Here is a 45980-nt window from a genome sequence, read left to right on the forward strand (position 1 = left end):
CCGCCCACCCGAGCCAGCGCTGACCGTGCCCCAGCTCGCGGAGACCAGGGTCCGGACCGCCATTGACCGGGCCGTCACGGACTACCTGCAACACCTCGGCGTGGAACGAGGCCTTGCAAGCAACACTCTGTCCGCATACCGGCGGGACCTGTCCCGCTATTCGAACTTCCTGGCCGCGTCCGGCGTCGACAACCCGGGCAATATCTCCCGGCATGACGTCACCGCCTTTGTGCAGGCGTTGGCAGACGGTTCCGATGGGGGCGCCGCCCTCGGCGTCCGCTCTGCGGCCCGCACCGTGGTTGCCGTCCGGGGGCTCCACAAGTTTTGGGCCCTGGAGGGGACGACGACGGCGGACCCCGCCAGCGATGTCCACCCGCCAATGCCCGGCAAGCGTCTGCCGAAGGCAATTAGCGTCGGCGAAGTGACCCGCATACTTGAGGCTGCCGGTGCCGACACCGCCACCGGGTTGAGGGACCGCGCGCTCTTGGAGTTCCTCTACTCCACAGGTGCCCGCATCAGCGAAGCTGTAGGCCTTGACGTCGACGATGTCTCGCTCGAAGCGGAAGCCGATGGTCCTGCGATCGTGCGGCTCTTCGGAAAAGGTTCCAAAGAGCGCCTGGTTCCTCTGGGGTCTTACGGTGCACGCGCCGTCGGGTCCTACGTGGTTCGCGGAAGGCCTGCGTTGGCCGCGAAAGGAAAAGGCACGCCGGCGCTGTTCCTGAATGCCCGCGGAGGCCGGATCAGCCGACAGAGCGCCTGGACTATTCTCAAGACCGCGGCCGAGAAGGCCAACATCACCAAGGACGTCTCCCCGCACACCCTCCGGCATTCTTTCGCCACGCATCTGCTTGAGGGCGGCGCTGACGTCCGGGTGGTTCAGGAGCTCCTGGGCCACGCCTCGGTGACCACCACGCAGGTGTACACCTTGGTCACCGCCGACACTTTGCGTGAAGTGTATGCGGCTGCGCATCCGCGAGCCCTCGGCTGACGCATTGCGCCACCCGCTGGACACTGCACGCAGTTCGGTGCCGGTTACGCCAAGACCTTGAAGGTCAGTTCCACCGCGTTCAGGAACAGCGCCAGAATGGACATGCCGAGGCCGGCTACGAGCAGAAGGCCCGGGTGCGCCAAGCCGACAACCACCCGCCTCAGATGAGGCCGGGAGCGCAGGAATTCGTCGAGGACGATCAACAACGCCCAGAATCCGGTCCATACCCACCCGGCGTAGAGCGGATGCCGGACCAGCCAGCCAGGCAGCCAGGCAGCCAGGCCTCGGAGGCTTGCTCGTTCCCCTCTTGGCTCATGGCGACACTCTAGCAACCGGCGTCTCTTGCTGGTCCGGTTGGCGTGGCAGCGCTGTAACCTGCGGGCTCGTGCCGGAAACTATACAGTTGGCCAGGGTTTGGTTGGGGTTTCGGATTGAGGGTGGGGGATTGTGCTTTCCGAGGGGGAATCGGCGTTCGTTGCGCTGCATAGGGATACGTACCCGCGCATCTTCCGTTTTGTGCGGCGACGTGTGGAAGATCCGCATGTGGCCGAAGAGTTGGCTGCGGACGTATTTCGGGTCGCTTGGCAGAAGTGGGATGAGGCGTCATCGGTGGATGTGGCCTGGTTGTTCACGGTGGCGAGAAATCTTCTGGGAAACGCTTATCGGAGCCATCGGCGCCAGGTAGCACTGCATGAGCGCCTCCGTGAGTCCGTGGTTTCCGGCGACGGGGCCGGAAACGGATACTCGCTGGTGGATGAGGTGTTGGATTCCATGCGGGAGAAAGACCGGGACATCCTGCAGTTGGCGTACTGGGATCAAATGACGATGGTAGAGATCGCGGCGGTCCTGCAGTGCGGAGAGTCGGCCGCGAAGGTGCGGTTGCACCGGGCGCGGGAGGCTTTCCGAAAGCTACTGCCGGCCGGTAGCGGCGCGGTGGCACAGAAGTTGGGGGCATAGGGATGGATCCGATCAGAGAATTGATTGAGGGGGCCGATCCGTTGCGCAGCGGAGTTGGCGCGGTGCCGGATGCAGAGGCGGCTTTGGTCCGGGTGCTGGCTTCTCCCGGGAACGGTCCTGACAAGCTGCCGCCGAACGTTCGGTCCATGGCGGCTGGACGTCGGCTGCGGAATGCCAGGATTGCAGGATTGCTGACGATGGCCGCTGCCGCGGTGACCACAGGGGTGCTCGTGGCAGCGCACTTGGGTTCGATCACTGCAGTCCCGGCTCCGGCCGGCACGTCCTCCATGACGCCGAGCGCGCCACCGACGGCGACAGCTACGGCGGCCGGCACAGCCAGCCCGACGGCGAGCCCGAGCGAGACAGCAGGCCCGACGGCGGCGCCCACGTCACTTGCCGGCGTCGGACACGGTGAGTGCTCGATTCAGAACCTGACGGGCGCCATGACTTCATTGGAGCAGCTGAAACCGGTTCTCCGGCTTGTGGGCTGCAAGGCCGGATGGATGAGCATCATGGCGCCCGCACCAAGCGACAATCCGAACCCGGAACCGGGGGACTGGTTCTGGATCGCCAAGCTTGTCAACGGGAGCTATGTGCAGGAAACCAGCCTTGGGAACTGGGCAGGCGCAGCGTCCAACAACGATCGGCTGACGGCTGAGCAATTCATGGACAAGGCGTTCGTCACCAACGGAATCCCGGTGGAGCTTCGTCCCGATCTGGTGGGTTCCCCGGAGCCAGGATCACTCGCCGCCGAAGGTCTCAAGACGTACGAGGACCGGTCCACGGGTTATAGAGTGAGCTTCAATTACCCGGCATCGTGGCAACTGGCCGATCCGTCCGGCAGCCTTGCCCTCACAAACGGCCCGGGAACCGCCCTCACGGATTCCAGCGGCCAGTACACGGCACGGCTGGCCTTCGGCGACACCAATGACTGGAGCACCAGCGGCTGCCAAAACAGGGCGCCCTACAAGATCCTCGACAGTCAGCCCATGACCGGGCTGCCGACGGACCTGGCGTCGCCGGCCCAGGGCACACCGAGATTCGTGTATGTCGCAATGACCTCAGCTGCAAATGACGGGGGTCCGGTTCAGGCAGGGATAGGAATTACCAACCGTATCGCCGGACAGGACGGAATAGGCTGCGTCCTTGACCTCGCGGTAGCAGGACCCGGTCCCTTGAAGTTCTTTAGCTTCACCGATCGCCGTCCACTGGGAGGGCCTTCCTGGGGTCTTTACAAATTCACCACCATCGAAGAAGCCGCGGCCTTTACCCAGACACAAGGCTATAAAGACCTCAAGGCGGTCATCACTTCGCTCACGATCACCAAGGTGGGCTAGAGACACGGCGCGACGCCGGGCCACCTTAGGTGAGCGGCCCGGCGTCGTTCTTCGGGGGCGACGCAGTCGTAGTCTTGATGCCATGACAGCCGCACACGTGACCCTCTGTTTTCTCCTCCGCGAGGTCGATGGCGGCCGGGAGGTCCTTCTGGGACGCAAGCGCACCGGCTTCGGCAAGGGCAAAGTAGTAGGCGTCGGCGGCCATGTGGAGGAGGGCGAGACCGCCGTCGAGGCGATCTGCCGGGAAGTCCGCGAGGAAGTCTACGTCGATGTTGAGCCGGACGACCTGGTGGCCGCGGGAACTGTGGACTTTGTTTTCCCTGCCAAGCCCGAATGGAACATGTTTACTACCGTGTTCCTTTCCGAATCCTGGGTGGGGGAGCCTTCCGAGAGCGACGAGATCACGCCCCAGTGGTACCCGGCGGAGGACCTGCCGGTAGCTCACATGTGGGCCGACGCCGAGCACTGGCTTCCCGCGATGATGAATGGCCGGCGCATGGATGTGCGGGTGGTGCTCGCAGATGACAACGAGAACGTGGCCGAGGTCTTCCACGCAGACTGGAACAACGTCGGAGCAGCAGCTGGTGGGTCCGCGCGGAATTGGGTGCCCGGGCTGTAACCTCGGGGCGTCTTGCGGAAACTTACACGATAGACGCCCACTTCGGGCGCTAACCGACAAAGGGGGAACGGTGGATTCCAGACAGAAGATGCGGAGACTGAGAATCATCGTGTTGGTGGCCCTTGCCGCAGCGGTCCTTGCAGCGGGATTCCTCGTTGCCGCCAACCTTGGGTCCCAGGGACAATCCCGGAGCGGAAGCCAGCTACCGGCAACAGCAGCTACGACGGCCCCTGCGACGACTGCCCCATCGGCGTCGGCCACGGCCTCGGCTTCAACGGCCGCTACGGAAGAACCGACAGCATCAACACCAGGGACGGCGGGCTCCGGGTGGGCGAGCTTCGTCAGCACCAGCGCCCACGTGCAGTTCGATCTTCCTTCGGGATGGACGGCCGCCGATGTTCCAGCAGGCACCGCCAGTAATCCCGCATCCGGAATCCAGGTGAGCGATGAGTCGGGCAGTGTGGTGGCGAAGTTCTACTACGGCACGGGCGGCGGCGTAGGCGGGGCATGCGGGCCAGGAACGTACAAGCAAAAGGAGCTCGACACAGCTGCCACGTCACTAAAGGGCCAGTGGGTGACCACCGCCCAGGCCAGGTTCTCCTACCGCGTGCTGGATCAGACGGCCCAAGGCAAGGGCGTCGGCTATCAAATCGGTCTGGTGGACAAGTCCAGCGGGGAAGTGCAGGACAGCTGCCTGATGTACTCCTTCGTGGCCGGCGCTCCCAAAGGCACGCTGTCTTTCGCCACGGACGGGCCCCAAGCCCTTGGCGCCCGCACCTTCAGCACCATGGCGGAAGCCACGCAGTACTTGCAGACACCGGAATACCAGAAGCTCAAGCGGATGATCACCAGCCTGCAGCTGACTCAATAGCGGCTGGAACGACGGCGGGCCGGCCTGGGCCCACGCGAAGCAGGGTTCCCTGGCCGAGCTTGCGAGGTCAGGGGGCTCGTGGGGAGGTGACCGGCCCGCCGTCGTGCAGGTGGAACTACGGCAGGTGCCGTTCGTCCACGCCGTTGTATTCGCTGAGCGGGCGGATCAGGGAGTTTGATCCGAGCTGCTCCATGATGTGTGCGGTCCATCCGGTGATGCGGCTGGCGACGAACAGCGGGGTGAAGGTCGGAGTGTCGAATCCCATGAGGTGGTAGGTGGGTCCGGCGGGGTAGTCGAGGTTGGGCTTGATCGCCTTGGCCTCGTCCATCGCCTGCTCGAGGCCGTTGTACAGGCCCAGGATCTCGGGCCGGCCGTAGTGGGCGATCATCTTGTCCAGCGCGGCCTTCATGGTGGGCACCCTGGAGTCGCCGTGCTTGTAGACGCGGTGACCGAATCCCATGACCTTTTTCTTCTGCGCGAGGGCGTGTTCCATCCAGGTCTTCGCCCGGGAGGCGGCGTCATCGAGCGATTCCTCGGTGCGGATGCCGATTTCCTCGAACGTGTGCATGACGGCCTCGTTGGCGCCGCCGTGCAGCGGGCCTTTGAGGGCACCGATCGCCGCGGTGACCGCGGAGTGCAGGTCCGAAAGGGTGGAGGTGACAACCCGTGCCGTGAAGGTGGAGGCGTTGAAGGAGTGCTCGGCGTAGAGGATCATCGAGACGTTGAACGCCTTCACGACCTCGTCCACCGGGTCCTCGCCGAAGGTCATCCAGAGGAAATTCGCGGAGTAGCCCAGGTCGTCCCGCGGTGCCACGGGTTCGATGGCTTGTCCGTCGGCGCGCCGACGGCGTTGGTCGTAGGCGACCACCGCCGGCATGGCGGCGAACAAGTCAATGGCCTTGGCCATATTGGCCTCGGGCGTGGAAACCTCGGCGAGAGGGTGCCGGGCTCCCAGCACCGAAGCGGCCGTCCGGCAGACATCCATGGGGTGGGACGTCGTCGGCAGCGCATCGATGACCTGCTTCACCACCGGGTCAAGGGCGCGGCCCGCACGCTCGCGGGCAGTGAACTCAGCAAGTTCCTCCGGAGTGGGCAGTTCACCGTTCCACAGCAGGTAGGCGACTTCTTCGAAGCTGCACTTGGCGGCGAGTTCCTGCACGGGGTAACCGCGGTACAACAGCGAGTTGGTGTCCGGGTTGACCTTGGAGATCGCGGTGTAGTCAACCACGACGCCGGCCAGGCCTTTCTTGATCTCAACAGCAACCATGCTGTCCTCCTTCGTTCGTCGGCAAGCACTCCGGAATAGCCGGAGCGCCTGCATCCCTTGGTTGATCCAGTTACCGGCTGAGCCCAGGAACCTGGAAGTTGAAAACGCTCGTGTCGAAGTGGTTGTAGGCCTCGTAGTCCACGAGGTCATAGAGGCGCGCACGGGTGAGCATGTTCTCCACCTGCGCCTCCTGCGTTCCAGTGGCCTTGATCGTTTCCAGCGTACGCTCTGCAGCCCCCATGGCAATGCGGAGCAGGGTGACGGGGTAGATCACCATGTTCACGCCGACGCCCTGGAGTTGTTCCACGGTGAAGAGTTCGCTTTTGCCGAACTCGGTCATGTTGGCCAGGATCGGCACATCCACTGCATCACGGATGGCTTGGAACTCGCTGAGATCTTTCATGGCTTCCGGGAAGATCGCGTCGGCGCCGGCGTCGACGAGTGCTTTGGCGCGTTCCTGGGCGGCCTGGATGCCGTCGACGGCGCGGATGTCGGTCCGGGCCATGATGAGGAAGTTCGGATCCCTGCGGGCGTCGGCCGCTGCGCGGATGCGTTTGGCGGCGGTGTCGACGTCGACCACGTTCTTGCCGTCCAGGTGCCCGCAGCGCTTCGGGTTGAACTGGTCCTCGATGTGGCAACCGGCCAGCCCGGCGTTTTCGAGCTCCTGGATGGTGCGGGCCACGTTCATCGGTTCGCCGAATCCGGTGTCCGCGTCCACGAGGCACGGGAGCTCGGTCATGCGGGCGATCTGCCCTGCGCGGGTGGCGACCTCCGTGAGGGTGGTGAGTCCTATGTCCGGCAGGCCGAGGTCGTTGGCGAGGACGGCACCGGAGATGTAGACGCCGGGGAAGCCCTTCTCCTCGATCAGGCGTGCCGAGAGCGGGTTGAACGCGCCGGGGAACTGGGCGATGGTCCCGGAGTTCAGGAGTTCCCGGAGCTTGAGGCGCTTCTGCTCCGGGGTCGTCTTGGAGTAGAGCATCTAGAACAGTCCCTTCGGTGCGGCGGCGAGGTCGATGACGCCCGGGGCGGCGGTGATGTTCAGCTGGTCCAGTTCGCCCGGGCCCAGGTCCGGGAGGCGCTCGGCGGCGGCGAGGAACCTTTCGATCTCGGCCTCTTCCACCAGCCCGGCCGCGAGGGTGCGGAACTTGTCGATGTATTGCTGGCGGGCGAAGGGCCGGGCGCCGAGGGGGTGGGCGTCGGCGACGGCGATCGACTCGGTGATGACGGTGCCGTCGTTGAGGGTGATGACCACGGTGCCGCCGAAGGCCTTTTCCGCGATGTCCAGGGAGTGGTAGCGGCGGGTCCATTCGGGGTCTTCCACGGTGGTGACTTTGTGCCAGAGTTCCACGGTGTCCGCCCGGCCGGCGCGTTCGGGGCTGTAGGAGTCGACGTGGTGCCAGGAGCCGTCCTGCAGGGCGACGGTGAAGATGTACGGGATGGAGTGGTCCAGGGTTTCCCGGGATGCGGTGGGGGAGTATTTTTGGGGGTCGTTGGCGCCGGAGCCGATCACGTAGTGCGTGTGGTGGCTGGTCTTGATCAGGACGGAGGCCACGTTGGCCGGGTCCGTGGCTTCGGGGTGCTCTTTGTGGAGTTTGCGGGCGAGGTCGATCCAGGCCTGGGCCTGGTATTCGGCGGAGTGTTCCTTGGTGTAGGTGTCAAGGATGGCCCGCTTGGGCTCCCCGGCCTCGGGCAGCGGGACCTCGTAGGAGGCGTCCGGGCCGTCCAGCATCCAGGCGATCACGCCGTCTTCGCCTTCGTAGATCGGCACGGGGGAAGTCTGGCCGCGCATGGAGCGGTCCACGGCCTCGACGGCCATCTTCCCGGCGAACGCGGGGGCGTGGGCTTTCCACGTGGAGATTTCGCCCTTGCGGGACTGTCGCGTGGCGGTGGTGGTGTGCAGGGCCTGGCCGACGGACTGGAAGATCGTCTCCACATCCAGGCCCAGCAGGGTGCCGATGCCGGCGGCGGCGGAGGGGCCGAGGTGGGCTACGTGGTCGATCTTGTGCTTGTGCAGGCAGATGGCCTTGACCAGGTTCACCTGGATCTCGTAGCCGGTGGCAATGCCGCGGATCAGGTCCTTTCCGCTCGATCCGACGTGCTGGGCCACGGCGAGGATCGGTGGGATGTTATCGCCCGGGTGGGAGTAGTCCGCAGCCAGGAACGTGTCGTGGTAGTCGAGTTCGCGCACGGCGACGCCGTTGGCCCAGGCGGCCCATTCGGGGGAGACCTTGTCGCTGATCCCGAAGACGGACGAGCCCTTGCCGTTGGTGGTCGGCGCGTGGGTCAGGGCCTGCGCCCGGGCGGCGACGATCGGGGCACGGTTGAGGGAGGCAACGGCGACGGAGGCGTTGTCGATGATCCGGTTGATGACCATCTCCGTGACGAGGGGAAGAACCTCGACGGGGTCGGCGGCGACGGCGGCGATCTTGTGCGCCAACTGCTGCTCGCGGGGAAGGTTTTCTTCGCTCTTGTAGACGCGGACGTGGTTGTTCTTCACCATGGTGCTCCTTTTAGTGAGGTGTGTGGGTGGCTTTGACGTGGGAAAGGCTGCGGTGCAGATGGACGGTGGTGGCGGCTTCGGCGAGCCGGGGGTTGCCTGCCGCGATGGCTTCGGCGATCGCGGCGTGCTCTGCCGCGGCGGCTTGGAGGCGTTCGGCGTCGTCGGCCGCGAGGCGGCGGACCCGCACGAGGTGGACGCGCAGGCTGCGCATGGCCTGGGCGAGGTAGGAATTGGAAATCGCCTCGTCGATCGCCTCATCCAGCCTTCCCACGAGGGCGTAGTAGTCGTGCCGTGCGGGGTCGCTGTCGTTGAGCATCTCCGGGGCCCGGAGGAGCTCGGCGTGGAGCCGCTCGAACACCGGGCGTTCGCCGCGCACCGCGGCGAGGGCGGCGGCTTTGCCTTCCAGGGTTTCGCGCAGCTCGAACAATTCGTCGATGTCTTCCAGCGAGATATCGGTGACGACGACGCCGCGGCCGCCTGCCGCCGTCGTCAGCCCTTCCGCGCTCAGCCGGCCCAGCGCCTCCCGGACCGGTGTGCGGGACACGCCCAGGCGTTCGGATTGTTCCACTTCCGCGAGGACCGTTCCGGGTGCCAGGCGCCATTCGATGATGTCTTCGCGCAGGGCCGCATAGGCTTTGTCGCTGGCACGCATGGACCCTCCTTCACTGGGTGGACGTCCTCAGTGTATACATAAACAGCGATCAAGCCTAGCTTTTCTAGCGAATGCTCGCCCGATGATCGATCTGTGTATACATCCACCGGTGAATTGTGGACTAACTCCGGTTCCAGCGGTACTCGTTCTCCGGACGTCCCGGAGTGCCGTATCGCGCATTCCGCGTGACCATACCGGCGTCGGCCAGGTACTCGAGATAGCGGCGTACTGTAACCCGGGACATCCCAAGGGCGACAGTTGCCTCGCTTGCGGACACCGGCCGGCCAAGGCTGGCCAGGAGGTCTTTGACGGACTCCAGGCTATGGGCGGAAAGCCCCTTGGGCAGTGGGACTTCGGTGGGTGCGCGGAGGCTGGCAAACGCCTGGTCCACATCGCTTTGCGATGCTCCGCTCGCCCGGGCGCCCGACGCCGGTGCGGCGAGTTGTTCGCGGAAGGCGCGGTAACTGGCGAGTTTGTCCGCGAAGGTGGCGAACGTGAACGGCTTGATGAGGTACTGCACCACGCCGATCGACACCGCGCTCCGGACAATGTTCACTTCCCTGACGGCGGTGATGGCGATGATGTCCGCGAGGAGTCCCGAAGCGCGCATTCGGCGGGCAACATCCAGTCCATGCAGATCCGGCAGGTTCATGTCCAGCAGGACGAGGTCCACCGGCTGGCCGGCAACGGCGAATTCGTTGAGTAGCCGCAGGGCCGACTGTCCGTCCGGGGCCGTTCCCGCGACGGTAAAACCGTCGATTCGGCCCACGTAGACGCCATGGGCATCGGCGGCGATGGGTTCGTCCTCGACAACGAGGACGCGGATTTCGGTCATTCGGCTTCTTTCCTGGAGTCCGGCACCGGGAGCACTACGCGGAAGAACGCGCCGCCCAAGGCGCTCGTGGAGTCGCTGATGGACAGCGTACCGCCAAGCCGCTGCACAGCTTGCCGGACCAGGGCGAGGCCCACGCCGCGGGAAGGGGCTCCGGGCTGCCCGGCCTGTCCGATTCCCGCCGCCTTGGTGCTGTATCCGTACTGCCAGACGTCGTCCACGATGCCGGGATCGATCCCGTGGCCGGAATCGACAACCGTGAAGGTGGTTCCTTCAGGTCCGGAGTCGATGCCCAGTTCCACTTTGCGCGGCGGGGGAGCGGCGGCTGCCGCGTCGAGGGCGTTGTCCAGCAGGTTTCCCAAAATCGTCACAAGGTCCTGCACTGCCAGGCCCTGGAGGCCGTCCCCGCCGGTCACTGTGACCGTCAGCTCCGCTCCGCGTTCGTGCGCCTCGGCCGACTTCCCCATGATGAGCGCGCTCAGGACGGGCTCGTCCACTGACGCCACGAGGTGGTCGGTCAGTTGTTGACTCAGTTCCAAGTCCTTGGTGGCGAAGTCCAAGGCATCGGAGGTACGCCCGAGCTCCATGAGGGACACTATGGTGTGCAGCCGGTTGGCGTGTTCATGAGTCTGTGCCCGCAAGGCGTCAGACAGGGTCTTCATGGTTTCGAGTTCACTGCCCAGGGACTCGATTTCCGTCCTGTCCCGGAGCGTGGCTACGGTCCCGAACACCGCAGGCCGCTGCCGGCCCCTCATGCCGGGCGGCCCCACTGCCGGCGCCTGGTTCACCACCAGGATGCGCGAGCCGGTGAGGTGGATCTCGTCGTGCGCCGTCCGGCCGGACTCGAAGAGACGGTGGAGGCTGGGATCGAGTGGCAGATCAGACAAGCGTGGGGCGGCTTCCGCCGCGGGATCGACATCGGACCGTTCCAGTCCCAGCAGTTCCGCGGCCTGGTCGTTGTACATGACCACCCTGCCGCCGGTGTCGATCAGGACCACACCTTCGCGGACCGAATGCAGGACCGACTCGTAATACGCGAACAACTGCGCCAATTGCTCCGGTCCCCAGCCCCTGGTGACCGAGCGCAGGTACCGCCCCAATAGCCACGAGGCCAGGGAGCCGCCTGCGAGCATGGCCAGGGAGATACCGATGATCGCCGTGAGTCGTGCTGACACGGCGACATCCACGGTGCGCACCGTGACACCCGCCGCCACGAGGGCCCGGACTTTGCCGGATGGATCCTCCACGGGGACGATGGTGCGCACGGACGGGCCCAGGGTGCCGGCGGTGACTTCGGTGAATGTCTGGCCGCGGAGGGCAGGATCGATGGTGCCGATGTACGGTTTGCCGATTTCGTCGGGGTTCGGATGGGTCCAGCGGGTCCGGTCCGGAGCCATGATGGTGATGAAATCGGCATGGGCATTGGCCGTCACCACCTGGGCGTACGGCTGCAGGGTGGCGGATGGATTCGGCGTGCCGGCTGCTTGGAGCACGAGCGGATTGGCTGCGATCGCGGCGGCCACTGCCTGCATGCGCTGGCCGGCGTCGTTGTAGGCCCGGTCTCTCGCGTCCAGGAAGGCAGCCGTGCCCACGATGGCGGTGAGCGCCAGCACGAACAGTAGATTCGCCACAAAGAGTCTGCGGGCAATGCTCCAGCGTCGGATCACGTGCTCCTTTCTGCGGGCCATCCTGTGACCAATATGAACGCAACAGTGATACATGTCACGCCGCGCCTAATGATGGGTATCACAGCAGAGCGACGCAGGGACATTTTGCAGGGACCACGGCGCTTTCCAGAGTATCTATAAGGAGCAAAGCCATGACCTCTCAAAGAGGAGAGATTGCACCCGCGAAGGCCGGGCGCAAGGGGCTGGACAAGTCGCATTACCTCTACATCGCCGTGATCGCCGCAGTTGTGCTGGGCGCCGTCGTCGGCTTGCTTTTCCCGGAAGTGGGTAAATCCCTCAAGCCCTTGGGTGACGGCTTCATCAAGCTCATCAAGATGATGATCGCCCCCGTCATCTTCTGCACCATCGTCCTGGGCATCGGATCGATCGCCAAGGCTGCCACGGTTGGCAAGGTCGGTGGGCTCGCACTCATCTACTTCCTGGTGATGTCCACCTTCGCGCTCGCCATCGGTTTGGTCGTTGGCAACATCATCCACCCGGGCGAGGGCCTGAAACTGATCCCGTACGACCCCAATGCGAAGGCTGCCACGAACAGTACCGCCGATTTCCTGCTGGGCATCATCCCCGGAGACATTCCGGTCCTGCCGACGCTCCTGGCCGCCATCCTGGTGGGCTTCGCGCTGCAACGCATGGGGTCCCAGGGCCAGCCGGTCCTCAAGGCAATCCAGCACGGGCAGGCACTCGTTTTCCGGATCCTCATCATGATCATGTGGCTGGCTCCGGTCGGCGCCTTCGGTGCGATCGCCGCAGTGGTCGGTGCCACCGGCGTGAAGGCAATTTTCGGAATGCTCACCCTGATGGTTGCGTTCTACATCACCTGCGCGCTGTTCATCGTCGTGGTGCTCGGCACCTTGCTCCGGGTTGTGGCAGGCGTCAGCATCTTCCAGCTGATGAAGTACCTGGCCCGCGAGTACCTGCTCATCTTCTCCACCTCGTCCTCCGAAGCGGCGCTGCCCAGGCTCATCGCCAAGATGGAGCACCTCGGCGTTTCCAAGCCGGTTGTTGGTGTCACGGTGCCTACCGGCTACTCCTTCAACCTCGATGGAACTGCCATCTACCTGACCATGGCCTCGCTGTTCGTCGCCAACGCCATGGGTATTCCGCTGGACCTCGGCGCCCAGGTATCGCTGCTGGTCTTCATGATCATTGCGTCCAAGGGAGCGGCCGGCGTTTCCGGAGCCGGCCTGGCCACCCTCGCCGCGGGCCTGCAGGCACACCGGCCCGAACTGCTGGGCGGCGTCGGGATGATCGTCGGCATCGACCGCTTCATGTCCGAAGCCCGCGCTTTGACCAACTTCACGGGCAACGCCGTCGCCACCGTGTTGATCGGTACCTGGGTCAAGGAAATCGACCGCAACCAGGTCACCAACGTCTTGTCCGGTGCGACGCCTTTCGACGAGTTGACCATGATCAGCCACCATGCTGAACCCGAGGTGAAAGAGGCCGTGGCCGCTTAGTCCGGCACGCCGTTCGGAAGCATCCATGCAGGCAAGGCAGGAACCCGCCAGGGGACCTGCCTTGCCTGCTTTTGATTGCATGTTTTACGGCACGCGGGCCCAACCTTCTACCTCAGCTAGAAGGTAAAGGCTCAAATTGCGGGCAATGTCAAGTTCCGCAAAATGCCGTGTCGGGCGCTGTAGCCTAGGTGGGGAGCAGTGCTGGTGCTGGAGACAGCCGCAGGAAATGACCGTCGTGGAGAGAGTGGATAAATACGTGAGCAGCGAACGGGGAACAACTACGCTGGAGGGCACGGATTTCGATCTGGAAGACGCCGTCATGGGGCCAACGGGCCGCCCGTACCGCGACTTCCCCGAACCCGCGCCGCTGGCCTCGCATGGCCCGGCCCGGGTCATCGCCATGGTCAACCAGAAGGGTGGCGTGGGCAAGACCACGTCAACCATCAACCTCGCCGCCGCGCTCGCAGAATTCGGCCGTCGCGTCCTGCTCGTTGACTTCGATCCGCAGGGAGCCCTTTCCGCAGGCCTGGGCGCGAACCCGCACGAGCTCGACCTCACCGTTTACAACGTCCTGATGGACCGCAAGGTGGACATCCGTGACGCCATCCAGAAGACCGGCGTCGAAGGCATCGACCTCCTACCGGCGAACATCGACCTCTCCGCCGCCGAGGTCCAGCTGGTCAACGAGGTAGCCCGCGAGCAAGTGCTTGACCGCGCCCTCAAGAGCGTCGAGGACGATTACGACGTCGTGCTCATCGACTGCCAGCCGTCCCTAGGCCTCCTGACGGTCAATGCACTGACGGCTGCGCATGGCGTCATCATCCCGCTGATCTGCGAATTCTTCGCCCTCCGCGCGGTGGCACTGCTCGTCGAAACGATCGAAAAGGTCCAGGACCGCTTGAACCCGCGCCTTCAAGTGGACGGCGTGCTCGCCACGATGTACGACGCGCGCACCCTGCACAGTCGCGAAGTCATTTCGAGGCTCGTGGAGGCGTTCGGGGACAAGGTCTTCGAGACGGTCATCAAGCGTTCCATCAAATTCGCCGACGCCACGGTCGCCGCGGAGCCGATCACCAGCTACGCGGGAAACCACATCGGTGCCGACGCCTACCGCCGCCTGGCCAAGGAACTGATTTCGCGCGGCGGCGCACCCTAGCCCGCGTGGCAGAGCCACTCACCCCTGAAGCCGGGCCCGTCCTGGTGGGCGACGCGCCGCCGTCGTACTCCTCCGGGAGTAACGCGGACGACGCCGGAGCCGCGCCTTCGGGACGAAAGGGCGGCTTCGAGGTCCGGCTGGCGAACTTCACCGGCCCCTTCGATCTCCTGCTCGGCTTGATCTCCAAGCACAAGCTGGACATCACGGAAGTTGCGCTGGCCACCGTCACGGACGAGTTCATCAAATACATCCGGCGGTTGCAGGAGTTGGGGGAGGACTGGGCGCTGGATGAGGCCAGCGAATTCCTGGTCATCGCCGCGACCCTCCTGGACCTCAAAGCCGCAAGGCTCCTGCCGGCGGGCGAAGTGGAAGACGCCGAGGACATTGCCTTGCTGGAAGCCCGGGATCTTCTTTTCGCCCGGCTCCTGCAGTACAAGGCCTTCAAGCAGGTGGCTGCGATCATGTCCGGCACCTTGGAGTCCGAAGCCCGGCGCTTCCCGCGGCAAGTTGCGTTGGAAGGGCATTTCGCTGCAATGTTGCCCGAGCTGATTTGGCGCCACACGCCCGAACAGTTCGCCGCGCTGGCGGCCAAGACCCTCGCGCCGAAGGACAACACGCCAGAGGAAGTCGGGCTCGACCACCTTCACGGAACACCCGTCAGCGTCAAGGAACAAGCCGAGATCATCGGGTACCGCCTGCAGCGCGGCCAGCCACAATCCTTCAGGGCGCTGATCGCGGACGCTGAGTCCACGCTTGTTGTCGTGGTCCGGTTCCTGGCGCTCCTCGAGCTGTTCCGCGACCGTGTGGTGGCGTTTGACCAGCCGGGTCCGCTCGCAGAACTGACCGTCCGCTGGACAGGGCGCCCCGAAGGGTGGAGCAGCGACAATGTGAGCGACGAATACGAGCAGGTCGACCAAGGAGAGGAACCGCTGTGAGCGAGCAGGATACAGGCGGGGACGGCCTCGCCGAGCTTGAGGCCCTGCCCGGAGGCGCCCGCGCGGCCCTCGAAGCCGTCCTGATGGTGATCGACCAACCGGCCACCGCGGAAGAGCTCGCTGCCGGGCTCAACGTGACGGTCGCCGTCGTCGAGGATTTGCTGGAGGGACTGCGGCAGGAGTATAGCGGCTATACTGTTAAAGCCCCGGGCAGGGACGCTGATGACTTGCACATTGATGCACGTGCCAGCGCTGCACCCCGGGGTTTTGAGTTGCGGAACGTTGCCGGCGGGTGGCGGATCTATTCACGCGCGGAATTTGCCGACGTCGTGGGCAGGTTCGTTCTCGAAGGCCAGACCGCGCGGCTGACGCAGGCAGCCCTTGAAACAATGGCGGTCATCGCGTACCGGCAGCCGGTTTCCAGGGCCAGGGTGTCGGCCATCCGCGGGGTCAATGTCGATTCAGTCGTCAGGACCCTTGTCCAACGCGGGCTGATCGAGGACTCGGGTACCGATCCTGAATCGGGGGCCATCCTTTACCGGACCACCTCGTATTTCCTCGAGCGCATGGGCATTGGCTCGGTGGCGGAACTGCCTCAATTGTCCCCCCACCTTCCGGGGCTGGAGGGCATCGAGGAGTTCTTCGACGCCGAACGCATGTAGCCGCGGGAACCCGCGGCGGCAGGCAAGGCAAAACAACTCAATATTGCAAGGATCTACAAACGCCCGGGCTAGTAGCGGGCAGAGTTCACACAGGGCAGATATCCTCTGTCCGGCTGGCTAATGTTGAGAAAGAACAAGCCGGCCACCATAACAAAAGGACGGGTCATGACACAGGCGGGACGCCAGGGTTCACCACGTAATAGTTCGGGACGAAACAATTCCGGACGCAACGAGTCGCAAGACTCAGGCCGCAGCAGCGCCGGCCGTACAGGAGGCAGCGGCTTCGGTGCCGGCCGGGGTGGCGCAAGCCGAGCCGGAGGCGCCTCCGGAGGCAGTAAGCGCAGCTTCTCCCCGGGCGGAGAACGCCCCTTCAAGCCCAGTCGTCCGCGTGAAGAGCGCCCCTTCGATCCGGACAACCCCACGTCGGCCGGAGGCTACGGGCGTCGTGACGACGCCGGCCGACAAGACGCAAGGCCGGCCAAGGCCCCCCGGAAGCCAGGCTCAAACAAGCCCGGCTTCGGCAAGGCTCCGGGCACCCCGGGCGCATTGAAGCCCAAGGCCAGCAACAAGAAGCAGTACGCTTCCCGCGCCTTCGGCAGTGAGCGCTTCGGCCAGAACCTTGGCCCGATCCGCAAGCCCCGCGGCCGCCGCGGCGAGGTGGCGCAGTCCGAGCAGCACGACGCCGATGGCGTGCGCCTGCAGAAGGTCATGGCCCAGGCAGGCGTGGCTTCCCGCCGCGTGTGCGAGGAAATGATCGAGGAAGGCCGCGTCGAGGTCAACGGCCAGCTCACCACCGAGCTCGGCATGCGTGTGGATCCCGCGACCGCCGTGATCCACGTGGACGGCATCCGGATCCAGCTCGATGACACCATGCTCTACATGGTGTTCAACAAGCCCAAGGGCGTCGTCTCCACCATGGAAGACCCCGAAGGCCGTCCCTGCATCAGCGACTTCCTGAAGTCCGCCAAGAACAAGGGCGAGCGTCTCTTCCACGTCGGCCGCCTTGACGTCGCCACTGAGGGCCTGCTGCTGCTGACCAACGACGGCGAACTCGCCAACCGCCTGACGCACCCCTCCTACGAGGTGCCCAAGACGTACCTGGTACAGGTCCGCGGTCCATTCCCGCAGGGCGTCGGTGCGCAGCTTAAGGCCGGCATCGAGCTCGAAGACGGCATCGCTTCCGTCGACTCCTTCAAGCTCGTGGACTCCACTCCGGGCCACGTGCTGATCGAGGTTGTGCTGCACTCCGGCAAGAACCGTATTGTCCGCCGTTTGTTCGAAGCCGTAGGGTTCCCCGTGCTTCGCCTTGTGCGCGTCAAGATCGGTCCCATCGGCCTGGGCGACCAGCGCCAGGGCAGCATCCGCAACCTCGGCAAGCAGGAAGTCGGACACCTCCTGGCCTCCGTAGGACTGTAAGGCATGTCGGCATTCCACTCGCACGGCCGGGGCCACCTTGACGGCCCGGTGGTCGTTTTCGGCACCGGGCTGCTCGGAGCCAGCATCGGTCTCGGCCTGCGTGGCCGGGGTGTCTCGGTGTTCCTTTCGGACCCCTCGCCAACCAACCAGGCCGTCGCCGTGGATATCGGTGCGGGCAGGCCTCTGTCCGAGCTTGCGAATCCGCCCCAGCTGGTTGTCGTCGCGGCGCCACCGGACGTGACGGCCGACGTCGTCGAGCGTGCCCTGGGTGAATACCCGGAGGCCGTTGTGGTGGACATTGCCAGCGTCAAGCTGGCAATCCAGGCCGATCTCCGTGCGCGTGGAGTGGACCTGTCCCGCTACGTGGGGACGCACCCGATGGCTGGGCGCGAGAAGTCGGGGCCCGTCGCTGCCCGCGGCGAGCTCTTCACGTCCATGCCCTGGGTCCTGTGCCCGTCCGACGAGACCAGTGCCGACGCGCTTCAGACTGCGCGTTCCCTTGCCGGGGACTTGGGGGCAATAGTCTCCCAGTTCACGGCGGAGGAGCACGATGAAGCCGTTGCGTTGGTGTCGCACTTGCCCCAAGTGATGTCATCGCTTCTCGCAAGCCGTTTGCAGGGGACACCGCTCCACGCGCTGTCCCTGGCCGGCAACGGGCTGCGGGACACCACGAGGATTGCTGCCAGCGATCCCACCCTTTGGGTGCAGATCCTTGGCAACAATGCGGCCAAGATGGTGGATATCCTCCATGGTGTCCGTGAGGACCTCAACCGTCTGATCGGTACCTTGGAGGATCCCACAGCCCCCGGTGCGCGGCTGGACCTTGCCCAGCTCATCAGCGAAGGCAACGCCGGGCAGGCCCGGATCCCGGGAAAGCACGGCGGACCCCCGCAGGCATATTCATGGCTTACAGTTCTGGTAGACGACCGGCCCGGGCAGATCGCCAGGCTGTTGACGGAGATCGGCGAGATCGGCGTCAACGTCGAAGACCTCCGCCTGGATCACTCGTCCGGGCAGAACGTTGGCATGGTGGAACTTTCAGTCATGCCCAACAAACATGACCTCCTTGTTGAAGCCTTGACCGACCGTGGATGGCGGGTACTCCAGTAATGACACGTGAACTATTCGGTCCGGAGACCGTAGTACGCCCGGGCAAGCCGCTCGTTGTCGCCATCGACGGCCCGTCCGGCTCCGGCAAGTCCAGCGTCAGCAAGGAAGTTGCCCGGCGCTTGAAGCTCGCCTATCTGGACACGGGTGCGATGTACCGTGCTTTGACCTGGTACTGCCTCAAGACCGGCATCGACCTCGCCGACGGTGCCGCCGTCGAGCAGGCCTCAAAGGATTTGCCGCTTGAACTGAGCACCAGCGCCAACGTCGAATACGTCAGTGTTGCCGGGGTGGACATCACAGAGGAAATCCGCGAGCCGAGGATCTCCTCGTCCGTCAGCGCCGTTGCGACCACCCTGGGTGCCCGCAATGAACTGATTCGTCGACAGCGCCAGCTGATCGAACAGCACCACCGCCGCATGGTGGTGGAGGGACGGGACATCACCACCGTCGTCGCGCCCAACGCGGAGGTCCGCATGCTGCTGACCGCCAGCGAGGAAGCGCGGCTGCGGCGCCGCGGCCTCCAGTTGGGCGGGACGCAGAGCCAGGAGCAGCTTGCCGCCCAAGTGATCCACCGCGACGCCAAGGACTCCACTGTGGTGAACTTCACCCAAGCGGCCGACGGCGTCGTAACGCTGGATTCCTCGGAGCTGGACTTCGAAGAAACGGTCGAAACGGCATTGAGCATTGTGGGCAAGGTCATCTACGGTGACTGAAGCCCGGCTCCCGGCGCGCTGGACCATGATGTGGAGCCGGCCTGTTGGCTGGCTGTTGGACCACGTCCTGTACCGGACCGCGATCAGCGGACGCTCCAATGTTCCCAAATCCGGCCCGGTCATTTTCGCGGGCAACCACATCAGCTTCTTGGATGGGCCGGTGATGTTCGGCGCGGCTCCGCGGGCCATGCACATCCTGGTCAAGAAAGAGATGTTCAAGGGTTTCCTTGGACGGGTGCTTCGTGCCTCGGGGCAGATTTCCATCGACCGCTCCGGTGACCGCTCGGCTCTCCAGCTCGGAAAGAAAGTGCTCGACGCCGGCCGTTGCGTGGGGATTCTCCCTGAAGGAACGCGGGGGAGCGGCACCGCCGGCAACATCAGCAACGGCGTCGCATGGCTCGCGCTGATGTCCGGGGCCACAGTGATTCCCGTGGCTATCCTCGGAACGCGGATCGGCGACGAACACCGTGACTCCATTCCGAGGCTGCGCCGACATCTGCACGTCAGTTTCGGAGCCCCCTTGAATGTGACCCGCAGAAATGGCGAGTCGGGGCGTGTTTCAATGGACAGGGCGGCCGCGGAGATCCGCGCTGCGCTGGCTGGACACGTCCAGGATGCCGTCAAGACCACCGGTCAGTCCCTTCCGGGGGACTAATGCACCGGCCCACAGCCAATGCAGCACCGCCAAGAAGAAGTAGCCGGGACGCCGGCAGATCACCACTAAGGAAAGTGCAATGAGCGATACGACTCACAAATCCGGCAACATCGGAGCCGGCGACGACGAATACACGCCCACCGGCACCGACCAGGTGGCTGAAAACCTCGCCGCCCTGGACGACGACGAAGCCGAACTCCGTGCAGCCTCCCTCCGGGCGGGCCTGGAAGACTACGACCTCGACGAGGACGACGCAGCCCTGCTGAGTGGACTCTACGACGACGAAGGCGACGACGGCCCCCTCAAGCTTGACCCGGTCCTGGCCATCATTGGCCGCCCCAACGTCGGCAAGTCCACGCTGGTGAACCGCATCCTTGGCCGCCGCGAGGCCGTCGTCGAGGACACCCCGGGCGTTACCCGTGACCGCGTCATGTACTCGGCACACTGGAACGGCCGCAACTTCACGCTGGTGGACACCGGTGGCTGGGAGCACGATGCCAGGGGCATCCACGCCCGCGTCGCCGAGCAGGCCGAGATGGCCGTGGAACTGGCCGACGCCGTGCTCTTCGTGGTGGACTCCGCCGTTGGCGCCACTGCCACGGACGAAGGCGTCATGAAGATGCTGCGCAAGTCCAAGAAGCCGGTCATCATGGTGGCCAACAAGGTGGACGACTTTGCGCAGGAAGCGGACTCGGCAACGCTCTGGGGCCTTGGCTTCGGCGAGCCGTACCCGGTGTCCGCCCTCCATGGCCGCGGCGTTGCCGACCTCCTGGACCACGTCATGGACACCTTGCCGGAGTTCTCCACGGTGGAAGGCGTCGAGCGCTCCGGCGGTCCCCGCCGCATTGCCCTCATCGGCCGCCCGAACGTCGGCAAGTCCTCCTTGCTGAACAAGCTGGCCGGCTCCGAGCGCGTGGTGGTTGATCCCCTCGCCGGGACCACCCGCGACCCCGTGGACGAATTCATCGAACTCGGCGGCCGCACGTGGCGCTTCGTGGACACCGCAGGCATCCGCCGCCGCCAGCACATGGCGCAGGGCGCGGACTTCTACGCCTCCCTGCGTACGCAGGCCGCGCTCGAAAAGGCGGAGGTCGCCGTCGTGCTCCTGGCCGTTGACGAGGTGCTCAGCGAACAGGACGTCCGCATCTTGCAGCTCGCCATCGAGTCGGGCCGCGCGCTCGTCCTCGCGTTCAACAAGTGGGACCTGCTCGACGACGAACGTCGCCGCTACCTTGAGCGTGAAATCGAGCAGGACCTGGCACACGTTGAATGGGCTCCGCGCGTCAACATCTCCGCCAAGACCGGCTGGCACAAGGACCGTCTTGTGCCCGCACTGGACCTCGCCTTGGAGAGCTGGGACAAGCGCATCCCCACCGGACGCCTCAACGCGTTCCTGGGCGAGCTCGTGGCTGCCCACCCGCACCCGGTCCGCGGCGGCAAGCAGCCGCGCATCCTGTTCGGCACCCAGGCGTCCAGCCGTCCGCCGAAGTTCGTGCTCTTCACCACGGGCTTCCTGGACCCCGGATACCGCCGGTTCATCACCCGCCGGCTGCGGGAAACCTTTGGCTTCGACGGCACGCCGATCGAGGTCAACATGCGCGTCCGCGAAAAGCGCGGCAAGAAGCGCTAATTGAGACGCGCATCACAGATGACACCCGCCAAGGTGGCATTGAGAACCTCGAACATCGTGTAAGCTTTTTGAGGTGGTTCGGCCGGACTGCTTAGGTGAAAACCTAGGCGGAGAACGGCAGGACTGACGGGCTGTAGCGCAGCTTGGTAGCGCACTTGACTGGGGGTCAAGGGGTCGCAGGTTCAAATCCTGTCAGCCCGACCAGAAAGCCGTGGGAACTCTAGGGTTCCCACGGCTTTTGCGTTTAAGCGTTGGTGTTGCAGTGAGTGCGTGGACTCCGCTCATCTAAAGGGATCGTCAGCGCTGGGATGTCGGATTCTGCTCAATCACTCGAATGGATTAACTTCGGACCCGCGAAATCACGGGTCCGGCAACGTCGGCGAAAAGAGTGATCCAGCAGAATCCGACGGTGTTCCCGAGATTCTCGCCCGACCTGAACATGCCGTCCTGACCTTCTTTGACGGGCCAAGGCGTTGAAACGACGTGACTCGCGGTGTCGCAAGCGCTTTCCCAAACCAAAGAAGGTCAGGATGGCGCATGCATCGAGGTGCGGAATGATCCAGCAGAATCCGGTGCACTCCGAGGAAGGCGTACTCATTTCCAAGGCCATGGGCACAGACCGCGAGAGATCAATTTGCAGCGGGGGACAACCTGGCGGGCAATTCCAAAGGTAGCTTGACGCCGAGGGCGCTTTCTAAATGGTCTTTTTTGAGATCTGTGTTTCACCACAGTTTGCACTCGAGGTATGTATGACGCTGACAGTGACCAAGGCTTCGGCTATGACAAGGCTTATTGGAAGCACTGAATCAAGAGTGTCGCGGCCGTTAAATTCGTGATGGACGGGCCTGGTACCTGGCAAGGAACCGATTGGACCACCACAGTTTATGGAAACAAGATCCGTTGCAAGTAAGGATTACCGGTCCTCGTACTATGGCCAATGGGTTGGAGGTACTCTCGGCTCGAAGACCGCTTACTGTCTTGGTTCCACTGTTTGCCCCTGGTGGGTGACGGGAGCACTCGATGGGACTCTCAACAGATCGGCAGCCTCGGGGGCTGATTGGACCGCGGGTTCGTCCCCCTCCGTCACCTCAGACCCGATGTTTATTAGTTACAAGCCGATCAAAGTCGGGACCAAAATTAACAAGGAGGACTTTGATGAGCAGCAGAAGAGTTTCACGAGCCTCAATATGGGCCCTGTCAGATACAGGCACGCTGTATCTATTGATGCCACCCGAATCGCAGTCGTCTACGACGATTGGCGAAGTGAGCTGGCTGGTCGGGTTTATGACCTGCGCCTCCTCGAAGAGCTGGACTTCGACCGGCGTCAGCGAATTCAAACCGCCCTGGGCATCGTGCTAGGAGAGCTTGTTGAACCAACGGATGAAGGAAGAGAACGGGACAGCGCGGTTCTGAAGCCGATTAACGCAAAGTACCCGGGAATCCACTGGTTCGGGAGCGTTCCATAGAGAAGCATCAGTTCGGTCCTTGACACGTGCACATTTGAGCGTTGGCCCTATTCACTGCAGTGAATAGGGCCAAGCTACGAAATCGCTTTGCGAGTTCAGAATATTCGAACCCTCACCCTGGCCCTGCCATGCGCCGAATACCTACGAACAGGATCAGCGTCAGGTAGATCCAGATAGAAGAGAAGATGCTCAACCCGGTCTGTTGGCTTGCCGTCAAATGCAACGGTTCGGCGAAAAGCGTCGACATCGCACGCGCTGCCAGCCCAGGTAGAGCGCAGACCGTCATCAATGCGAAGAGCCTGGGCGAGCGAAGATATATGCCGACGAGCAGCCATCCGAGGGCGAGCCCCCATAGCGGCAATTGCACGGGTGTATGCACCACCTTTCGATTTCTTGGGCATCAGCAATATATGGCCGACATTTGGCGTCTAAGTGGTCAAATCCAAGAATTAAGTGGTCTGCAGTTTCTATCTACGTGTTCAATTCCGCGAGATCTCGGGGTTCTTGCCGAGCGTCTACGTGTGCCCAGGCCGCCGTCTACGTGTTGGACCGCCTCCATCTATCATTGGACGGTGAGCGAAACACTTCCCCCTTGCCCTGAATGCGCTAGCGAATACACCTACGAGATGGGTGCCTTGCTGGTCTGCCCCGAGTGCGCCCATGAATGGTCGCCGGCCGCGTCTGATGAGGCAGAAGCCGAGTTGACGGACATCAAGGACGCTGTGGGCAATGTGCTCTCAGACGGGGATACCGTGACGGTGATCAAGGACCTCAAGGTCAAGGGGAGCGCCACAGCCATCAAGGTCGGAACCAAGGTCCGCAACATCCGCCTCGTGAATGGCGTGGGGGATCACGACATCGACTGCAAGGTGGATGGCTTCGGCCCCATGCAGCTCAAGTCCAGCGTGGTCAAGAAGGTCTGACGCGCCCCCAAAGGCAACCCCCAGTCCCAAAGACAACAAAACCCCGCCGTTCCACTGAAGGAGCGGCGGGGTTCGTCGTTTCGCGCCTCACCCCGCGAAACAAACCTCAGGCCCCCTGCAACGCCCCCAACGCCTTCACCAAGGGCTCAAGCTCCGGCACCGATTCTGCGGCCGTCAAGGACTCCGCGAGGGTTTCGTCGTGCACCGGCCGGGCCGCCAGCAACAGCTTCTGGCCCGCTTCCGTAAGCTCGGTGTAAATCCCGCGCCGGTCGTCGGCGCACAGGATTCTGGTCAGCAGCCCCCGGTCTTCAAGCCGGTTCACTAAGCGGGTCGTGGCGCTGCTGGACAGTGCTGTTGCCCTGGCGAGCTGCTGCATCCGCATGTGCCAGCCGTCCTGGCGGCTCAACGCGTCAAGCACCGTGTACTCGACCACCGAAAGATCCGCAGCGGACTGCAACGCCTTCTCAAGCGCTGCCTCGATGTTGCCGTGCAGCGCGGCGAGAGTCCGCCACCCCTGCGCGCGCACCTCAACGGCGTCGTCCTTGATGCCCATGTTTCCCGTAACTCCTGCCGATTGATGAAGAAACCAGACGCCCGCAAAGTAGTTGCTTGCGCAATTACATGGCGCGTGCAACTATATATGGAGCGTCTGCAACTAATTCTACGGTTCTCGGCGGCGCACTTCCACTCTCACGGGAATCCATCCCCACAAAGGAGCAACAACATGCCCGCAGGGTTGATCGCCCTTGCCCTGGGCGGATTCGGCATTGGCTTGACCGAGTTTGTCATCATGGGCCTCTTGCCCGAGATTGCCGCTGACTTCGGAGTCAGCGAAGCGGCCGCAGGGTGGTTCATCACCGGCTATGCGCTCAGCGTTGTTGTCGGCGCCCTTCTTGTGACGGCGGCCGTCACCCGCCTGCCCCGCAAGCCTGTGCTCATCGGGCTCCTCGTCCTGTTCATCGCCGGCAACTTCCTCTCCGCCATCGCGGACAGCTACCCGGCCATGCTGATAGGGCGCATTGTCGCCGCCCTCTGCCACGGCGCGTTCTTCGGTATCGGCTCAGTGGTGGCGGCCGGTTTGGTTCCGGCCCACAAGAAGGCGGGAGCCATTGCCATCATGTTCACGGGCCTCACCGCCGCCAATGTGCTGGGCGTGCCCTTCGGAACGTTCCTCGGCCAGAACTTCGGCTGGCGGTCCACGTTCTGGGCTATCACCATCATCGGCGTTGTCGCGCTCATGGGCATCGCCCTCATGGTCCCGCGCACCACGGAAGGGACCGCGACCAGCAGCCTCCGCAGCGAGCTTGGTGCATTCACGTCCGGCCAGGTGTGGCTGTCCATCATCGTCACGATTCTCGGCTTCGGCGGCATGTTCGGCGCCTTCACCTACATCGCCTTCACCCTGACCGAGGTCTCCGGATTCGATCCACACGCCGTCCCGTGGCTCCTCGTCCTGTTTGGCGCCGGGCTGTTCGTCGGAAACATCGCCGGCGGCAAAGCGGCCGACAAATCCATCGACAAAACCCTCATGGTCATCCTCGCGGGCCTGGCGCTGGTGCTCGTGTTCTTCGCGCTCACCGCCGCGAGCCCCGCGGCCACCCTGTTCTCACTGGCACTCATGGGCGGCTTTGGCTTCGCTACGGTCCCGGGTCTCCAGATGCGCGTCATGCACTTTGCCGCCACCGCGCCCACCCTCGCCTCCGGCGCGAACATCGGCGCCTTCAACCTGGGCAACGCCCTCGGCGCCTGGCTGGGCGGAGTCACCATCACCATGGGCCTGGGTTACACCTCGCCGATCTGGGCCGGGGCCGCCATCACCGTAGCAGCCCTGCTCGTCATGATCGCCGCCGCGGCGGCGGCCCGGCGTGGGGGAGCGGCGCAGTCCGCTTCCGCACCGCAAGCAGCCCCCGACGTCGTTCGCGAACCTGAGGAGGCACCGGTCGCCTAGGCGAACCGCAAGGAAGCCCGCCACCTGTTTTTCAAGGACAGTGGCGGGCTTCCCCGGGGTTCAGGAGCCTTCGCTGCTGCCGCGTTTGGCCAGGGCCTCGCCGTTGGTCTGGCACGTGGGACAGTACTGCAGGGAAGTCCCCACGAATGCCACCTCCCGTACGGTGTCCCCGCAGACCGGACACGGCTCTCCGGTCCTGCCGTGCACGCGCATCGAGGCTTTCTTGGCGGGCTTCAGTTCGTCGGGCAGCTTGCCTGCGAATACCCGGGCCGCTCCCGCGAGTATGTCCTTCATCGTGGTGAAGAGGCGCTCCACCTCCTCCGGCTCCAGCGACGAAGCGTGGGCAACCGGAGACAACTTCGCTGCGTGGAGGATTTCGTCGCTATAGGCATTCCCGATACCCGCGATGAGTTTCTGGTTCTTCAGGACCCCCTTGACCTGCTGCCGCTTCGTGAGAAGCCTGCTGAACTGCTCCAATCCGAAGGCCGGATCGAGGGGATCCGGGCCGAGCTCGGCAATGCCATTGACTTCCTCGGGCTGACGAACGATGAAGAGGGCCAAACCCTTCCAGGTGCCCGTGTCGGCAAGCGTGACGTCGTAATCGTGGCCATTGTTCGAAAAGCCCAATTGTGCGGCGAAGTAGCCGGCTGTCGCGGTCGCTTCAGTGTCCGGTTGGTTGTCGGCGAACCATAGCCAGCCGGACTTCGCAAAACTGACAACCAAGTAGGCGGGCTCCGCATCGGCGCCCTGGGATACGGCAACCATCTCGAAAACGAGGAATTTCCCCCGCCGGCCGACCGCTTCGACGGTCCGCCCGATCAGCGATTCATGGGGAATATCCGCCATTTTCAGGGCGAACGCCGATGGCAGATGGAACTGCGTGAGCCGTGCCCCGGACAGTTGCTCGTCCAGAAAGTCGGTCAAGGCGGTGATTTCGGGCAGTTCCGGCATGATCGCGCTCCTCCGACGGCGTTGCAGGACTATGCGGCTCGAGTCTGCTTCCAATCATTCCAGACACCTGTGGGGAGGGGGCATGGATGTGCTTATACTTTCAGCGGTGGCCGGATGACCGGGCCGCCGTCGTGGTCCGAAATGTCCCGATGAAAGGCGACTCATGAGCAACATTCCTGCCGATCTTTCCTACACCGCCGAACATGAATGGGTCAGTGCCCCGAATGCAGACGGCGTCGTGCGCGTCGGCATCACGGACTTCGCCCAGGATGCACTCGGCGATGTCGTGCACGCCCAGCTGCCCGAGCCCGGCACTACCGTGAAGGGCAACGACGTCGTGGGTGAAGTCGAATCCACGAAGAGCGTGAGCGACATATATGCCCCGGTCAGCGGCGAAATTATTTCCCGCAACGAGGCTCTCGACACCGACTCTGCCCTGATCAACTCGGATCCCTACGGTGACGGCTGGCTGTTCGAGGTAAAGCTTTCGGAAGCTGACGCCATCGAGACCCTTCTCAGTGCATCAGAGTACGAACAACAGGTAGGCTAAATGGTATCTGGCCCGCCAAGTCGGTTCTCCCCGGAACGCCGGGAGCGACGGCGGCGGGCCAGCGACCTGTTTGGCCCGGGGGAACCGGGCAGTTGCGTAACCGGCAGTTTTGTCAACTGCCGGCGGATGAGGAGGATTTCCATGGTTGGCGGCAAGCGGAACCACGCCCGGGACGAGCACGGTGCTGTAGAACAGCCAACCTCGGAGACCACCTCAATCCAGCTCACGCCCGTGCGCCACCACGAGCCGGATGCCCGTCCGCCGCTGGCCGCCGAGGAGCGCGCCGCGGTCCAGGCATTGCCTCCTGGATCGGCCTTGCTGATTGCGCACACCGGCCCGAATGCCGGCGCGCGGTTCCTTCTGGACTCCGACACCACCACCGCTGGCCGCCACCCGGATGCGGACATCTTCCTGGATGACGTGACGGTTTCGCGCAAGCACGTGGAGTTCGTGCGTACCCCCGAGGGCTTCGAAGTGGTGGACACCGGAAGCCTCAATGGCACCTACGTCAACCAGGACCGGGTGGACAACGTCCTGCTCAAGAACGGCAGCGAGGTCCAGATCGGGAAGTTCCGCCTCACCTACTACCTGAGCCCTGCCCGCGCAGCAGGCCAAGACTGATTCCGGGTACGCCTGTGGCACTGCCCCAGCCGGAACGGCGAGGACCGCAGGTCCTCAACATCGGGGAGGTCCTCGCCCAACTCAGCGACGATTTTCCCACCATGACGGCGTCCAAGATCCGTTTTCTTGAGGAAAAGGGACTGATCAATCCGAAGCGCACTCCTGCCGGGTACCGGCAATACGCCGAAAGCGACGTCGAGCGCCTCCGCTTCGTGCTGGCCCTCCAGCGTGACCAGTACCTGCCCCTGAAGGTCATCAAGGACTACCTTGACGCGATCGACCGTGGCGAGCGTCCCGAAAACCTCCCGCCGGGCGTGTCGGTGTCCCCACGGATTGTCTCGGACGAACTTGCGGCCGAGCTGCAGGGCCGCGCACGCGCCCTGAGCGAGGAACAGTTGCGGACGGAATCCGGGGCCAGCGTCCCGCTCTTGCAGTCCCTCCTCAGTTACGGGCTCATCAGCCACGTCAACGGCAAATTCGACGAACACGCCCTTCAAGTGGCGCGTGCCTGCGTCCAACTTGAAAGCCACGGACTTGAGCCGCGGCACCTCCGTCCGTTCCAGGCCGCGGCCGAGCGCGAATTCGGCTTGGTGGAGCGCGTCGTCGCTCCTCTGACGTCCCGCAAGGACGCGGCATCGCAATCCAGGGCTGCCGAAGCCGCCCGGGAAATCAGCGAACTCTGCCTCAGCCTGCATCGAGCCTTGGTGCAGGACCGTATCTCCCGTATGGACGCATGATGATTGAGGTCGAGATCGTTGGAGTGCGGATTGAACTGCCTTCAAACCAGCCTCTGGTCCTCCTCCGTGAGATGCACGGGGAACGCCATGTCCCTATTTGGATCGGCACGCCCGAAGCAAGCGCTATCGCCTTGGCCCAGCAAGGCGTGGTGCCGCCCCGGCCGATGACCCACGATCTGATGATCGACGTCGTTGAAGCACTCGGCCACACGATCATCAGCGTGAACATCGTCGCGGTCGAGGACAACATCTTCTACGGCCAACTCCAGTTCGACGACGGCACCGTAGTGAGTTCCCGCGCTTCCGATGCGCTGGCGCTTGCCTTGCGGGCGAAATGCCGCATCTGGTGTGCCGACGCCGTCATGGAAGAAGCCGGCGTCCGGATCACCGAACACGACGAAGGCGAAGACACCGAGCCGGGCCCCGAAGTTGACGAGGAACGGGAATTGCGCCGCTTCCGGGAGTTCCTGGACGACGTAGAGCCCGAGGATTTCGAAGGCTGAAGGTAGCCTAAGGTTAAAGTTGAGGGTGAAAGTTTCGACACGATCTGAAAATGCCCGGACGTCTTTGACCTAAGGCTCCCGCACGCCTAACGTCGAAGATATCAAGTTCCCGTTGCATGCAGGTCGCGCGCAAGTCACACTGAAAGGTGCGGACGCGTTGAAATTACACGAGTGCATTTCCCCTTTCGTGTTGCCCCCGTATGCACCATCCCCAAGGGAACTTCTGACAAGGAGGGTCACGTGAGTCCCAAAGGCGAAGCAGGCGAGCTAAAGCAGGCCTCGACAGGCGTTGCTGTACCCGCAAGCGGTGCCCAGGGTCTGCTTTTCACCGAGGACCTTCCGGTCCTGGATGAAGATGCCGGCTACCGTGGCCCCACCGCGTGCAAGGCGGCGGGGATTACCTACCGCCAGCTGGACTACTGGGCACGCACAGGCCTTGTTGAACCCGCCGTGCGGGGAGCCGCCGGTTCCGGATCGCAGCGGCTCTATGGCTTCCGGGACATCCTGGTTCTCAAAGTCGTCAAGCGGCTCCTGGACACAGGCGTGTCCCTCCAACAGATCCGCACGGCCGTCGAACACTTGCGCGAACGCGGAGTGGAAGACCTGGCGCAAATCACGCTCATGAGCGATGGCGCGAGTGTCTATGAATGCACTTCAGCGGACGAGGTCATTGACCTGGTGCAAGGCGGCCAGGGCGTATTCGGCATCGCAGTGGGCCGCGTCTGGCGCGAAGTCGAAGGCAGCCTAGCTGCGCTCCCGAGCGAACACGCGGTAGAACAGCCCTTTCCGGACGACGAACTCAGCAAGCGCCGTTCCGCCCGCCGCACCGGCTGAACCGCCGTCGGGATTGCCGCCAGCGGCCACTGAAGACCAATGAAGCCGCCTTCCGACAGGAAGGCGGCTTCATCCTTTTTCGAAGGGGGTGGCTTCTGGCTCGCAGAGCCCCTCAGCGCTTACGGCGTTCCCGCGTGCCGTTGTTTGAGGACAACATGTTCTCCAGGAGCGAGTCGAACAGCTTGGCGGTGTTCTTCGCCGAGTCGCCAGGCCAGTGGTGCACGGCGTGGGCGGCCCCCTGGATTTGCTGCCAATTCGCCTGCTCCGGAATATGCGGTGCCAGCAACAGCTCGCCGAACATCGATTCCATCTCGGCGAGCCGGAACGTGTGCTCGGACGAGGCGGGACGGACCCTGTTGGCAACGATCCCTGCAGGAGCCAGCTGGGGAGCGAACTCCTGGCGGAACAATTGGATGGCGCGCATGGTGCGTTCCGTGCCGGCCACCGAGAAGAGCCCTGGTTCGGCAACAAGGACCACGCGGTCACTCGCGCTCCAGGCCATGCGGGTGAGGCCGTTGAGGGACGGCGGGCAGTCGACGAGTACCAGCTCGTACTTTTCGGCCGGGGCAAGGACAGCAGTCAGGCGGCGGAGATCGCGGCGCCCAAGATCCGGCCGGTCGTAGATTCCGGTGTAGGCGGATCCGACGGCGACGTCGAGGGCCGTCCCGCCGCCGTTGCCGTGGGGGTGGTCAACCCAGCCGCTGCTGACCACGTTGTCCAAGAGTCTCGCCTTGCGGGGGTTCTTCAGCATGCGGCCAATGTCGAGCTGGTCGCCGGCCTGGACGCCGAGGGCCGTAGTGGCGTCGGCGTGGGGATCCAGGTCCACGACAAGGGTGGGGATCCCTGCGGCCAGTGCGGCCGAGGCCAACCCAGTGGTTACGGATGTCTTGCCCACGCCGCCTTTGAGGCTGCTGATGCTGACTACTTGCACTTGAAAACCCAAAACCTAACGCCGGTTGCCGTGTCGCGGTGCTTGTGTTCCGGCCTTGCCGGAACCGGGGCCCTGCCGCTGCCCTTCAACATCATATGTTGAGTGGCAACAGATTCCTGCCTTATCGGCCCGGAGCGGCTTTGACGGACTATTACTTCGCTGGCTTATTAGCACGTGAAACTGCATCGTGCGCGAAGGTACACTGCTCGTGACGAATTCCTGTGTGACTGTCACCACAAAGATTTGTGTTTGGGTATGGAGGTCTTACACACTGTGACCACCGACCGTTACACCCGCAATGATGCAGGAGAAGCATGTTTTCCAAGATTCTGGTGGCTAATCGCGGCGAAATCGCGATCAGGGCCTTCCGCGCTGGCTACGAACTCGGCGCCAAGACCGTAGCGGTCTTCCCGTATGAGGATCGCAATTCGATCCACCGGCAGAAGGCTGATGAGGCTTATCTGATCGGCCAGGAAGGCCATCCGGTCCGCGCGTACCTTGACGTGGACGAGATTGTCCGTGTCGCCAAGGAAGCGGGTGCAGACGCAATCTACCCGGGCTACGGATTCCTGTCCGAAAACCCGGACCTCGCCCGGGCGGCGCAAGACGCCGGCATCACGTTTGTGGGCCCGCCCGCGGAGGTGCTTGAGCTTGCCGGCAACAAGGTAGCCGCACTCGAGGCCGCCCGCAAAGCCGGTGTGCCGGTCCTGAAGTCCAGCGCACCGTCCCGCGACGTCGACGAACTTATCGCCGCGGCGGACCAGATCGGATTCCCGATCTTCGCCAAGGCCGTCGCCGGTGGCGGTGGCCGCGGCATGCGCCGGGTGGAGACCCGTGAGGACCTTCCGGAGGCACTCCAGTCGGCCATGCGCGAGGCGGACGCTGCATTCGGCGATCCCACCATGTTCCTCGAGCAGGCAGTGCTGCGTCCCCGCCACATCGAGGTCCAGATCCTGGCCGATGCCGAGGGCAATGTCATGCACCTCTTCGAGCGCGACTGCTCCCTGCAGCGCCGCCACCAGAAAGTCGTGGAAATCGCTCCGGCCCCCAACCTGGACGAGTCCATCCGCCAGGCCCTGTACCGGGATGCCGTGGCTTTCGCGAAGGCCCTGAACTACGTCAACGCCGGAACAGTCGAGTTCCTGGTGGACACCGAGGGCGAACGCGCCGGCCAGCACGTCTTCATCGAGATGAACCCGCGCATCCAGGTTGAGCACACGGTCACCGAGGAAATCACTGACGTGGACCTCGTCCAGGCGCAGATGCGCATCGCCTCGGGGGAGACCCTCGCAGACCTCGGCTTGAGCCAGGAGACGGTATTCATCAAGGGTGCAGCCCTGCAGTGCCGCATCACCACGGAAGATCCCGCCAACGGATTCCGGCCCGACGTCGGAAGGATCACCGGCTACCGTTCCGCGGGCGGCGCCGGCGTCCGTCTCGACGGCGGCACGGTCTACTCGGGTGCCGAAATCAGCCCCCACTTCGACTCCATGCTGGTCAAGCTGACCTGCCGCGGACGCGACTACCCGGCCGCAGTGGCCCGCGCCCGGCGCGGCCTGGCCGAGTTCCGGATCCGGGGCGTGTCCACCAACATCCCCTTCCTCCAGGCCGTCCTGGCCGATCCGGACTTCATTGCCGGCAACGTGGCGACCGACTTCATCGACAAGCGCCCCGAACTGCTGAAGTCCCACGTCTCCGCTGACCGCGGAACCAAGCTCCTGACCTGGCTGGCCGATGTGACGGTCAACAAGCCCAACGGCGAACTCAAGGTCCACTCGGACCCCGCAGCCAAGCTCCCGTCGATTGCCGGGACCGTTGCACCGGCCGGCTCGCGCCAGAGGCTGCAGGAGTTGGGCCCGGAAGACTTTGCGAAGGCGCTGCGCGAGCAGCAGGCCGTGGCCGTCACGGACACCACCTTCCGCGATGCCCACCAGTCGCTCCTCGCAACCCGTGTCCGTACCCGCGACCTGGTCGCGGCCGGTCCCGCGGTCTCCGCCCTTCTGCCCGAACTGCTCTCGGTCGAAGCCTGGGGTGGTGCCACCTACGACGTCGCCCTGCGCTTCCTCGGCGAGGATCCTTGGGACCGGTTGGCCGCCCTGCGCAAGGCCCTCCCGAATGTCTGCCTTCAGATGCTGCTCCGTGGCCGCAACACGGTCGGGTACACGCCCTACCCCGAGGAAGTCACCGAGGCGTTCGTCAACGAGGCCGCGGCAACGGGCATCGACATCTTCCGCATCTTCGACGCCCTCAACGACGTCAACCAGATGGCTCCGGCCATCCGCGCGGTGCGGGCCACCGGCACAGCAGTAGCGGAGGTTGCACTCTGCTACACCGGCGATCTCCTCGACCCGAACGAGAACCTGTACACCCTCGACTACTACCTGGACCTCGCCCAGAAGATCGTCGACGCCGGTGCGCACATCCTCGCCATCAAGGACATGGCCGGACTGCTCCGCCCGGCGGCCGCAGCCAAGCTTGTCAGCGCCTTGCGTGAACGCTTCGATCTTCCGGTCCACCTGCACACGCACGACACCGCAGGCGGCCAACTGGCCACCTTGTTGGCTGCCGTGGAAGCCGGCGTGGACGCCGTCGATGTCGCATCAGCCTCCCTGGCCGGTACGACGAGCCAGCCGTCGGCGTCGGCGCTTGTGGCTGCCCTGGCACATACCCCGCGCGACACCGGGCTCAGCCTGGCCAGTGTCAGCTCCCTGGAGCCCTACTGGGAAGCGGTCCGCAGGGTCTACGCGCCGTTCGAGTCCGGGCTTCCCGGTCCCACCGGCCGGGTGTACCAGCACGAAATCCCGGGCGGCCAGCTGTCCAACCTGCGCCAGCAGGCCATCGCGCTGGGCCTTGGCGAGCGTTTCGAGGCCATTGAGGACATGTACACCGCCGCGGACCGCATTTTGGGCCGCTTGGTCAAGGTGACGCCGTCGTCCAAGGTCGTCGGCGATCTCGCGCTGCACCTCGTGGGAATCCACGCCGATCCTGCGGACTTCAACGAAAACCCACAGAACTACGACATCCCGGACTCCGTCATCGGCTTCCTGTCGGGCGAATTGGGAGATCCTCCCGGAGGATGGCCGGAGCCGTTCCGCACCAAGGCGCTCCAGGGCCGCAGCATCAAGGTCCGCGACGTCGAACTGAGCGCCGAAGACAGTGCTGCGCTCAAGGGCGATTCCAAGTCCCGCCAGCGAACCTTGAACCGGCTGCTGTTCGAGGGGCCCACCAAGGACTACCTCAAGAGCGTGGATACCTACGGCAATTTGTCGGTACTTGATACCCGCGACTACCTGTACGGCCTCCAGCTCGGTGCCGAACACGTCATGGAGCTCGAAAAAGGCGTGCGCCTGATCGCCTCCCTGGAAGCAGTCTCGGAGCCCGACGAAAAGGGCATGCGCACCGTCATGTGCAAGCTCAACGGCCAGTCACGCCCGGTGGTGGTTCGCGACAAGTCCGTTGTCAGCAACGTGAAGGCCGCGGAGAAAGCGGATGCGTCCCAGCCCGGCCAGGTAGCAGCGCCGTTCGCCGGTGCCGTGACCCTGACCGTCAAAGCAGGCGACGCCGTCAAGGCCGGCGACACGGTCGCCACCATTGAGGCGATGAAGATGGAGGCATCCATCACGACGCCGGTAGCCGGCACGGTCTCGCGCCTCGCCATCAACAACGTCGAGCAGGTCCAGGGCGGCGATCTGCTGATCGTGGTCGAGTAGCAGCCCGCTCCTCCGCGGAGCACGCAACAAAGGAAGGTCCCGGGCTGTCAAGCCCGGGACCTTCCTTTGTTGCTTTGACCGATGCGTCGGGGTGCGGCCCGTCAGGACGCCTTGGGCGCCGAGTACATTTCCTCGATCACGGCGTCGAAGTCTTTCATGACCTGGGCGCGCTTGACCTTCAACGACGGCGTGAGGTGCCCTGAGGCCTCGGTGAAGTCGGACGGAACGATCCGGAACGACTTGATCGCTTCCGCATGCGAGACGGACTGGTTCGCGTGGCTGATCAGTTCCTGGACCGCTGCCCGGACGAGGGCGTTGTCCGCGGCAGCCGTCGTCGTAGTTGACGCGGGAAGGCCGTGGCGCTCCAGCCAGCCCGGCAGCGCTTCCTCGTCGAGGGTGACCAGCGCGCCGATAAAGGGCCGGTTGTCGCCGATGACAAGGACTTGGGACACCAGCGCGTCAGCACGGATCTGGTCCTCCAGCAGGGCCGGTACGACGTTCTTGCCGCTCGCTGTGACGATGATTTCCTTCTTGCGGCCTGTGATCTTCAGGAAACCCTGTTCGTCCAGTTCGCCGATGTCACCCGTGCGGAACCACCCGTCCACGAAGGTTTCCGCAGCGAGGTCATCCCGCTTGAAGTAGCCCTTCATGACGCAGACGCCCTTGGCGAGGATTTCGCCGTCGTCGGCAATCCTGACCGCGTTGCCGGGGAGCGGGGCCCCCACGGTGCCGATCTTGATCAAGGACGGCGTGTTGACTGAAATGGGTGCAGTGGTCTCTGTCAGGCCGTAACCCTCGAGGATCTGCAGGCCGATACCGTGGAAGAAATGGCCCAACCGTTCGCCGAGCGGGCCGCCACCGGAGACGGCATGGCTGACGTGGCCGCCCATTGCGGCGCGAAGCTTCCCGTACACCAAACGGTCGAAGACGGCGTGCTTGAGCCTCAGCACCAAGCCAAGGGATCCCTCCTGCTGCGCCTTGGAGTAGGCGATCGCCGTGTCCACTGCCTTGTGGAAGATGGCGCCCTTGCCGCCGTCCTCTGCCTTGGTGAGGGCAGAGTTGAAGACCTTCTCGAACACGCGGGGAACTGCCAGGATGAAGGACGGCTGGAAGCTCTGCAGGTCAGCCAGCAGGTTCTTGATATCCGGCGTGTGCGCCACCTGGGCACCGGCGGCGACGGCAAGGACCGAGATGAAGCGGGCAAAGACGTGGGCGAGCGGGAGGAACATGATGGTCTTGGCGTTCTCGTTGACGACGTCGCCGAGGGAGGCCAAGGCGTTCTCCGAGAGTTCCACGAAGTTGCCGTGCGTGAGTTCGCAACCCTTGGGGCGGCCCGTTGTGCCGGAGGTGTAGATGATCGTGGCGACATCGGCCAGCACGGCGCTGCTGCGGCGCGCCTCGAGTTCCTCGTCGCTGACGCCGCTGCCGGCACTGCGGAGCGCGTCAAGTCCTCCGCCTTCGAGCTGCCAGACATGGGCGACAGAGCCGAGGCCTTCGGCCGTGACGGCCTGGCGGATGACGTCCTCGTGGTGCGCGGATTCGGCGAATGCGGCGACAGCGCCGGAGTCGCCGAGGTTCCAGGCCACTTGCGACGGCGACGAGGTTTCATAGATCGGCACGGAAATGCCGCCCGCAAACCAGATGGCGAAGTCCACGAGGGACCATTCATAACGGGTCCTGGACATGATGCCCACGCGGTCGCCCACACCGACGCCCTTGGCGATCAGGCCTTTGGCCAGGGCCGATACATCCTTGAGGAAGTCGGTTGCCCGGATGTCCTGCCATTGGCCGGCGCTGTTGAGCTTGGCAAACAAGGCCGGGTTTGATGGTACGGCGGCCTGACGAACCACGAGGTCCGTGATGTTGGTTTCGGGGGCAACATTCACCAGGGGCGGAACACTGAATTCACGCACGATAGCTCCTTCGATATCAACAGACCATTACGGGGCTGCTCTAACTCTATATGGCCAAGTAATGGGTGTGTCGCAATTCACCTTACTCAAGTTACTGATGAGTAACTTTACGTGAAGCGTGGGATTCCGCCAATGCAGGCGTATGGGCGTTCCGTCCGTACCGCCGACATGTCAGTACATATGCGGCGCTCGGAATAGGATGGCGACATGCCACTGAATTCATCCAACGAACAGGTCCCGGCAAGAGTTCGGAAGATTTCCTGGTCCGGTTCGGCCGCAACCGGCCGGCGCCCCGGCTCCACGCACGGCGGCCTGCGCTGGGAGTCCGTGCCGTGGGCCGCGCGCCGTTCCCATCTCGGCCGGAGGGGACTGGCGATCGGGATCGACATCGGCGGCACAAAGGTGGCAGCGGGAGTCGTGGATCCTTCGGGCCGGGTGATCGAGGAAGCGCGGCGCTCCACGCCCGGCAATGACGCCCGGGCAGTAGAGCAGGTGATCGTCGAGCTTGTCCAGGAATTGGGGAGAAGCCACCGGATTGCCTCCGTGGGGATCGGCGCCGCCGGTTGGATGGATCTCGACGGCGGCACGGTGCTGTTCAGCCCGCATCTCGCCTGGCGTAACGAGCCGCTGCGCGAAAACCTTCAGAGCCTGCTGAGGCGCCCGGTACTTGTCACCAACGACGCCGATGCTGCCGCCTGGGCTGAATGGCGCTTTGGGGCCGGTCTTGGGGAGAGCCGCCTCGTCTGCATCACGCTCGGCACCGGCATCGGTGGCGCCATGGTCATGGACGGACGAGTGGAACGTGGGCGATTCGGTGTGGCGGGGGAGTTCGGCCACCAGATCGTGGTTCCCGGCGGGCATCGCTGCGAGTGCGGCAACCGCGGATGCTGGGAGCAATATGCCTCCGGTAACGCGCTCGGCAGGGAAGCCCGGGAGCTTGCCCTCCGGAATTCACCGGTTGCCTACGAATTGCTCAAGGCTGCCGGAGGCTCCGCCGAGAACATCACGGGGGTTACCGTGACGGAGCGGGCAAAAGCCGGAGACTCCGCTTCGAGGGAGCTCCTGGAAGAAGTGGGGCATTGGCTGGGGCTCGGCCTGGCGAACCTGGCGGCTGCGCTCGACCCAGGGACGTTCGTCATTGGCGGTGGGCTATGCGATGCCGGGGAGCTTCTTGTGGGCCCTGCACGGACAGCATTCGCCCGGAACCTCACCGGCCGCGGTTTCCGTCCCGCGGCTGCGATCAAGCTTGCCGCATTGGGACCGCGGGCCGGGATGATCGGCGCTGCCGACCTGTCCCGGGTCAGCGGCAGGGCACACGGCTAGTACGGGATCAGCCGCGAGGGGATGCGCGGTGCGGCAGTCCCCTTAGACGCGGGCGCCGTCGTCGTTCTCGTCTTTTTCCTGCGGCAGCTTCATGATGAGGTACACCACGGAGGCCAGGAAGATCGCCAGGATGCCCATCACGGCAAGGAGCGGCGCCGAGCGCCAGAACATCGCGGTGAACAGCAGGGCAAGCGGGCCGCCCACGGCTCCGATCCACGCGAGCATGGTCAGCGGTTCGGTACCGGCGAGGCTCGGCGGGTCCTCCGGGACGAAGCCGTTCCCGTCCTCGACCTCGTAGTCGCGCGGACCGGGCTCCCCGCTGCCCGCGGGTTCTTCCGCAGCGCCCCTTTTGGACAATCCAAGCGGGTCGAAGTCTTGGAAGGAACGGGACGAGGAGCGGCCCGGAACCTCCTCCGGACCTGGACCCGGATCCGTTCCGGAATCGCTGCCAGTCTCCTCGGCGGTGGGCGCCTCGTCCAGGGCGGAGGAAGGCATCGACTCAAGCCTGGCTACCAAATCGAGCCAGACGGCGTCGTCGTCCTTGTTGGCACTCTGGTCGGGGGAATCGGGCCCTGGCCTATTCATGGGGTGAATCCCGGAGCTCGGTGCCGGACGGTGTGGCCCGGGCGGAACTGCTTGTCAGCCCTGCCATGGTTTTCCTGATGAACTCGGCCGAGCCCCGGAAAATCTCCAGGGCGTCGTTGTCCAGCGTGGCCACGTGGTAGCTGTTCTCCAAGGTGCTGAACTCCATCGAAGCCGTGACCCGCTCCTTCAACTGCTTGATGCTCCGTTCCGAAACCACGTGGTCCACGGAGGAACGGAACACGCGCACCGGCGCGGAAATCCGGGGGAGCAGGCTAATGGTGTCCTTGTACATCTTTTTCAATTCATGGGCGGCTGCGACCGGCGTCCTGGGGTATGCACCCTCATCCATGCCGGGTTTGAGGATGTCGTTGGCAATGGCCGGGGTGGACTTCATGACGTGCTTGAGGATGCCGACCACGGCTGCGCGCGGATCATCGATCACCAGCCCCGGATTGACGACGACGGTACCGGCGACCGGCCGCGTAGCCGCGATCCGCAGAGCCAATGTCCCACCCATCGACAAGCCGGCGGCGAACACGAAATCGCACTCGGCCTGGAGCTCGAGGTACGCCGCATCCACCGCATGGTGCCACTCCTGCCAGTGCCGGGTGGCCATATCCTGCCACGTGGTCCCATGGCCCGGAAGCCGAGGGAGGCGGACGGCGTAGCCTTCGGCGGCCAGATACTCGGCCCAAGGGCGCATGCTGTGCGGGCTGCCCGTGAAGCCGTGGCTCATCACGACGCCGATGCTGGGTCCACTACCGGTGAAGTCGCTGGCATACGGCGAGGGATCGGGGAGAGTGTTCATGATGACTCCGAGGCTACTCTGTTGGCGGCACTGCTTTCCGTGATGAGTCCATCGTGTCACTGTTCGGGACATTTCTCACTGGAGTAGGGTGGCTTCTGAATGCGGGCCGGGACCGTCCGGACGCCTTGCAGACGCCGCCCCGGAGAGGAACCAAAGTGTTCTATTGGGTCATGAAACGGATCTTTTTGGGTCCGCTTCTCACATTGCTGTTCCGCCCCTGGGTCAAGGGCCTCGACAACGTTCCGCAGGACGGCGCAGCGATTCTCGCTTCCAACCATTTGTCCTTTTCGGACTCGATCTTCATGCCGGTGATGGTGCCCCGGCGCGTCAGTTTCCTTGCCAAGTCCGAGTACTTCACGGGTACGGGGCTCAAAGGCAGGCTTACGGCGATGTTCTTCAGGCTCACCAACCAGTTGCCAATGGACCGATCGGGCGGGGCCGCGTCCGAGTTGTCCTTGCAGGCCGGCAGGGACGTCCTGGCCGACGGTGGCCTGCTGGGTATCTACCCGGAAGGCACCCGCAGCCCCGATGCGAGGCTCTACCGGGGCAAAGTGGGGGTCGCCAAACTTGCGCTCCAAACCCGCGTGCCCGTTGTTCCCGTGGCGATGATCGGCACGGAAAAGGTGCAACCCATCGGCAAGCGTTTGCCCAACATCCGCAGGATAGGGATCATTTTCGGGCAACCATTGGACTTCAGCCAGTATTACGGCCAAGAGGAAGACCATTCCGTTCAGCGCGCCGTGACCGACCAAATCATGTACGAACTCATGCGGCTCTCGGGGCAGGAATACGTGGACGAATATGCCGCCGTCGTCAAGCAGCGGCTGGCCGGGCAGCTTCCGGAGCCCGCGAATGGAAGCGAAGCGAATCCGGCCGACGGCGGGCAAGAAAGCGGCCGTCCGCCCGGCAACGGTTCAGGGCCTGACGGTGACGGCAGCGCAGTGACCGGGAAAGTGTGACGGACGCCGAATAAGGGTTACGGAAGCCGTGCCCCGAACAGCGGGCAAGGCAACTAGTCTTGGAGAGTGACTGAGCTATCCGCGAACCCCGCATCGTCCGTGACCGGCCCCCTGACCAGTTCCCTGGGCAGCCCCCTGACCAGCACCGCGCAAAGCGGCGCGGCAAACTATCCCGGCTTGGACGATTGGCGCCAGCTGCCGATCTCGCAGCAACCCACCTGGACCGACCGGGGCGTCTTCGACGCCTCCGTCAAGGAACTCTCCGTGCTCCCGCCGCTGGTTTTCGCGGGCGAAGTCGACATTTTGCGCGAGCGTCTGGCCGCGGCAGCCCAAGGCAAGGCATTCCTGCTTCAGGGCGGCGACTGCGCCGAGACTTTCGAGGACGCCACAGCTGACAAGATCAGCGCCCGGGTCCGCACCATCCTGCAGATGGCCGTTGTCCTTACCTATGGCGCGGCGATGCCCGTCATCAAGATGGGCCGCATGGCCGGCCAGTTCGCCAAGCCCCGCTCGTCGAACGAGGAAACCCGCGACGGCGTGACCTTGCCTGCGTACCGCGGCGACATCGTCAACGGCTACGATTTCACCCCGGAGTCCCGCGCCCACGACGCCAGTCGCATGCTGAAGGCCTACCACACCTCGGCTTCCACACTGAACCTCATCCGCGCCTTCACGCAGGGCGGCTTCGCTGATCTTCGCCTGGTGCACCTGTGGAACAAGGGCTTCACCGAAAACCCCGCCCACGCCCGCTACGAGTCCTTGGCGCGTGACATCGACCGTGCGATCAAGTTCATGGCGTCCTGCGGCGCCGATTTCGAAGCCCTCAAGCGCGTGGAATTCTTCGCGAGCCACGAGGCATTGCTGCTGGACTACGAGCGTGCCCTGACGCGCATCGACTCCCGCACGGGACTTCCCTACGACACCTCCGGACACTTCCTCTGGATCGGTGAACGCACCCGTGAGCTCGACCATGCGCATGTGGACTTCCTGTCCCGCGTGCGCAATCCGATCGGCGTCAAGCTCGGTCCCGGGACTTCCGGAGACGACGCGTTGCGGCTCATTGACAAGCTGGACCCGAACCGCGAGCCTGGCCGCCTCACCTTCATCACCCGGATGGGTTCCAAGAACATCCGCGAGAAGCTGCCCGCCGTCGTCGAGAAGGTCACTGCCTCCGGCGCCCAGGTCCTCTGGGTCACGGATCCCATGCACGGGAACACTGTCACCTCGCCCAACGGGTACAAGACCCGCAACTTCGACGACGTCGTGGACGAAGTCCGCGGGTTCTTCGAAGTCCACCACGCCCTGGGCACGGTACCCGGTGGCCTGCACATGGAAATGACGGGCGACGACGTCGCCGAATGCCTTGGCGGCGCCGATCCCATTGACCAGGACGCCTTCCTGGACCGCTACGAGTCAGTGTGCGATCCCCGCCTGAACCACATGCAGTCCCTCGAGATGGCATTCCTCGTGGCTGGAGCCCTCACCAAGCGGTAGGCCCCACCAAGCGGTGGTCAAACAGCGGCCCCAATACAGGAAAGGCGATCCGGAACGGTTCCGGATCGCCTTTCCTGTATGCGGGGCCCTATACGACGGTCAAGGTGACCACGGAGCCCTCCGGTGCATCGCTGTCCACGGGGTTCTGGTCCCGGACAGTGCCGAAGAAGCCGCCCAGGATGTTGTTGATCTTGACCTCGAATCCGAGGGACTCCAAGGCTTTGCGGGCGGCATCGGCCTGCTTGCCAATGAAGTTCGGGACGTGCACCATCTTCGGGCCCTTGGACAGGGTCAGGGTGACGGAGTCGCCGCGGATCAGGGTTCCGTTGGCAGGGGCCTGGCTGACCACGGCCCCCGCGGGGACCTTCTTGTCGTTGACGGGTTCCGGCGCAATTTTGGCGGTCAATCCGGCGTCGCTGATCGCTTTGACGGCGGCTTGTTGGGTCATGCCCCGGACATCCGGTACAGGGAGGGGCTGCGGTCCCTTGGAAACCACCAGTGCCACCGGAGTGCCGTGGCGGACTGCGGTGTCCTGGGCCGGGGACTGGGAGATGACGGTGCCCGAAGGCACTTTGTCGTCATACTGCTCGGTGACTTTGCCGAGCGTCATCCCCGCCACGCCAAGGGCATTCTTTGCCTGGTCGAGTGTCAGGCCGGTCATCGCGGCAAGCGGAAACAACTGTGGACCCTTCGAGACGAAGAGCGACACCGCTTGGAACTTCCTGACTACCTGGCCGGACGCGGGTTCCGTTCCAACCGCCAACCCTGCAGTGACGTCGTCGTCGAACACGTCTTTTGGCTCGGACTGGAAGCCCGCGGTTCTTAGGAGCTGTTGTGCCTCGGCAACGGTCTTGTTCTTGGTGTCCGGTATGGTTCCGGGCGAGCCGGGCCCCATGCCGAAGAACCAGCCCGCCGCTGTGGCCAGGATCGCCAGGACAATCACGACAATTGTCCAGATCACAGCCCGGCGGCGTGGGTTGCCTTCCCGCAAAGAGCGCGACGGCGTAGCCGCCGCCCGGGCGCGGTCCTTTTCTTCCTGGCGCTCCATGCGCTTGATGTCGCGTTTGCTGGGCGGGGCTTCCGCCGGATCCAGGGGTTCGCGGTCCTGAGGCACTTGGATGTCGAAAGCCGGGGCGCCAGCAGAGAATCCCGACGGCGGAAGCACCGTGGTGGGATTGCGCTGGCTTGAGATGATCTCCGTCGGGCGGCCTATCCGTTCCAGGGGCTCCGTACGTTCGGCAGGGAAAGGGGCGACTACCGCGGTTGCCCCGGCCGCGTCTTGTTGTCCTTCCGGCGTTGCCGCCTTTGCGGCCGGCGGGTTGATATCCAGTTGCGCGTCGCTCAAGGTTGTGCGGATGTGCCGCAGTTCAGACAAGAGCGCCGAACCGTCCACAGGACGCTCTTCAGGATCCTTCGCGGTGCACCACTGGACGAGTTCGTCCACGTCCGCGGCAAGGCCGGGGACTGCTAGCGACGGCGGGGCGACGGCCGCGTTGACGTGCTGGTAGGCAACCTGGATGGGGACGTCGCCGGCATAAGGTTGCCCGCCGGTAAGCATCTCGTAAAGCATGATGCCGGTGGAGTAGATGTCGCTCCGGGCATCGGCGGCTTTGCCGAGGACGAGCTCGGGAGCCAGATATGCGACCGTGCCGATCAGGGCGCCGGTGCTGGTTGTCGCCGTGACGGCCCGGGCCAGGCCGAAGTCGCCCACCTTGATGCGGCCGTCGTCGGCGATCAGGACGTTCTCGGGTTTCACGTCGCGGTGGATCAGCCCTGCCGCGTGGGCGGCCGCGAGCCCTTCGATGACGGGGTCGATCAGTGCAAAGGCAAGCCGGGGCGGAAGCGCCGCCTTCTCGTTGAGGACATCGCGCAGAGTATGGCCTTTGATGTACTCCATGACGATGTATGCAATGTGGCCGTCCTGTCCTTGGTCGAGGACGCCTACGACGTGCGCGTGGGAAAGGCTCGCCGCGGCCCGGGCCTCGCGCTGCAAACGGTCGAGGAAGTTTTGGTCATTGGCCAGGTGCGGATGCAGCACTTTGAGCGCCACGTCGCGGTCGAGCCGTTCGTCGGTGGCGAGATAGACGGTTGACATTCCGCCGTTCGCGAGGCGCGATCGCACCAGATAGCGCCCGTCCACGAGGGATCCGAGGAGTTGGTCCGAAACTTGTTCCTGCACCCTACGATCCTAGTTGAGCAAAAACACGGGCCCGAATCGACATGCGATCCGGGCCCGTGTTGTGCGCCGCGAGTTAGCTGAAGTTCTTCTTGAGGGCCAGGATCGAAGCGACGTAGGCCTTGGTGTCGTCGTACATGCCGTGCTTGCTCACCGAGTACTGGCCCTGGTAGTAGCCTGCGATGGCCGTATTCAGATCCTTGCTCGTGTTGACGAGCGCCCGGATGATGGCGACGCCGGCGGTCACGTTGTCATACGGGTCGAGGATGTTGAGCTTGCGTCCCACCAATTGGGAAGCCCATTCACCCGAGGAGGGGATCACTTGCATCGTGCCGATGGCGTTGGCGGGGGAGACCGCACGCTGGTTGAAGCCGGATTCCTGGAAGGCGAACGCCATGGCCAAGGACGGGTCCACCCCCATCCGACGCGCAGTATCGGCGACGATCCCCTTCATCTGGGCGGTGCTGGGGACCGGGGACGCATTGAGCAGGGCCTTGTTCGCGTTGGCTGAACTGACCACTGCCTCGGGGTAGGTGTAGCCCAGGAATGTGCTCGGAACCAAGGGGGCGCTGACCGGAGCAGGGGCCGGAGCCGAGGCCGCAGGAGCGCCCGGGATGGCGAGCTTCTGCCCGGGATAAATGATGGTGCTCATGGACAGCTTGTTGGCCGAGAGAAGAGACGACAGGGACACCCCAAGGCGGGACGCGATACCGCCCAAAGTGTCACCTGACTTGATGGTGTACGAGCCGGTGTTGGCAAGTGCCGGCGCTGCCGGAGCCGCCGGAGCGGAAGCGGGGACCAGTGCGGCCGGAGCCGGTGTGGCGGGAGCTGGTGCGTTCGTTCCGGGGCCGACCTTGATCTTCTGTCCCGGGTAGATGATGGACCGGCCGTTGAGGCCGTTCCAAGTGAAGACGTCGGACAATGCCACGCCGTGGCGGGCGGCAATGCCGCCCAGGGTGTCACCGGGCACCACTGTGTAGCTGGCAGTCGACGACGACGCCGGGCCGGATGCCGGGCTGGGTGCGGGTGCCGGCGCACTTGGAGCCGGTGCCGAACCGGTCAACTTGATCTGCTGTCCCGGGTAGATGATGGTGTTGCCCGAGAGGCCGTTGAGCTGCAGGACGGTGTTGGTGTTCAGCCCGTAGCGGGCAGCGATGCCGCTGATGGTATCGCCCCGGACGATGGTGTAGGTGGCCGGAGCCGCCGGTGCCATGGGCTGCATGGCAGCCGGGATGGTTGCGGCAACCGCGGAGGCAGGGATGACGTTTGCGGACACTGCCGCTGCCTGGGCCCGCATGGCCGCGGTCAGCGATGCGGGAATCTTCTGGCTTTGTACCGCCGGAAGCGCTGTTGCCGGCTGGGCGAGTGCCAATGAAGAGAGCATGACGGCGGGCAGCGCCGCTGTGGTGGCCGCAATTATGGGCATGCTCGTTGTCTTCTTGTGCGAGCTGGGCGTCGTCATGGGAGCAATCCTCATCTCAGCAGCGGCTGTTGGGAATGCCGCTGTTGCCAGTGTTACTAAAGTTAGTAGTGATGCAAATGTGATCAATGTGAATCTCTCACATTTTTCGATTCCGCACAAGAAATCCCTGCGCATTCGATTCTTGGCCAATTCCTGGCACAAATTCCGCCCGTACCGCCCCTCCGGCTAGGCGCAAAGCGCGAGGGCGTGGCAATCTTGATCCGTGAGTAATGTAGAAAGCCTCGTTTCCGAATGGCTGCCGCTGCCCGATGTGGCAGAGCTGCTGAACGTTTCAATCACCAAGGTCCACGGTCTTCTGGATGAGCGTGCAGTGGTGGCTGTGAGAGTGGGCGAACGCAACATCCGTTCGATTCCTGCCCTCTTTATCCAGGACGGTCATGTGGTGGATAGCCTGAAGGGCACCATCGCAGTGCTTGGCGATGCCGGGTACACGGATGAGGAGCTCATCGTGTGGCTTTTCACTCCGGACGAGTCGCTGCGTGGCCGTCCTGTCGACGCGCTCCGCGAAGGGCGCAAAACTGAAATCCGACGCAGGGCTCAGTCGCTTGCCTGGTAAGGGACGCCTGCCTTAGATACAGTGGTGGGGGGGGGGGGGGGGGGGGGGGGGGGGGGGGGGGGCG

At 64.2% G+C, this 45980-nt stretch carries 42 protein-coding genes, 1 tRNA gene and 1 pseudogene; 28 read left to right on the top strand and 16 right to left on the bottom strand.

Translation table 11 applies throughout. From position 1 onward, the window contains the following. Positions 1-19 precede the first annotated feature (19 nt). The gene (gene xerD, locus AC3WJM_RS11890; protein ID WP_492271978.1) at positions 20-988 is read left to right on the top strand and encodes a site-specific tyrosine recombinase XerD; all 969 of its coding nucleotides are present in this window, start codon (positions 20-22) and stop codon (positions 986-988) included. Positions 989-1032: 44 nt separating this feature from the next. On the opposite strand, the gene AC3WJM_RS11895 is transcribed toward xerD, so the two are convergent. Next, positions 1033-1320, bottom strand: a complete 288-nt coding sequence (locus AC3WJM_RS11895) for a hypothetical protein (RefSeq protein WP_492271952.1) — start codon at positions 1318-1320, stop codon at positions 1033-1035. Between the two features lie 115 nt (positions 1321-1435). On the opposite strand from AC3WJM_RS11895, the gene AC3WJM_RS11900 reads away from it, so the two are divergent. The 4 genes from AC3WJM_RS11900 to AC3WJM_RS11915 all read left to right on the top strand — a co-directional run bounded on the left by AC3WJM_RS11900 (position 1436) and on the right by AC3WJM_RS11915 (position 4772). Then, the gene (locus AC3WJM_RS11900; RefSeq protein ID WP_284991616.1) at positions 1436-1945 is read left to right on the top strand and encodes an RNA polymerase sigma factor; all 510 of its coding nucleotides are present in this window, start codon (positions 1436-1438) and stop codon (positions 1943-1945) included. A gap of 2 nt (positions 1946-1947) precedes the next feature. Then, positions 1948-3282 (top strand): hypothetical protein, encoded by a 1335-nt coding sequence (locus tag AC3WJM_RS11905; protein ID WP_492271953.1) that lies wholly within the window; start codon positions 1948-1950, stop codon positions 3280-3282. A gap of 82 nt (positions 3283-3364) precedes the next feature. Continuing rightward, complete coding sequence (locus AC3WJM_RS11910; RefSeq protein ID WP_492271954.1) at positions 3365-3901, top strand: NUDIX domain-containing protein; 537 nt, start codon at positions 3365-3367, stop codon at positions 3899-3901. A gap of 70 nt (positions 3902-3971) precedes the next feature. Further along, positions 3972-4772 (top strand): hypothetical protein, encoded by an 801-nt coding sequence (locus AC3WJM_RS11915; protein ID WP_492271955.1) that lies wholly within the window; start codon positions 3972-3974, stop codon positions 4770-4772. A gap of 115 nt (positions 4773-4887) precedes the next feature. Here AC3WJM_RS11915 and AC3WJM_RS11920 read toward each other — a convergent pair whose 3' ends face one another. From AC3WJM_RS11920 to AC3WJM_RS11945, 6 genes are all read right to left on the bottom strand, one after another. Then, positions 4888-6039, bottom strand: a complete 1152-nt coding sequence (locus AC3WJM_RS11920) for a bifunctional 2-methylcitrate synthase/citrate synthase (protein WP_307055641.1) — start codon at positions 6037-6039, stop codon at positions 4888-4890. A gap of 70 nt (positions 6040-6109) precedes the next feature. Beyond that, positions 6110-7018 carry a methylisocitrate lyase gene (prpB, locus tag AC3WJM_RS11925; protein ID WP_332603682.1) on the bottom strand — a complete coding sequence of 303 codons (909 nt, stop codon included), beginning with the start codon at positions 7016-7018 and terminating at the stop codon, positions 6110-6112. Beyond that, a complete protein-coding gene (locus AC3WJM_RS11930) occupies positions 7019-8539 on the bottom strand; it encodes an MmgE/PrpD family protein (protein ID WP_492271956.1) in 1521 nt (506 codons plus the stop codon). It abuts the gene before it with no gap. 10 nt (positions 8540-8549) lie between these two features. After that, positions 8550-9191, bottom strand: a complete 642-nt coding sequence (locus AC3WJM_RS11935; RefSeq protein WP_306963662.1) for a GntR family transcriptional regulator — start codon at positions 9189-9191, stop codon at positions 8550-8552. A 121-nt stretch (positions 9192-9312) separates the two neighbouring features. Next, complete coding sequence (locus tag AC3WJM_RS11940) at positions 9313-10026, bottom strand: response regulator (protein WP_284991609.1); 714 nt, start codon at positions 10024-10026, stop codon at positions 9313-9315. Continuing rightward, positions 10023-11690, bottom strand: coding sequence for a sensor histidine kinase (locus AC3WJM_RS11945; RefSeq protein WP_306963665.1), 1668 nt, complete (start codon positions 11688-11690; stop codon positions 10023-10025). The genes AC3WJM_RS11940 and AC3WJM_RS11945 overlap by 4 nt, the downstream gene beginning before the upstream one ends. 152 nt (positions 11691-11842) lie before the next feature. On the opposite strand from AC3WJM_RS11945, the gene AC3WJM_RS11950 reads away from it, so the two are divergent. The 11 genes and pseudogenes from AC3WJM_RS11950 to AC3WJM_RS12000 all read left to right on the top strand — a co-directional run bounded on the left by AC3WJM_RS11950 (position 11843) and on the right by AC3WJM_RS12000 (position 22911). Next, positions 11843-13168: a cation:dicarboxylate symporter family transporter gene (locus AC3WJM_RS11950; RefSeq protein ID WP_284991607.1), complete on the top strand. Its 1326-nt coding sequence runs from the start codon at positions 11843-11845 to the stop codon at positions 13166-13168. A 256-nt stretch (positions 13169-13424) separates the two neighbouring features. Further along, the gene (locus tag AC3WJM_RS11955; protein WP_284751736.1) at positions 13425-14324 is read left to right on the top strand and encodes a ParA family protein; all 900 of its coding nucleotides are present in this window, start codon (positions 13425-13427) and stop codon (positions 14322-14324) included. Between the two features lie 5 nt (positions 14325-14329). Then, positions 14330-15259 carry a segregation and condensation protein A gene (locus AC3WJM_RS11960; protein WP_492271957.1) on the top strand — a complete coding sequence of 310 codons (930 nt, stop codon included), beginning with the start codon at positions 14330-14332 and terminating at the stop codon, positions 15257-15259. Continuing rightward, positions 15256-15921 carry an SMC-Scp complex subunit ScpB gene (gene scpB, locus AC3WJM_RS11965; protein ID WP_284991606.1) on the top strand — a complete coding sequence of 222 codons (666 nt, stop codon included), beginning with the start codon at positions 15256-15258 and terminating at the stop codon, positions 15919-15921. Before AC3WJM_RS11960 ends, scpB begins: the two co-directional genes overlap by 4 nt. A 165-nt stretch (positions 15922-16086) precedes the next feature. Next, positions 16087-17337 (top strand): pseudouridine synthase, encoded by a 1251-nt coding sequence (locus tag AC3WJM_RS11970; RefSeq protein WP_306963670.1) that lies wholly within the window; start codon positions 16087-16089, stop codon positions 17335-17337. A gap of 3 nt (positions 17338-17340) precedes the next feature. Further along, positions 17341-18447: a prephenate dehydrogenase gene (locus tag AC3WJM_RS11975; RefSeq protein ID WP_284991604.1), complete on the top strand. Its 1107-nt coding sequence runs from the start codon at positions 17341-17343 to the stop codon at positions 18445-18447. Beyond that, the gene (cmk, locus tag AC3WJM_RS11980; RefSeq protein WP_284991603.1) at positions 18447-19160 is read left to right on the top strand and encodes a (d)CMP kinase; all 714 of its coding nucleotides are present in this window, start codon (positions 18447-18449) and stop codon (positions 19158-19160) included. Before AC3WJM_RS11975 ends, cmk begins: the two co-directional genes overlap by 1 nt. A 28-nt stretch (positions 19161-19188) precedes the next feature. Beyond that, positions 19189-19884: pseudogene (locus tag AC3WJM_RS11985) on the top strand (lysophospholipid acyltransferase family protein). A gap of 10 nt (positions 19885-19894) precedes the next feature. Beyond that, positions 19895-21445: a ribosome biogenesis GTPase Der gene (gene der / locus AC3WJM_RS11990; RefSeq protein WP_284991602.1), complete on the top strand. Its 1551-nt coding sequence runs from the start codon at positions 19895-19897 to the stop codon at positions 21443-21445. A 127-nt stretch (positions 21446-21572) separates the two neighbouring features. Next, positions 21573-21649, top strand: a tRNA-Pro gene (locus AC3WJM_RS11995). Positions 21650-22542: 893 nt separating this feature from the next. Further along, positions 22543-22911 (top strand): hypothetical protein, encoded by a 369-nt coding sequence (locus AC3WJM_RS12000; RefSeq protein WP_492271958.1) that lies wholly within the window; start codon positions 22543-22545, stop codon positions 22909-22911. 112 nt (positions 22912-23023) lie between these two features. Here AC3WJM_RS12000 and AC3WJM_RS12005 read toward each other — a convergent pair whose 3' ends face one another. Further along, positions 23024-23293 (bottom strand): hypothetical protein, encoded by a 270-nt coding sequence (locus AC3WJM_RS12005; protein WP_492271959.1) that lies wholly within the window; start codon positions 23291-23293, stop codon positions 23024-23026. A 190-nt stretch (positions 23294-23483) separates the two neighbouring features. Between AC3WJM_RS12005 and AC3WJM_RS12010 the strand changes: the two genes are divergently transcribed. Further along, positions 23484-23834, top strand: a complete 351-nt coding sequence (locus AC3WJM_RS12010; RefSeq protein WP_492271960.1) for a zinc ribbon domain-containing protein YjdM — start codon at positions 23484-23486, stop codon at positions 23832-23834. A gap of 106 nt (positions 23835-23940) precedes the next feature. Here the strand turns inward: AC3WJM_RS12010 and AC3WJM_RS12015 are convergent, their stop codons facing one another. Continuing rightward, a complete protein-coding gene (locus tag AC3WJM_RS12015; protein ID WP_078105600.1) occupies positions 23941-24387 on the bottom strand; it encodes a MarR family winged helix-turn-helix transcriptional regulator in 447 nt (148 codons plus the stop codon). A gap of 171 nt (positions 24388-24558) precedes the next feature. On the opposite strand from AC3WJM_RS12015, the gene AC3WJM_RS12020 reads away from it, so the two are divergent. Continuing rightward, positions 24559-25782, top strand: a complete 1224-nt coding sequence (locus AC3WJM_RS12020) for an MFS transporter (protein WP_492271961.1) — start codon at positions 24559-24561, stop codon at positions 25780-25782. A 60-nt stretch (positions 25783-25842) separates the two neighbouring features. On the opposite strand, the gene AC3WJM_RS12025 is transcribed toward AC3WJM_RS12020, so the two are convergent. After that, complete coding sequence (locus AC3WJM_RS12025) at positions 25843-26733, bottom strand: DNA-formamidopyrimidine glycosylase family protein (RefSeq protein WP_492271962.1); 891 nt, start codon at positions 26731-26733, stop codon at positions 25843-25845. Positions 26734-26896: 163 nt separating this feature from the next. Between AC3WJM_RS12025 and gcvH the strand changes: the two genes are divergently transcribed. The 5 genes from gcvH (at position 26897) to AC3WJM_RS12050 (ending at position 29978) form a co-directional block, all read left to right on the top strand. Continuing rightward, positions 26897-27283 (top strand): glycine cleavage system protein GcvH, encoded by a 387-nt coding sequence (gene gcvH, locus AC3WJM_RS12030; protein ID WP_492271963.1) that lies wholly within the window; start codon positions 26897-26899, stop codon positions 27281-27283. A gap of 141 nt (positions 27284-27424) precedes the next feature. Then, positions 27425-27904 carry an FHA domain-containing protein gene (locus AC3WJM_RS12035; RefSeq protein WP_234753790.1) on the top strand — a complete coding sequence of 160 codons (480 nt, stop codon included), beginning with the start codon at positions 27425-27427 and terminating at the stop codon, positions 27902-27904. 20 nt (positions 27905-27924) lie between these two features. After that, positions 27925-28641: a transcriptional regulator FtsR gene (ftsR, locus tag AC3WJM_RS12040; RefSeq protein WP_059389162.1), complete on the top strand. Its 717-nt coding sequence runs from the start codon at positions 27925-27927 to the stop codon at positions 28639-28641. Beyond that, complete coding sequence (locus tag AC3WJM_RS12045; RefSeq protein WP_059389161.1) at positions 28641-29144, top strand: bifunctional nuclease family protein; 504 nt, start codon at positions 28641-28643, stop codon at positions 29142-29144. Before ftsR ends, AC3WJM_RS12045 begins: the two co-directional genes overlap by 1 nt. Positions 29145-29384: 240 nt before the next feature. Then, positions 29385-29978, top strand: coding sequence for a MerR family transcriptional regulator (locus tag AC3WJM_RS12050; RefSeq protein ID WP_059389160.1), 594 nt, complete (start codon positions 29385-29387; stop codon positions 29976-29978). A 112-nt stretch (positions 29979-30090) separates the two neighbouring features. Here the strand turns inward: AC3WJM_RS12050 and AC3WJM_RS12055 are convergent, their stop codons facing one another. Next, complete coding sequence (locus AC3WJM_RS12055) at positions 30091-30909, bottom strand: ParA family protein (RefSeq protein WP_492271964.1); 819 nt, start codon at positions 30907-30909, stop codon at positions 30091-30093. A gap of 314 nt (positions 30910-31223) precedes the next feature. On the opposite strand from AC3WJM_RS12055, the gene AC3WJM_RS12060 reads away from it, so the two are divergent. After that, on the top strand, positions 31224-34619 hold the full coding sequence (locus tag AC3WJM_RS12060; RefSeq protein ID WP_492271965.1) for a pyruvate carboxylase: 3396 nt from the start codon (positions 31224-31226) through the stop codon (positions 34617-34619). Positions 34620-34720: 101 nt separating this feature from the next. On the opposite strand, the gene AC3WJM_RS12065 is transcribed toward AC3WJM_RS12060, so the two are convergent. Beyond that, a complete protein-coding gene (locus AC3WJM_RS12065; RefSeq protein ID WP_441438360.1) occupies positions 34721-36532 on the bottom strand; it encodes an AMP-dependent synthetase/ligase in 1812 nt (603 codons plus the stop codon). 207 nt (positions 36533-36739) lie between these two features. Here AC3WJM_RS12065 and AC3WJM_RS12070 point away from each other — a divergent pair, with 207 nt between their 5' ends. Further along, positions 36740-37855, top strand: a complete 1116-nt coding sequence (locus tag AC3WJM_RS12070; protein ID WP_284991592.1) for an ROK family glucokinase — start codon at positions 36740-36742, stop codon at positions 37853-37855. 42 nt (positions 37856-37897) lie between these two features. Here AC3WJM_RS12070 and AC3WJM_RS12075 read toward each other — a convergent pair whose 3' ends face one another. Together AC3WJM_RS12075 and AC3WJM_RS12080 are read right to left on the bottom strand one after the other, a co-directional pair. Beyond that, on the bottom strand, positions 37898-38440 hold the full coding sequence (locus AC3WJM_RS12075) for a hypothetical protein (RefSeq protein WP_284991591.1): 543 nt from the start codon (positions 38438-38440) through the stop codon (positions 37898-37900). Beyond that, the gene (locus tag AC3WJM_RS12080) at positions 38433-39248 is read right to left on the bottom strand and encodes an alpha/beta hydrolase (RefSeq protein ID WP_332603340.1); all 816 of its coding nucleotides are present in this window, start codon (positions 39246-39248) and stop codon (positions 38433-38435) included. The genes AC3WJM_RS12075 and AC3WJM_RS12080 overlap by 8 nt, the downstream gene beginning before the upstream one ends. Before the next feature lie 155 nt (positions 39249-39403). On the opposite strand from AC3WJM_RS12080, the gene AC3WJM_RS12085 reads away from it, so the two are divergent. Next, positions 39404-40207, top strand: coding sequence for a lysophospholipid acyltransferase family protein (locus tag AC3WJM_RS12085; protein WP_059389157.1), 804 nt, complete (start codon positions 39404-39406; stop codon positions 40205-40207). 66 nt (positions 40208-40273) lie between these two features. After that, positions 40274-41701, top strand: coding sequence for a class II 3-deoxy-7-phosphoheptulonate synthase (locus AC3WJM_RS12090; protein ID WP_370872293.1), 1428 nt, complete (start codon positions 40274-40276; stop codon positions 41699-41701). Positions 41702-41789: 88 nt separating this feature from the next. Here AC3WJM_RS12090 and pknB read toward each other — a convergent pair whose 3' ends face one another. Together pknB and AC3WJM_RS12100 are read right to left on the bottom strand one after the other, a co-directional pair. Continuing rightward, positions 41790-43880 carry a Stk1 family PASTA domain-containing Ser/Thr kinase gene (pknB, locus tag AC3WJM_RS12095; protein ID WP_492271966.1) on the bottom strand — a complete coding sequence of 697 codons (2091 nt, stop codon included), beginning with the start codon at positions 43878-43880 and terminating at the stop codon, positions 41790-41792. Between the two features lie 73 nt (positions 43881-43953). Next, on the bottom strand, positions 43954-45339 hold the full coding sequence (locus AC3WJM_RS12100; RefSeq protein WP_284991588.1) for a lytic transglycosylase domain-containing protein: 1386 nt from the start codon (positions 45337-45339) through the stop codon (positions 43954-43956). Positions 45340-45562: 223 nt separating this feature from the next. Here AC3WJM_RS12100 and AC3WJM_RS12105 point away from each other — a divergent pair, with 223 nt between their 5' ends. Beyond that, complete coding sequence (locus AC3WJM_RS12105) at positions 45563-45916, top strand: Rv2175c family DNA-binding protein (RefSeq protein ID WP_059389151.1); 354 nt, start codon at positions 45563-45565, stop codon at positions 45914-45916. Positions 45917-45980: the final 64 nt, after the last annotated feature.

This window comes from Arthrobacter sp. FW306-1B-G06A (genome assembly GCF_058781765.1).

Bases quoted from the DNA above. Each gene is read 5' to 3' on its own strand.
- AC3WJM_RS11905 (WP_492271953.1), top strand. From the start codon at position 1,948: ATGGATCCGATCAGAGAATTGATTGAGGGGGCCGATCCGTTGCGCAGC.
- AC3WJM_RS11910 (WP_492271954.1), top strand. From the start codon at position 3,365: ATGACAGCCGCACACGTGACCCTCTGTTTTCTCCTCCGCGAGGTCGAT.
- AC3WJM_RS11920 (WP_307055641.1), bottom strand. From the start codon at position 6,039: ATGGTTGCTGTTGAGATCAAGAAAGGCCTGGCCGGCGTCGTGGTTGAC.
- prpB (WP_332603682.1), bottom strand. From the start codon at position 7,018: ATGCTCTACTCCAAGACGACCCCGGAGCAGAAGCGCCTCAAGCTCCGG.
- AC3WJM_RS11930 (WP_492271956.1), bottom strand. From the start codon at position 8,539: ATGGTGAAGAACAACCACGTCCGCGTCTACAAGAGCGAAGAAAACCTT.
- AC3WJM_RS11935 (WP_306963662.1), bottom strand. From the start codon at position 9,191: ATGCGTGCCAGCGACAAAGCCTATGCGGCCCTGCGCGAAGACATCATC.
- AC3WJM_RS11940 (WP_284991609.1), bottom strand. From the start codon at position 10,026: ATGACCGAAATCCGCGTCCTCGTTGTCGAGGACGAACCCATCGCCGCC.
- AC3WJM_RS11950 (WP_284991607.1), top strand. From the start codon at position 11,843: ATGACCTCTCAAAGAGGAGAGATTGCACCCGCGAAGGCCGGGCGCAAG.
- AC3WJM_RS11970 (WP_306963670.1), top strand. From the start codon at position 16,087: ATGACACAGGCGGGACGCCAGGGTTCACCACGTAATAGTTCGGGACGA.
- AC3WJM_RS11975 (WP_284991604.1), top strand. From the start codon at position 17,341: ATGTCGGCATTCCACTCGCACGGCCGGGGCCACCTTGACGGCCCGGTG.
- cmk (WP_284991603.1), top strand. From the start codon at position 18,447: ATGACACGTGAACTATTCGGTCCGGAGACCGTAGTACGCCCGGGCAAG.
- der (WP_284991602.1), top strand. From the start codon at position 19,895: ATGAGCGATACGACTCACAAATCCGGCAACATCGGAGCCGGCGACGAC.
- AC3WJM_RS12000 (WP_492271958.1), top strand. From the start codon at position 22,543: ATGTTTATTAGTTACAAGCCGATCAAAGTCGGGACCAAAATTAACAAG.
- AC3WJM_RS12015 (WP_078105600.1), bottom strand. From the start codon at position 24,387: ATGGGCATCAAGGACGACGCCGTTGAGGTGCGCGCGCAGGGGTGGCGG.
- AC3WJM_RS12020 (WP_492271961.1), top strand. From the start codon at position 24,559: ATGCCCGCAGGGTTGATCGCCCTTGCCCTGGGCGGATTCGGCATTGGC.
- AC3WJM_RS12025 (WP_492271962.1), bottom strand. From the start codon at position 26,733: ATGCCGGAACTGCCCGAAATCACCGCCTTGACCGACTTTCTGGACGAG.
- gcvH (WP_492271963.1), top strand. From the start codon at position 26,897: ATGAGCAACATTCCTGCCGATCTTTCCTACACCGCCGAACATGAATGG.
- AC3WJM_RS12035 (WP_234753790.1), top strand. From the start codon at position 27,425: ATGGTTGGCGGCAAGCGGAACCACGCCCGGGACGAGCACGGTGCTGTA.
- AC3WJM_RS12045 (WP_059389161.1), top strand. From the start codon at position 28,641: ATGATTGAGGTCGAGATCGTTGGAGTGCGGATTGAACTGCCTTCAAAC.
- AC3WJM_RS12060 (WP_492271965.1), top strand. From the start codon at position 31,224: ATGTTTTCCAAGATTCTGGTGGCTAATCGCGGCGAAATCGCGATCAGG.
- AC3WJM_RS12070 (WP_284991592.1), top strand. From the start codon at position 36,740: ATGCCACTGAATTCATCCAACGAACAGGTCCCGGCAAGAGTTCGGAAG.
- AC3WJM_RS12075 (WP_284991591.1), bottom strand. From the start codon at position 38,440: ATGAATAGGCCAGGGCCCGATTCCCCCGACCAGAGTGCCAACAAGGAC.
- AC3WJM_RS12080 (WP_332603340.1), bottom strand. From the start codon at position 39,248: ATGAACACTCTCCCCGATCCCTCGCCGTATGCCAGCGACTTCACCGGT.
- AC3WJM_RS12100 (WP_284991588.1), bottom strand. From the start codon at position 45,339: ATGACGACGCCCAGCTCGCACAAGAAGACAACGAGCATGCCCATAATT.